The following is a 42,408-nucleotide window of genomic DNA, read 5'->3' as shown; positions in this document are numbered from 1 at the left end:
CACCACCCACACCACCCCCCCCCCCCCCCACCCCCCCCCCCCCCCCCCCCCCCCCCCCCCCCCCCCCCCCCCCCCCCCCCCCCCCCCCCCCCCCCGCCCCTGTGTGTGCCGGGCCTCAGGCCTTGGTGCGCGCCGAGTTGTAGAGCTTGGCGGTCAGCTGCTCCAGCTCGGGCCGCGGTACGGACACCTGGCCCGTGACGCTGCCGGCCAGGTCCATCAGGTTGGTCGAGCCGACCGTGGAGAAGTCGGCCCACGCGCAGGTGAAGAACTCCATGGACTTGGGGCCGGGCTGCGTGGACTCCTTCGTGCTGGTCATCTTGACCTTCGCGCACTTCATGAGCGCGCCCTCGAAGCCGGAGGGCGTCACGCTCTCCGGGCCCTCGACGACCTCGTACTTCAGGCCCATCGACTCGAGCTGCTTGTTGTCCTTGCCCAGATTGTCGAAGAAGCTGTCGAGCGTCTTCTCGGGGTCGGCGACCTCGCCGTACAGGCCGCTGAACGAGAGCTGCTTGCCCTTGAGCGGCTCCGTGTTGTCCTTGTACTGGGCGTTGTGCTGGGCGGCGTTCTTGATGCCCATGGCCTCGGCGCGGGTCTTCTGCTCGTCCTTGAGCGGGCCGTTGGTGTCCGGGCCCTGCGAAGGCACCTTCTTGTAGGCGTCGACGGTCTCGGGCGCGGCGATCTTGTAGCCCTTCGTGTCGTCGCTCACCGCGCCGTTGCCCGCACCGCCGGCGAACACGAAGTACGCGCCCACACCCAGCGCGGCGACCACGGCGACGCCGCCGATGATCAGACCCGTCTTCTTCTTCGGGGCGCCCGGCGGGGGCGGCGGGTAGGCGCCGGGACCCTGGCCGTACGGGGGCTGCTGGGGCGGCTGGCCGTAGGGGCCCGGCTGCTGGGGCTGGCCGTACGGGCCGGGCTGCTGGGGCTGCTGCGGGTAGCCGTACGGCGGCGGCTGCTGCGGGGGCACACCCTGGGGTGCCTGCTGCGGGTACCCGTAGCCGGGCTGCGGCGCTTGCGGCGGCTGGCCGTACGGGCCGGGCTGGCCCGGCTGACCGTACGGTCCGGGCTGCTGGGGCTGACCGCCGTACGGGCCCGGCTGGTTGTAGCTCATGGACAGGTTCCCCTCACAGGATGTCGACGCGTATCCGACATCCTCGCGGAAGCCCGGCCCCGGAGGGGCGGCGGGGGGCACACCGTTACGGAACAATCGAGTTTCAGGACAACCCCGTGGCACCCCTAAACTGACCCCGTGACCGAGAACACTCAGCAGCAGCCCGCAGCCACCCCCGAACTGCCGACCCAGTACGCGCCGGCCGAAGTAGAGGGGAAGCTGTACGAGCGCTGGGTGGAGCGCGGTTACTTCGAGGCCGACGCCAAGAGCGACAAGCCGCCGTACACCATCGTCATCCCGCCGCCGAACGTCACCGGTTCGCTCCACCTGGGCCACGCCTTCGAGCACACGCTGATCGACGCCCTCACCCGCCGCAAGCGGATGCAGGGCTACGAGACGCTGTGGCAGCCGGGTATGGACCACGCCGGTATCGCGACCCAGAACGTCGTCGAGCGCGAGCTGGCCAAGGAGGGCAAGTCCCGCCACGACCTGGGCCGTGAGGCGTTCGTCGAGCGGGTCTGGCAGTGGAAGGCGGAGTCCGGCGGCCAGATCTCCGGCCAGATGAAGCGCCTGGGCGACGGCGTCGCCTGGTCGCGCGAGCGCTTCACCATGGACGAGGGCCTGTCCCAGGCCGTCCAGACCATCTTCAAGAAGCTCTACGACGACGAGCTGATCTACCGCGCCGAGCGCATCATCAACTGGTGCCCGCGCTGTCTGACGGCCATCTCGGACATCGAGGTCGAGTACCAGGACGACGACGGCGAGCTCGTCTCCATCCGGTACGGCTCGGGAGACTCCGAGATCGTCGTCGCGACGACGCGAGCCGAGACGATGCTCGGTGACACGGCCGTCGCCGTCCACCCGGACGACGAGCGGTACAAGCACCTGGTCGGCACCGAGATCGAGCTGCCGCTGACCGGCCGCCGGATCCCGGTCGTCGCCGACGAGCACGTCGATCCCGAGTTCGGCACCGGCGCCGTCAAGGTGACGCCCGCCCACGACCCGAACGACTTCGAGATCGGCCAGCGGCACAACCTGCCGAGCATCGCCGTCATGGACGAGCACGCCGTCATCACCGTCCACGGCCCCTTCCAGGGTCTGGACCGTCTCGAGGCCCGCTCCGCCATCGTCGGCGCGCTGCGCGCCGAGGGCCGGATCGTCGCCGAGAAGCGTCCGTACGCCCACTCCGTCGGCCACTGCTCGCGGTGCAAGACCACCATCGAGCCGCGCCTGTCGATGCAGTGGTGGGTCAAGGTCGGCCCGCTCGCCCAGGCCGCCGGTGACGCGGTCCGCGACGGAAAGGTCAAGATCCACCCCCAGGAGATGGAGAAGCGGTACTTCGACTGGGTCGACAACCTGCACGACTGGTGCATCTCGCGCCAGCTGTGGTGGGGCCACCGCATCCCCGTCTGGTACGGCCCGAACGGCGAGGTCGTCTGCGTCGGACCGGACGACGAGGCGCCGACCGGCGAGGGCTGGCACCAGGACACGGACGTCCTGGACACCTGGTTCTCGTCCGGCCTGTGGCCGTTCTCCACGCTCGGCTGGCCGGAGCGGACCGACAGCCTCGCGAAGTTCTACCCGAACTCCGTCCTGGTCACCGGCTACGACATCCTCTTCTTCTGGGTCGCCCGGATGATGATGTTCGGCCTGTACGCGATGGACGGCACCCCGCCGTTCCACACCATCGCCCTGCACGGCATGGTCCGCGACCAGTTCGGCAAGAAGATGTCGAAGTCCTTCGGCAACGCGGTCAACCCGCTGGACTGGATGGACGCGTACGGCTCGGACGCCGTCCGCTTCACCCTGGCCAACGGCGCCAACCCGGGTGTCGACGTCCCGATCGGCGAGGACTGGGTCAAGGCGTCCCGGAACTTCGCCAACAAGATCTGGAACGCCACGCGCTTCGCGCTGATGAACGGCGCGACGGTCGAGGGCCCGCTGCCGGACCCGTCGGAGATGACCGCGACGGACCGGTGGATCCTCTCGCGGCTCAACAAGACGGTCTCCGAGGCCGACGCCTTCTACGACGACTACCAGTTCGCCAAGCTCGCCGACGCGCTCTACCACTTCGCGTGGGACGAGGTCTTCGACTGGTACGTGGAGCTGTCGAAGACGACGTTCTTCGCGGGCGGCGAGCAGGCCAAGGTCTCCGGCCGGGTCCTCGGCGAGGTCCTGGACGTCATGCTGCGCCTGCTGCACCCGATCGTCCCGTTCGTCACCGAGACGCTCTGGACGACGCTCACCGGCAAGGAGTCCGTCGTCATCGCGGACTGGCCCACCGACTCCGGCTTCCGCGACGAGGCCGCCGAGAAGGAGATCGAGCTCGTCCAGCGGGTCGTCACCGAGGTCCGCCGGTTCCGCTCGGACCAGGGCCTGCAGCCCGGCCAGAAGGTTCCCGCCCGCCTGGAGCTCGACGGCACCGCGCTCGCCCCGCACGAGGCGGCCATCCGCCAGCTGCTGCGCCTGCAGCCGGAGGGCGAGGGCTTCTCCGCCACCGCCTCCCTGCCGGTCGCCGGTGCGACGGTCGCGCTCGACCTGTCCGGCACCATCGACGTGGCGGCGGAGCGCAAGCGCCTCGCCAAGGACCTCGCGGCCGCGGAGAAGGAGAAGGCCCAGGCCAACGGGAAGCTCGGCAACGAGGCGTTCCTGGCCAAGGCGCCGGACAACGTGGTGGAGAAGATCCGTACGCGGCTCGCCAAGGCGGACGAGGACATCGCCCGCATCCAGGCGCAGCTGGAGCGGCTGCCGCAGGCGTGAGCCCGGACGAGGGGGCCCGGAACCGATCGGTTCCGGGCCCCCTCGCGTTCACGGCCGTGCGTCGGGTCCGCGCCCCGCTCCCCGCGTGAGGGGCGCTCCTCCCGACAGGCTTCACCCTGTCCCGCCTCCCGCCCCCGGCGAGGCCCGGTCTCCCGCACCCGGCGGCACCCGGCCCTCGCGGCGGTGGCCCGAAAGTTCCGAAAGGGGTGGGTCCATGGTCCTGTCGGTCCCCCTCCGTAGACTGGGCCCGTGAGTGAGCCCAGCGACCAGTTCGACGCGTCCGACCCGTCCGACCCGTTCGACGAGATCGTCGATGCAGAGACCGACCGTGACCCCGACCTGGCGGTGATCGAGGCCGGCAGCCGCACCCTGCGCGCGCAGGCCGGTCCGCCCCAGGGCGACCCCGTGCCCGCCCGGCCCGCCGACCCGGAGGTGGACAAGGCGCTGCGCCAGGTCGAGACCGAGCTGGCGACCCGCTGGGGGGAGACCAAGCTGGAGCCCTCGGTGACGCGGATCGCGGCGCTGATGGACGTGCTCGGCGAGCCCCAGCGCGCGTACCCCTCGATCCACATCACGGGCACGAACGGCAAGACGTCCACGGCCCGCATCATCGAGGCCCTGCTCACCGCGTTCGACCTGCGCACCGGGCGGTACACCTCGCCGCACGTGCAGACGATCACCGAGCGGATCAGCCTGGACGGCGCCCCGATCTCTGCCGAGCGGTTCATCGAGACGTACGAGGACATCAAGCCGTACGTCGAGCTGGTCGACGCCCGCGAGGAGTTCCGGCTCTCCTTCTTCGAGGTCCTCACCGGTATGGCGTACGCGGCCTTCGCCGACGCGCCGGTGGACGTGGCGGTCGTCGAGGTCGGCATGGGCGGTACGTGGGACGCGACGAACGTCATCGACGCCCAGGTCGCTGTCGTCACCCCGATCGACCTCGACCACACCGACCGCCTCGGCGACACGACCGCGGCGATCGCGGGCGAGAAGTCCGGGATCATCAAGCAGGGCGCGACGGTCGTCCTCGCCCAGCAGCCGGTGGACGCGGCGCAGGTCATGCTGAAGAAGGCCGTCGGGGTCGACGCGACGGTTGCCCGCGAGGGCATGGAGTTCGGCATCGTCTCCCGCGAGGTCGCCGTCGGCGGCCAGCTGCTCACCCTGCGCGGACTCGGCGGCGAGTACGAGGACGTCTTCCTGCCGCTGTACGGCGCGCACCAGGCGCACAACGCGGCGGTCGCCCTCGCGGCGGTCGAGGCGTTCTTCGGCATCGGCGCGGAGCACGCCCGGACCCTGGACATCGACACGGTGCGCCGCGCCTTCGCCTCGGTGGCCTCCCCGGGGCGCCTGGAGGTCGTCCGCAGTTCCCCGACGGTGATCCTGGACGCGGCGCACAACCCGCACGGCGCGCGGGCGACGGCCGACGGCATCAGCGAGTCGTTCGGCTTCTCGCGGCTCATCGGCGTCGTCTCCACCAGCTCCGACAAGGACGCGAAGGGGCTCCTGGAAGCCTTCGAGCCGATCTTCGCCGAGGTCGTCGTCACGGCGAACTCCAGCCCTCGCGCGACGGACGTCGACGCCCTCGCGGCGATCGCCGTGGAGGTCTTCGGCGACGACCGGGTGGTCGTCGAGCCGCGTCTGGACGACGCCATCGAGGCGGCGATCACGCTCGCGGAGGAAGAGGACGAGTACGCGGGTGCGGGCGTCCTGGTGACCGGTTCGATCTTCACGGTCGGGGATGCCCGGCTGCTCCTCGGAAGGCGCTGAATCCGATGCGTACGCTCTGTGCCTCGACGCTGATCGGCGAGTTCTTCGTGATCGGGTTCGCGGGGCTCGTCGCCATGAAGGACGCCAGCCTGTCGATGTCCGCCGTCTGGTGGGTCTGCGGCATCGCGATGCTGGTGTCGGTGCTGCTGTGCGGGACGATCACCCGCCCGGGCGGGCTGCAGTTCGGCTGGGCGCTGCAGATCGCCCTCGTCGCGAGCGGCTTCGTGGTGCCGGTGATGTTCTTCCTGGGGGCGACCTTCGCGGTGCTGTGGTGGGCCTCGATCCACTACGGCCGCAAGATCGACGAGGCGAAGGCCCGCTGGGCCGCGCAGACCGAGGCGGGAGCGGAGGCGTGAGCGCGGACGGGTGACGCCCTTTCCGCGCTCCTGAGGGCCTGACGCTGCGTAATCGGCGGCCGTGGGCGCCCTGTAGCCTCTGAGTCCCGCACACCGTATTGAAGGAGTCTCTACCGTGAGCCAGCGCACGCTCGTCCTGCTCAAGCCCGACGCCGTCCGCCGTGGCCTGATCGGCGAGATCATCGGCCGTATCGAGCGCAAGGCGGGCTGGACCATCGCCGCGCTCGAACTGCGTGAGCTGAGCCAGGACACGCTGGAGCAGCACTACGGCGAGCACAAGGGCAAGCCGTTCTACGAGCCGCTCATGGGCTTCATGCAGTCCGGCCCCGTCGTCGCCCTGGTCGTCGAGGGCGAGCGGGTCATCGAGGGTCTGCGGACCCTCGCCGGCCCGACCGACCCGATCGCCGCCGCCCCCGGTTCCATTCGCGGGGATTTCGGCACCATCGTCCGCGAGAACCTCATCCACGCCTCGGACTCCGAGGAGTCCGCCATTCGGGAACTGAAGCTTTTCTTCCCTGGGCTGGCGTGACCCGCGGCTGACCCCGTGTCAGCCATACACCGCAACAAGCTGGGGCGACCGAAGGAATTTCGGTCGCCCCCGGGCATATGAATGGCACAACCGGGAACGCATCGCAGGGTCCTACCGTCACCTATACAGAGGTGGACCACCGCGCGGTATCCCGGTAGGCGGCACTACGATGGAAAACTCCACGCCGCAGCACCGGAAACACCCACCACCTCGCCGACCTGAGAAGCCGTCAACGCTCCAATTGGGAAGGCCCGACGCATCCTCATGGGAAACAAGGGGAACTCAATGTCGTTCATCGGCCGTGACATGGCTGTCGACCTCGGGACCGCCAACACGCTGGTGTACGTCAGGGGTCGAGGCATCGTTCTGAACGAGCCGTCCGTCGTCGCGATCAACACCAACACCGGCGGTATCCTCGCGGTCGGCTCCGAGGCGAAGAAGATGATCGGCCGGACGCCCGGCAACATCGTCGCCGTCCGGCCGCTGAAGGACGGTGTGATCGCCGACTTCGAGATCACCGAGCGCATGCTCCGCTACTTCATCCTCAAGATCCACAAGCGCCGCTACCTGGCCCGCCCCCGGGTCGTCGTGTGTGTGCCCTCCGGTATCACCGGAGTGGAGCGCCGCGCCGTCATCGAGGCGTCCACCCAGGCCGGCGCCCGACAGGTGCACATCATCGAGGAACCGATGGCCGCGGCCATCGGCGCGGGCCTTCCGGTCCACGAGGCGACCGGCAACATGGTCGTCGACATCGGTGGCGGCACCACAGAGGTCGCCGTGATCTCGCTCGGCGGAATCGTCACGGCACAGTCGATCCGGGTGGCCGGCGACGAGCTCGACAACGCGATCATCCAGCACATCAAGAAGGAGTACTCGCTCCTCCTCGGTGAGCGCACCGCCGAGCAGATCAAGATCACCATCGGCTCGGCGTACGACCTCGACAAGGACGAGCACACCGAGATCCGTGGCCGTGACCTGGTCTCCGGTCTGCCCAAGACCGTGGTCATCTCGGCCGCAGAGGTGCGCAAGGCCATCGAGGAGCCCGTCAACGCGATCGTCGACGCCGTGAAGACGACGCTCGACAAGTGTCCGCCCGAGCTGTCCGGTGACGTGATGGACCGCGGCATCGTTCTCACGGGTGGAGGCGCGCTGCTGCGTGGCCTGGACGAGCGGCTGCGCCGCGAGACCGGGATGCCGATCCACATCGCCGAGGACCCGCTGGACTCCGTGGCGCTGGGCTCGGGCAAGTGCGTGGAGGAGTTCGAGGCCCTGCAGCAGGTCCTCGACGCCCAGCCCCGCCGGTAACGGATCGACGTCGATCGTCCCCCTGGGCCCTGCGGCCCGGGGGGACCCCCGTACGGGTGGTAAGAACCCCCGTACAGCCGATCGTTGACAGCACGACACACACCGCACGGAACGACGAAAGGCACGGCCGCCGCACGTGAGGGACACACGAGAGAGCCGGCTGCTCCTGGTACTGCTGGTCGCCATCGCGTTCGCTCTGATCACCGTGGACATCCGCGGTGGTCAGGAGTCGCCGGTCGACGGCGCCCGGCAGGCCGCCGCCGCGGTCTTCGGCCCGGTGGAGAACGGTGTCGCCGCGGCCGTCGACCCCATCGGCAACGCCATAGGAGCCGTACGCGAGTCCGGCGAGCGGCACACCCGGATCGCCGCGCTGGAGCGCGAGAACGCCGCTCTCAAGGCCAAGCTCGGCAGCGACGACCGCAACCGCAGCCGCCTGCGGGAGCTCGACACCCTGCTCAAGACGGCCGGCGCCGGCCAGTACGGCATCAAGGCCGCCCAGGTCGTCGCCATAGGAGCGGCGCAGGGCTTCTCCTGGACCGTCACCATCGACGCGGGCGCCAACGACGGCATCCAGCGCGACATGACCGTGCTCAACGGCGCCGGCCTCGTCGGCCGCGTGACCACCGTCGGGCCCTCCACCTCGACCGTGCTCCTCGCCGGTGACCCCGACTTCACCGTCGGCACCCGCATGGAGAAGTCGGACGAACTCGGGTTCGCCACCGGCCAGGGCAACGGTCCGCTCCTCGTCCAGCTCCTCAACGGCAAGGCGAAGGTGAAGGCCGGCGACCGGCTCGTCACCTTCGGCTCGCAGGCGAACAAGCCCTTCGTGCCCGGCGTGCCGGTCGGCGAGGTGGTCCGTGTGGACCCGCTGGGGGGCGGCCTCACCCGCAACGTCTACGTCCGCCCGTACGTCGCCTTCTCCAAGCTCGACATCGTCGGCGTCGTCGTCCAGGCCCCGCGCACGAACCCCCGCGACACGGTCCTGCCGCCCAAGCCCAAGCCCGCCCCGACGGTCACCGTCACGGTCACCCCGCCGCCGCCACCGGACGGCGAGCAGCAGCCGGCAGGGCAGCAAGCGGACGGACAGCAGCAACCGGCGGACGGCCGAGAGCCCGCACAGCAGCCGGAACAGGGGCAGAAGCCCGAGAACGAGCAGGGGGACTGAGGCATGAAGTTCAACAGGATCCTGCTCTCCAGCGCACTCGTCGTCGTCGCCCTGGTCATCCAGGTCTCCGTCCTCGCGCGCCTCCAGCTCCCCGGCGCCGTACCCGACCTGGTGCTGCTGACCGTCCTCGCCCTCGCCCTGGTGTACGGCCCCGTCAGCGGCTCCCTCATCGGCTTCGGGGCCGGCCTCCTGGCCGACCTCGCCCCGCCCGCCGACCACGCCGCCGGGCGCTACGCCCTCGTCCTGTGCGTCATCGGCTACCTGGCCGGACTCGCCCGCCCCGAGAACGGCCGGCTCAAGTCCGCCAGCGGCCCCATGGCCGTCGTCGTCGCCGCGGCGATCGGCTCCACCCTGCTGTACGCGGGGGTCGGCGCCCTCGTCGGCGACACCGCCGCCCGCCATGTCGGCCTCGGCTTCCTGCTGTTCACCGCGGCCCTCTACGACCTGCTCCTCGCGCCCTTCACCGTGCCGCTGATCATGGCGCTGGCCCGGCGCGCGGAGAACGACCCGCTCGCCGACACCTCCGGAAGCACCGACGTCGCCTCCGGCTGGCTCTCCTCCGGCACCGGCCTGCGGATCGGCACCCAGCGCGGCGGCCTGCTCGTCAAGGCCGCCCGCACCAGAGCCTCACGCGCCGGACGCATCAAGGGAGTCAAGCGACTGTGACCGAGGGGGCACCGGCAGCATGAGCAACATCCCGGAGACCGGACGGACCCCCCGGGTCCAGATCCGGCTCGTCATCATCCAGATCCTCGTCTTCTCCCTCCTGCTCACCCTCGGCGGGCGCCTCTGGTACCTCCAGATCCGCAACGGCAAGGAGTACGCCGACGAGGCCAAGAGCAACAACATCCAGCAGGTCGTCCAGCCCGCCGTCCGCGGCTCGATCCTCGACGCCCGCGGCGTCCCGCTCGCCGACAACGAGACCCGGCTCGTGGTCTCCGCCTCGCGCACCGACCTGATGAAGATGAAGGACGACGGCAAGGCCGTCCTCACCCGGCTGGCCGGCGTCCTGGGCATGAAGCCCCAGGACGTCATGAACAAGATCCGGCTCTGCGACTCCGAGACCCCCAAGCCCTGCTGGAACGGTTCCCCCTTCCAGCCGATCCCGGTCACCGACAAGGCCACGACCCAGCAGGCGCTGACGATCCGGGAGGCCGCCGAGGACTTCCCCGGCATCACCGCCGAACTCGCCGCCGTACGCCGCTACCCGGCGCCCGGCAAGGCGCGCACCGCGCAGGTGCTCGGCTACCTCTCGCCCGTCACCGACGAGGAGATCGAGAAGGCGAAGGACACCGACTCGCCGTTCCTCCGCTCCGACCAGGTCGGCCGCTCCGGCATCGAACGCACCTACGACAAGGCGCTGCGCGGCAAGGCCGGCGTCACCCGCTACGAGGTCGACAACCTCGGCCGCGTCATGGGCCAGGCGAAGTCCGACCCGGGCGTGCCCGGCTCCACCCTCGTCACCAGCATCGACGCACGGGTCCAGTCCGTCGCCGAGTACGAACTGCACGCCGCGATGGAGACCGTACGGAAGGAGACCGACAAGATCACCGGTCGCCCGTACGAGGCCGACGCGGGCGCCGTCGTGGTCATGGAGTCCAAGACCGGCCGGGTCGTCGCGATGGCCTCCCAGCCCGACTACGACCCCAACGCCTGGATCGGCGGCATCTCCGCCAAGGACTACGCCCGGCTCACCGACAAGGGCTCCAACTACCCGCTGCTCAACCGGGCCATCCAGGGCCAGGCACCGGCCGGCTCCGTCTTCAAGGTGGTGTCCGCGAGCGCCGCCGTGCGCGCCGGCTACCCCTTCAACGACCGCTACAACTGCAGCAGCTCGTACAGCATGGGCAACCGCAGCTTCGCGAACTTCGAGTCCAAGGGACACGGCCCCATCACCCTCGGGGACGCCCTCAAGTTCTCCTGCAACACCGTCTTCTACCGCCTCGGCCACCAGGAGTGGAACCGTGACGGTGGGATAAAGCCGAAGAAGGACGCCAACGACTGGTTCTACCGGACCGCCCGGGACTACGGATTCGGCTCCGAGACCGGCATCGACCTGCCGAACGAGGTCACCGGCCGGATCCCGGACCGCCAGTGGAAGCAGAGCTTCTGGGCGGCCAACAAGGACTCCTGGTGCAAGCAGGGCAAGAAGGGCGGCACGTACGTCGAGCAGATCGCGTACGAGAGCTGCCTGGAGGGCAACCAGCTGAAGGCGTTCGACAGCATCAACTTCGCCATCGGGCAGGGCGACGTCCTCATCACCCCCGTCCAGCTGGCCACCGCCTACGCCGCCATCAGCAACGGCGGCACCCTCTACAACCCCACCGTCGGCAAGGCCGTGATCAGCCCCGACGGCAAGAGGATCCAGGAGATCAAGCCCAAGGCCCACGGCAGGCTGCCGGTCGACGCGCAGACGATCAGCGACCTCGACAAGGGCCTGCGCTCCGTCGTCGAGCCCGGCGGCACCGCCGCCTGGCGGTTCGGCGGCTGGCCCCAGGACAAGATCCCGATGCGGGCCAAGACGGGCACCGCCCAGGTCTACGGCAAGCAGACCACGTCCTGGTTCGCGACCTACACCGACGACTACACGATCGTCATGACGATCTCCCAGGGTGGTACCGGCTCCGGCGCCTCCGGCCCCGCGGTGCGCAACATCTACGACGCGCTCTACGGCCTCGACGACGAGGGCAACCAGGACCTCAAGCGGGCCCTGCTGCCCAAGCCGCAGCAGGCGCTGCCCAAGATCCAGCCCGACGGCTCCATCGACGCGCCGGAGGTCAAGCCGTACGACCCGAAGTCGCAGCTGGTCGACCCGAACAAGAAGAGGGAAGGCGGGCAGGAGCCACTCGCGGGCCCGCCGCCCGTCTGGAGGGACTGACCGATGACCGCCCCGCACGGCTTCTCCGTCTCGCGGTACGCCCCGGAGCGCGGCCCGCTCGCGAAGCTCACCGCCCGTGACTCGGTGCTGCGCCGGCTCGACTGGCCGATGCTGCTCTCCGCGCTCGCCCTGTCCTTCCTCGGCACGCTCCTCGTGTGGTCCGCGACCCGCAACCGCACCGAGCTCAACGGCGGCGACCCGTACGCCTTCCTGTTCCGGCACTCGCTCAACACCGGCATCGGCCTCGTCCTGATGATCGGCACGATCTGGCTCGGCCACCGCACCCTGCGCGGCGCGGTGCCGGTCCTCTACGGCATCTCGATCCTGCTGATCCTCGCCGTCCTCACCCCGCTCGGCGCCACCATCAACGGTGCCCACGCGTGGATCCAGCTCGGCGGCGGCTTCTCGCTCCAGCCCAGCGAGTTCGTGAAGATCACCATCATCCTGATCATGGCGGTGCTGCTGGCCGCCAAGGTCGACGCGGGCGACCAGGTGCACCCCGACCACCGCACGGTCGCCAAGGCGCTCCTCCTCGCCGCGCTGCCCATGGCCATCGTCATGCTGATGCCGGACCTCGGCTCGGTCATGGTGATGGGGATCATCGTGCTCGGCGTCCTGCTCGCCTCCGGCGCCTCCAACCGCTGGGTCCTCGGCCTCATCGGCGCCGGCGTGGTGGGCGCGGTCCTGGTCACCGTGCTCGGGCTGCTCGACGAGTACCAGCTCAACCGCTTCGCCGCCTTCGCCAATCCCGAGCTCGACCCGGCCGGCGTCGGCTACAACACCAACCAGGCGCGCATCGCCATCGGCTCCGGCGGCCTGTACGGCGCGGGGCTCTTCAACGGCCACCAGACCAGCGGCCAGTTCGTGCCCGAACAGCAGACCGACTTCATCTTCAGCGTCGCCGGCGAGGAGCTCGGCTTCCTCGGCGGCGGACTGATCATCCTGCTGCTCGGCGTGGTCCTGTGGCGGGCCTGCCGGATCGCCCGGGAGACCACGGAGCTCTACGGCACGATCGTCGCGGCCGGGATCATCGCCTGGTTCGCCTTCCAGTCCTTCGAGAACATCGGCATGGCGCTGGGCATCATGCCCGTGGCCGGCCTCCCCCTGCCGTTCGTCTCGTACGGCGGCTCGTCGATGTTCGCGGTGTGGGTGGCGATCGGACTGCTCCAGTCCATCAAGGTGCAACGCCCGATGACGGCGTGACCGCATGGACCGGCCCTCCTCGGGCAACTAGATTCGAATGATGGCGGAGACGAAGCGCGAGATCGAGCGGAAGTACGAAGCCACCGAGCGGACGGGACTCCCGGACCTCACCGGGGTCCCGGGCGTCTCGGCGGTCGTCGACCGGGGCGTCGCCGCGCTCGACGCCGTCTACTACGACACGGCCGACCTGCGTCTGGCGGCGGACTCCCTGACCCTGCGCCGCCGCACCGGCGGCGAGGACGCGGGCTGGCACCTCAAGTTCCCCGTCGCCGTCGGGATCCGCGACGAGCTCAGAGCCCCGCTCGCCGACACCCTTCCGGAGGAACTGGGCCGACTCCTGCGCTCCCGGGTCCGTGAGGAGGAGGTCGTCCCCGTCGTCCGTCTCCGCTCCTCCCGGGACGTCCGCCACCTCATGGACGAGGAGGGCGCCCTGCTGGCGGAGGTGTCGGTCGACACGGTCCACGCCGAGCGCCTGACCGGGGCCGGCGGAGCGGCCTCCTGGACCGAGATCGAGGTCGAACTGGCGGACGATGCCGACCCCGCCGTCCTGGACGCCGTCGAGAAGCGCCTGAAGAAGGCGGGAGTACGGCCCTCCTCGTCGGTCTCGAAACTGGCGAAGGCCCTGGAGCAGACGGCGGAGAAGGAGGACGAGCGTCCGGCCGCCGCGCGACGGCGGCCCGACGAGGACACCGCCGGCGGACGCGTCCTCGCCTACGTACGCGAACAGATCGCCACGATCGTCGCCCTCGACCCCGCCGTCCGCCGCGACCTGCCCGACTCCCTGCACCGGATGCGCGTCGCCACCCGCCGCCTCCGCAGCGCCTTCAAGACGTTCCGCAAGGTCCTCGACCGCGCCGTCACCGACCCCGTCGGCGAGGAGCTCAAATGGCTCGCCGGCGAACTCGGCGTCGCCCGTGACCACGAAGTCCTCATGGCCCGGCTCGACGCCCGCATCGACGAGGTCCCCGACGTCCTGCTCCTCGGCCCCGTCCGCGCCCGGCTCCGAGCCGACTCCGTCTCCCGCGGCGACGAAGCCCGCACCAGGGCCCTCGCCGCCCTCGACTCCGACCGCCACCTGGCGCTCCTGAACGCCCTCGACGCCCTGCTCGCCGACCCGCCCCTGCGCAAGGCGGCCGCCGAGGCCCCGGAGCGGGTGCTCGCCCGGGCCGTCCTCAAGGACTACGACCGCCTCGCCCGCCGCGTCGAGCACGCCCTCGCCCTGGCCCCCGGCCACGACCGCGACGTCGCGATGCACGAGGCCCGCAAGGCCGCCAAGCGCGCCCGCTACGCCGCCGACGCCGCCACACCCGCCCTCGGCAAGCCCGCCAAACGGTTCGCCCGCCGTGTGAAGGCCGTCCAGCGCATCCTCGGCGACCACCAGGACAGCGTCGTCGCCCGTGACGCCCTGCGCGTCCTCGGGGTTCGTGCCCACGCGGCGGGGGAGTCCGCCTTCACCTGGGGACTTCTCCACGGCCGCGAGGAGGCCACCGCCGCGGCACGGGAACGCGAGCTGCCCGCCGCCTGGGAGGCGGCGTCCGCGCCGAGAACGAGGGCGAAATTGACCCGCTGAGCACCGGGTACGCTTGAGAGTCGCCCCCTGCCAGCTCACGAAGGTTCGAGATGTCTGCTGCCGAGTCTGTCTTCCCGCAGCTCGAAGCTCTGCTCCCGCACGTGCAGAAGCCGATTCAGTACGTCGGTGGAGAGCTGAACTCCACGGTCAAGCCGTGGGAGTCCGCCGACGTCCGCTGGGCGCTGATGTACCCGGACGCGTACGAGGTCGGTCTGCCCAACCAGGGCGTCATGATCCTCTACGAGGTGCTGAACGAGCGCGAGGGCGTCCTCGCCGAGCGCACGTACAGCGTGTGGCCGGACCTCGAGGAGCTGATGCGGGAGCACGGCGTTCCGCAGTTCACCGTGGACAGCCACCGTCCCGTCGGCGCCTTCGACGTCTTCGGCCTGAGCTTCTCCACCGAGCTCGGCTACACCAACATGCTCACGGCCCTCGACCTGGCGGGCATCCCGCTGGAGTCCAAGGACCGCACCGTCGACCACCCGATCGTGCTCGCCGGCGGCCACGCGGCCTTCAACCCCGAGCCGATCGCGGACTTCATCGACGCGGCGATCATCGGCGACGGCGAGCAGGCCGTGCTCGACATGACCGAGATCATCCGCGGCTGGAAGGCCGAGGGCCGCCCCGGCGGCCGCGAGGAGGTCCTCCTCCGGCTGGCGAAGACCGGCTCGGTCTACATCCCCGGCTTCTACGACGTCGAGTACCTGCCGGACGGCCGGATCGCCCGTGTGGTGCCGAACCGCTCCGGCGTGCCGTGGCGCGTGTCCAAGCACACCGTCATGGACCTCGACGAGTGGCCCTACCCCAAGCAGCCGCTGGTCCCGCTCGCCGAGACGGTCCACGAGCGGATGTCCGTCGAGATCTTCCGCGGCTGCACCCGCGGCTGCCGTTTCTGCCAGGCCGGCATGATCACGCGCCCCGTGCGGGAGCGAAGCATCACCGGCATCGGCGAGATGGTCGAGAAGGGTCTCAAGGCGACCGGCTTCGAGGAGGTCGGTCTCCTCTCGCTGTCCTCGGCCGACCACAGCGAGATCGGTGACATCGCGAAGGGCCTCGCCGACCGGTACGAGGAGGACAAGGTCGGCCTGTCCCTCCCCTCGACCCGCGTCGACGCCTTCAACGTGGACCTCGCCAACGAGCTGACGAGGAACGGCCGCCGGTCCGGTCTCACCTTCGCCCCCGAGGGCGGCTCCGAGCGCATGCGCAAGGTCATCAACAAGATGGTCTCGGAGGAGGACCTGATCCGGACCGTCTCCACGGCGTACGGCAACGGCTGGCGCCAGGTGAAGCTGTACTTCATGTGCGGCCTGCCGACGGAGACGGACGAGGACGTCCTCCAGATCGGCGACATGGCGGTCAAGGTCATCGCCGAGGGCCGCAAGGTCTCCGGCCAGAACGACATCCGCTGCACGGTCTCCATCGGTGGCTTCGTGCCCAAGCCGCACACGCCGTTCCAGTGGGCCCCGCAGCTCTCCGCCGAGGAGACGGACGCCCGCCTGGAGAAGCTCCGGGACAAGATCCGCGGCGACAAGAAGTACGGCCGCTCGATCGGCTTCCGGTACCACGACGGCAAGCCCGGCATCGTCGAGGGCCTCCTCTCGCGCGGCGACCGCCGCGTCGGCGCCGTCATCCGCGCGGTGTACGAGGACGGCGGCCGCTTCGACGGCTGGCGCGAGCACTTCTCGTACGACCGCTGGATGGCGTGCGCCGAGAAGACACTGCCCGAGCGGGGCGTCGACGTCGACTGGTACACCACGCGCGAGCGCACCTACGAGGAGGTCCTGCCCTGGGACCACCTGGACTCCGGTCTCGACAAGGACTGGCTCTGGGAGGACTGGCAGGACGCGCTCGACGAGACCGAGGTCGAGGACTGCCGCTGGACGCCGTGCTTCGACTGCGGTGTCTGCCCGCAGATGGACACGCACATCCAGATCGGCCCCACGGGCAAGAAGCTGCTGCCGCTGACGGTCGTCAAGTAGCCGGCGAACAGGCCATTCGGGTCACACTCGGGCGACGGTCCGGTGCGAGGGGAAACCCTTCACCGGGCCGTCGCGTCATTCCGGGCATGAGCATGGAGAAGGCACAGCCCCGCCCGCCCGAGCCGGAGGGCTGCCTGACGGCGTTCGTCAGGATTCCGGTCCGCGTCGTGGTGCTCGTCGTCGTCGTACCCGTCCGGATGGTGTGGGACGTGCTGGTGGTCTGCGCGCGGGCCGTCGACCGGGCACTTCTGCGTCCCCTCGGCCGTGCCCTGGGCTGGATCGGCACCCAGCTCCTCGCCCCGCTGTTCCGAGGCGTGGCGACGGTCGCGCTCTGGGTCGCCAAGGCCCTGTTCGTCTGGCCGTGGGTCGCCCTGTGGCGGTACGTGCTCGCGCCGGTCGGCCGGTACGGGATCGCGATCCCCTCCGCATGGCTCTACCGCCAGGTCCTCACTCCACTGGGCCACGGGATCGCCCTGATCCTCCACTGGGTGGGCCTGGCGCTGTTCGTGTGGCCGTGGGTCGCCCTGTGGCGGTACGTGCTCGCGCCGGTCGGCCGGTACGGGATCGGCGTCCCGGCCGCCTGGCTGTACCGGGCCGTCCTCACCCCGCTCGGCAGGGGGCTCGTGCTCCTGACCCTCGGTCTGTGGCGGTACGGCATCGCCATCCCGGCCGCCTGGCTGTACCGGGCCGTCCTCACCCCGCTCGGACACGCCCTTGTCCGGCTCGGCAAGGCCCTGTTCGTGTGGCCGTGGGTCGCCTTGTGGCGGTACGTGGTGGTGCCGGTCGTCCGGTACGGGATCGTGGTCCCTCTCGGATGGCTCTGGCGGTGCGTCCTCGCGCCCCTCGGGCGGGAGATCGCGGACGCGTTCCGGGTCTGCTGGCGGGTCGCCGGACACCTCTCCCGCGCGGTCGGCCGGGCCCTCGCGTGGATGGCCCGGAACCTGGTCGGACGGCCCGTGACCTGGTTCTATCGCGGAGTGTGCACCCCCGTCGGGCACTGGGTCCGGGACAGCGTCTGGACCCCCGCCCGCACGGCCGCCGTCGCGGCGCGACGCGCCGCCCGTGGCGCGCTCGCCTCAGCCCGCGCGACCGTGCGACAGGCCCGCCGCGACGCCTGGCACGCGCTGGTCGGAGGACCCCGGGTGACCGAGCCTGGGGAACCGGTGGTGGCCTCTACGCGTACTCTGGGTAGTACAACAACCGCCTCCGGCGCGGCGCCCGCACCCGAGATCTCCCTGCGAAAGCGGGGGTGAGCCGGTCGGGACCCCCAGGGGCCACCCCGTATTTCGTGGGCGGCGCTCCCCGGCGCCCGCCCCGCACCGAGGAGAAGAACCACTGGGCAAGCGACAGCCCGAAGGCCCGCCGCCCGCACCGGCGGTGCAGCGCATCCGACTGCGCTACACCAAGCGCGGCCGCCTCCGGTTCACCAGCCACCGTGACTTCCAGCGCGCGTTCGAGCGGGCGCTGCGCCGCGCCGAGGTGCCCATGGCGTACTCGGCCGGATTCACCCCGCACCCCAAGGTGTCGTACGCCAACGCCGCCCCCACGGGTACGGGCTCCGAGGCCGAGTTCCTGGAGATCGCGCTCACCGAGGCGCGGGATCCGGAGAAGCTGCGGGTCCTGCTCGACGAGTCGCTCCCGGACGGCCTCGACATCACCGATGCCGTCGAGGCCCGGACCTCGGGACTCGCCGACCGGCTCACCGCCTCCGTGTGGGAGCTGCGGCTCGACGGCGTCACCGTCGAGGACGCGCAGAAGGCCGTCGCGGCCTTCCTCGCGGCCGAGACCGTGGAAGTGCAGCGAAAGACCAAGAACGGCATCCGCACCTTCGACGCGCGTTCGGCCGTCGCCGACCTCGTCGCGGAGCGTCCACCGGCCGACCCAGCGGGCCATCCCCAGGTTGATAGGCCGCTGGACAATGCCTGTGCGATACTGCGGCTGGTTGTTCGGCACGTGACACCTGCCGTGCGACCCGACGACGTCCTGTCCGGTCTCCGAGCTGTGGCCGACCTGGCGCCGCCGGTCCCCGCAGCGGTGACCAGGCTGGCGCAGGGGCTCTTCGACGAGGAGTCCGGCACGGTGACCGACCCGCTCGCGCCCGACCGCGAGGCAGTCACGGCCGCTCCACCCACGGCCGCCGCGACCGCCTCAGCGACGGCGCCGGGTGCCGGTACCGCGTAGGGAGCGGTCGTTGTAGCGCAGCCCTGGCACTCGGGAGCCACCTGGGTCGGGCAGCGCACTGACCAGGAGACTTTCGCCAGGCCGTACGCACAAAGCGGACGGAACCGGCGAGCCAGACATCAGCTCCCGTGCGGCGCCCGCGCCCCGGACGGCGGCACCGCGCAGATTCGCGCGATCGTGCCGCCGGACCGGAACAAGGCGCGGCGCCCGGGAGCGTGACGGGAGAACCCCGCATGCTCGAGCAGCACGAAGAAAACAGCGACAACAACGCACCTGGCGACAAGCTGCCTCCGCGCCGCAGGCGCCGCGCGGCTTCCCGCCCCGCCGGTCCGCCGGTCGCGGCGGAGGCCGGTGCCACCGTGGCCGAGGTCGTCGTGGAGTCACAGGCCGCCACGCCGGAGCCCGCCGCTCCCGCCGAGGAGCCCGCGCCGGCCCGCACGCGTCGTCGCGCCACCCGTAAGGCCACGTCGCCGGAGCCGGTCGTCGAGGCCCAGGCCGAGACCGCCGCCGCCGCGCCGGCCGCCGCGCCGGCCGTGGAGGAGGCTCCCGCCGAGGAGCCCGCGCCGGCCCGTACGCGTCGTCGTGCCACCCGTAAGGCCACGTCGCCTGAGCCGGTGGTCGAGGCCCAGGCCGAGACCGCCGCCGCCGCGCCGGTCGTGGAGGAGGCCCCCGCCGAGGAGCCCGCGCCCGCCCGTACGCGTCGTCGCGCCACCCGTAAGGCCACGTCGCCGGAGCCGGTCGTCGAGGCCCAGGCCGAGACCGCCGCCGCGCAGGCCGCCGCGCCGGTCGTGGAGGAGGCTCCCGCCGAGGAGCCCGCCCCGGCCCGTACGCGTCGTCGTGCCACCCGTAGGGCCACGTCTCCCGAGACCACCGTCGAGGCGGCGGGCGAGAGCCTGCCCCAGGAGACCGTCGCGCAGATCACCGCCGAAGAGGCGGAGACCGAGGTCGTCGCCGCCGAGAAGGCCGCGACCCGCGGCCGTACCCGCCGTCGCGCCACCGCGCCGCAGTTCACCGCCGAGCCGGTGGTCGCCCCCAAGGCCGAGGAGGAGTCGCCCCGCGCCCGCCGCGCCGCGCGCCCCGCCGTCGCCGTCTTCCAGGCCCCGGTCTTCACCGAGCCCATGTTCCAGACCCCGGAGACCGCGGCCGCCGCCGCTGCCGCCGAGGTCACGGAGCCGGAGGAGGAGGAAGAGGAGACCGGCGTCGAGACCGCGGAGGCGGTCGAGGAGGCCGTCGAGCGTCCCGAGCCCGCCGGTCGCCGTCGCCGCCGCCGTCGCGGCGAGCCCGCCCCCGAGCCCGTCGCCGTCGAGCCGGTGCCGGTCACCGTCGCGGACGAGCCCGAGGTCGAGGCCGAGGAGCCCGAGTCCGAGGCCGTGGAGGCCGAGGAGACCGACGAGTACGAGGACCGTCCGTCCCGCCGTCGCCGCCGTGGCGGCCGTCGCCGTCGTCGCGGTGAGCTCGCCGAGGCGGAGGAGTCCGAGGAGACCGAAGAGGCGGAGGAGGCCCGCGCCGAGGACGAGGAGTCCGAGGAGGAGGCCGACGAGTCCGACGAGTACGAGGGCGGCGCGTCGTCCGGCTCCAGCAGCTCGCGCCGCCGTCGCCGCCGTCGCCGCCGCAGCGGGGACACCGGCGCCGACGCCGAGGGCGGCGAGGACGACGGCGTCCGTACGGTCGTCAAGGTCCGCGAGCCGCGTCCGGCCCGCGAGAAGGCCGAGCCCGGCACGGGCGTGGACGAGGTCCAGTCCATCAAGGGCTCGACCCGTCTGGAGGCGAAGAAGCAGCGCCGCCGCGAAGGCCGCGAGCAGGGCCGCCGTCGCGTCCCGATCATCACCGAGGCCGAGTTCCTGGCCCGCCGTGAGGCCGTCGAGCGCGTCATGGTCGTCCGCCAGAACGGCGAGCGCACCCAGATCGGCGTCCTGGAAGACAACGTGCTCGTCGAGCACTACGTCAACAAGGAGCAGGCCACCTCGTACGTCGGCAACGTCTACCTGGGCAAGGTGCAGAACGTCCTGCCGTCCATGGAGGCCGCCTTCGTCGACATCGGCAAGGGCCGCAACGCCGTCCTGTACGCCGGTGAGGTCAACTTCGAGGCGCTCGGCATGGCCAACGGGCCGCGCCGCATCGAGACCGCCCTCAAGTCCGGCCAGTCGGTCCTCGTCCAGGTGACGAAGGACCCGATCGGTCACAAGGGCGCGCGCCTCACCAGCCAGGTCTCCCTGCCGGGCCGCTACCTCGTGTACGTCCCCGAGGGCTCGATGACCGGCATCAGCCGCAAGCTCCCGGACACCGAGCGCGCCCGGCTGAAGACCATCCTCAAGAAGATCGTCCCCGAGGACGCGGGCGTCATCGTGCGCACCGCCGCCGAGGGCGCGAGCGAGGACGAGCTGCGCCGTGACGTCGAGCGTCTGCAGGCCCAGTGGGAGGACATCCAGAAGAAGGCGAAGAGCGGCAACGCCCCCACCCTTCTCTACGGTGAGCCGGACATGACCGTCCGGGTCGTCCGCGACATCTTCAACGAGGACTTCTCGAAGGTCATCGTCAGCGGCGACGACGCGTGGGAGACCATCCACGGGTACGTCCACCACGTCGCCCCGGACCTGACCGACCGCCTGTCCAAGTGGACGAGCGAGGTCGACGTCTTCGCGACGTACCGGATCGACGAGCAGCTGATGAAGGCGCTGGACCGCAAGGTCTGGCTGCCGAGCGGTGGCTCGCTGGTGATCGACAAGACCGAGGCGATGATCGTCGTCGACGTCAACACCGGCAAGTTCACCGGCCAGGGCGGCAACCTCGAGGAGACCGTGACGAGGAACAACCTCGAAGCGGCCGAGGAGATCGTGCGCCAGCTGCGCCTGCGCGACCTGGGCGGCATCGTCGTCATCGACTTCATCGACATGGTCCTGGAGTCCAACCGCGATCTGGTGCTGCGCCGCCTCCTGGAGTGCCTGGGCCGTGACCGGACCAAGCACCAGGTGGCCGAGGTCACCTCGCTGGGCCTGGTCCAGATGACCCGTAAGCGCGTCGGCCAGGGTCTCCTGGAGTCCTTCTCCGAGACCTGCGTCCACTGCAACGGCCGTGGCGTGATCGTGCACATGGAGCAGCCGACCGCCCCCGGCGGCGGTGGCGGCGGCAAGCGCGCCAAGAAGCGCGGCCGTGGCGGTGCCGAGCACCACGAGCACGACCACGTCGAGGACGCCGCCGTCGAGGCGGTGGAGCCGGTGGAGACCGAGACCGAGGCCGAGCTGGCCGCGGAGGTCGCCGCTCCGGTCGCCGTGGAGGAGCCCTTCCGCCCGGACGAGGAGCTGTACAGCAGCGCCGCCGAGGCCGAGGCCGCCGCCACGCGGGGCCGTGGCCGCCGTCGCGCGACCCGCAAGGTGTCCGCGCCGGCCGGTTCGCCGGCCCCGGCCCCGACGCCGGAGCCGCTGGTGGAGGCCGTTCCGGCCCTGGCGCCGGAGCCGGTCGTCGTGCCGGAGCCGGAGCCCGTCGCCGAGGCCCCGGTCGCCGCCGAGGAGGCCGCCCCGGCTCCTCGTACCCGCCGCCGTGCCACCCGTAAGGCGACGGCCCCGGCCGGTTCGCCGGCCCCGGCCCCGACGCCGGAGCCGCTGGTGGAGGCCGTCCCGGCCCTGGCGCCGGAGCCGGTCGTCGTGCCGGAGCCCGAGCCCGTCGCCGAGAAGCCGGTCGTCGAGGAGGCTCCCGTGGCCGCCCCGCCGAGGGCCCGCCGTCGTGTCGTCCGCAAGGTGACCGCTCCCGCCGGATCGCCCGCGGGCGCGGAGGAGGCCGCGGTCGTGGTCGTCGAGACCCCGGCGGTGGCACCGGCCCCGGTCGAGACGCCCGTCGAGGCGCCCGTCGCGGAGGCCGAGGCCGACGCCGAGGCCGCCGCCCCGGCCAAGAAGACGGCCGCCCGCAAGACGGCCAAGAAGGCCACCGCGAAGAAGGCCGCCACCAAGAAGACGGCGACGGCCAAGAAGACCGCGGCGAAGAAGACGACCGCGAAGAAGGCCGCCACCAAGAAGACGGCCGCCCCTTCGCAGGACTGACGCGGCCGTGCGGGCCGTCCCCACCGGACGGCCCGCACCGCCCCAGTGGTCGAAGTCACCGAATTTGACCCCCTGAGGCACCGGCCCGTAACCTTGACCGTCGGCGTGTCGTCATGACACGCCACCCCCCTGAGCACCCTCCTCCCGGTCCGCCGGGAGAGGCCGCTCGTCCACTTCCGGATCGTCGCGGGCCCCGGCCCGTGTGAGCGGCTGGCATCAGGGGACCGTTCCCGAGTGAGAGAGAGATCCGCGTGTACGCCATCGTGCGCAGCGGTGGTCGCCAGCACAAGGTTGCTGTCGGCGACATCGTTGAGGTTGACAAGATTTCCACTGCCAAGGTTGGCGACACGGTCGAGCTCTCGACCCTGCTCGTTGTCGACGGCGACGCCGTGACCAGCGACCCGTGGGTGCTGGCCGGTATCAAGGTCACGGCCGAGGTCGTGGACCACCACAAGGGCGCGAAGATCGACATCCTTCGCTACAAGAACAAGACCGGCTACCGCCGTCGCCAGGGCCACCGCCAGCAGTACACGGCGATCAAGGTCACCGGCATCCCCACGGCTGCGAAGTAAGGGACTGAGGAGAGATGGCACACAAGAAGGGCGCATCGTCCACTCGGAACGGTCGCGATTCCAATGCTCAGCGGCTCGGCGTGAAGCGCTTCGGCGGTCAGGTCGTCAGCGCCGGTGAGATCCTTATCCGCCAGCGCGGCACCCACTTCCACCCGGGCGCGGGCGTCGGCCGTGGCGGCGACGACACGCTGTTCGCCCTGCAGGCCGGTTCGGTGCAGTTCGGCACCCACCGTGGCCGCAAGGTCGTGAACATCGTTCCGGTCGCCTGATCGGTTCTTTTGCGGAGGCGGACCTCACTTCCCGGCAGGGAAGCGGGTCCGCCTTTCGCGTGTTACTAGATAGACATTCCACCCAGAAGTACTGGAGGCACCACCATGACCACCTTCGTGGACCGCGTCGAGCTGCATGTCGCCGCGGGTAACGGAGGCCACGGCTGCGCCTCCGTACACCGGGAGAAGTTCAAGCCGCTCGGCGGCCCCGACGGCGGCAACGGCGGCCGTGGCGGCGATGTGATCCTGGTCGTCGACCAGGCCGTCACCACGCTCCTCGAGTACCACCACTCCCCGCACCGCAAGGCGACCAACGGTCAGCCGGGTGCCGGCGACAACCGCTCCGGCAAGGACGGCCAGGACCTCGTCCTGACCGTGCCCGACGGCACCGTCGTCCTCGACAAGCAGGGCAATGTGCTCGCCGACCTCGTCGGGCAGGGCACCACCTTCATCGCGGGCCAGGGCGGCCGCGGCGGCCTCGGCAACGCCGCGCTGTCCTCCGCCCGCCGCAAGGCCCCCGGCTTCGCGCTCCTCGGCGAGCCCGGTGAGGCACGGGACATCGTCCTGGAGCTGAAGACCGTCGCCGACGTGGCGCTGGTGGGCTACCCGAGCGCGGGCAAGTCCTCGCTCATCTCCGTCCTGTCGGCCGCCAAGCCGAAGATCGCGGACTACCCCTTCACCACCCTCGTGCCGAACCTGGGCGTCGTCACCGCCGGCTCGACCGTCTACACGATCGCCGACGTACCGGGCCTGATCCCGGGCGCCAGCCAGGGCCGCGGCCTGGGCCTGGAGTTCCTGCGCCATGTGGAGCGCTGCTCGGTGCTCGTGCACGTCCTGGACACGGCGACGCTGGAGTCCGACCGTGACCCGGTCAGCGACCTCGACGTCATCGAGGAGGAACTGCGGCAGTACGGCGGCCTGGACGACCGCCCCCGCATCGTCGTCCTCAACAAGATCGACATCCCGGACGGCCAGGACCTGGCGGACATGATCCGCCCGGACCTGGAGGCGCGCGGCTACCAGGTCTTCGAGGCCTCGGCCGTGGCCCGTACGGGTCTGAAGGAGCTGTCCTTCGCGCTGGCCGACATCGTCGCGAAGGCGCGCGCGGCCAAGCCGAAGGAGGAGTCGACGCGGATCGTGCTCCGCCCGAAGGCGGTCGACGACGCCGGCTTCACCGTCACCTACGACGAGGCCGAGGACGTCTACCGGGTGCGCGGCGAGAAGCCGGAGCGCTGGGTCCGCCAGACCGACTTCAGCAACGACGAGGCCGTCGGTTACCTGGCCGACCGCCTCAACCGCCTCGGTGTCGAGGACGCCCTGATGAAGGCGGGCGCCCGCTCGGGCGACGGCGTCGCCATCGGTGCCGAGGACAACGCGGTCGTCTTCGACTGGGAGCCGACGATGATGGCCGGCGCCGAGATGCTCGGCCGCCGTGGCGAGGACCACCGTCTGGAGGCCCCGCGGCCGGCCGCGCAGCGCCGCCGCGACCGCGACGCGGAGCGGGACGATGCACAGCGCGAGTTCGACGAGTTCAACCCGTTCTAAGGTGCGTCCGGTCGATCGTGCCGGGCTGATCGACCAAGCACCGCCTAGGCAGGGGAAGGGCGTGCGCCGGGCCGACGGACGGAGCCCGGCGCGCGCCCGGCCGAAGCCCACGACGCCCCCCGACCGGCACTCCCGGACCGGTCCCACGGTCCCCAGGAGCGGCCGGTCGGCGACGTCGGCCGCTCCCGTAGGATCCTCGGTGTGAGTAGCGTCCCCCCACCCACGCCAGAAGGCACGCTCGGTGTCGTGGTCATCGCCTACAACGACGAGGCGCTGGTCGGCGAAGCCATCCGGTCCGCTCTCGACCAGGGTCCCGTGGTCGCGGAAGTCGTGGCCGTCGACGACGCCTCGAGCGACGGCACCGCGAAGGTCCTCGACGAGTGGGCCGCGCGCGATCCCCGTGTGCGGGTCGTCCACCGTACGGAGAACAGCGGTGGCTGCGGCAGCCCCCGCAACGACGGCGTCCAGACGGCCACCACCCCCTACGTGATGTTCCTCGACAGCGACGACATCCTGCCCGAGGGCGCGGCCGAGGCCCTGGTCACCGCGGCCGAACGGCACCGGACCCCCGTCGCGGTCGGCGTCTGTGTGCGGCGCGAACTGCCCGGCGGCCGCGAGGTGCGCTGGCAGCCCCGGCTCTACCAGGAGCCGGCCCTCCTGGAGACCGTGTCGGACCTCACACCGCTGGTCCACGACACCCTCTGCGTCAACAAGATCTACGCCCGCTCCTTCCTCGTCGAGCACGACATCCGGTTCCCCGACGGCCGTTTCGTCTACGAGGACTTCCTCTTCACCGCCCGCGTCCTGGCCGCCGCGCCGCGCGTCGCCGTGATCCCCGACACGGTGTACGTCTGGCACGTGCGCCGCGCCGCCGCCCAGCTGTCGATCTCCCTGGACCGGGAGGGCGTCTCCAACTGGCAGGCCCGTATCGCCGCCCATCGCCAGGCCGTGAAGACCTTCTCCGAAGCCGGGCGCGCCGAGCTCGCCGCCGCCTGCCGCACGAAGTTCCTCGAGCACGATCTGCGCCTGTACGCCCGCGAGTTGATGCTCCGCGACGCCGCCTACCAGTCCGAGTGGTGGGCGCTGACCCGGGACCACATCGGGGCGTTCGAGGAGAGCGAGATCGCCGCGGCCGCCGCGCCCGCCCGTTGGGCGGCCCGGTTCGTGCTGGCGTCCAAGGAGCCGCGCGACCTGCTCCGGCTGGCCCGGCTGGCCGCCGAACCGGCCCGGCTGCTCCCGCCGTACGTGCGCAGCGAGAACGTCGCCGTCTGGTCGCTCGACGCTTCCGACGCCGAGCTGGACGGCATGGACACCCTGCCCCTCGACGAGCTCCCGGTGGTCGTCGACGCGGGTCTGCACACCGGCGGGAGCGGCGAGCTGCGCCTCACGGTCCGCGATCTGTACGGTCGGGTCCGCGCGGCCGGCCCCCGGTCCGTGGAGGTCGCGTTCCTGCCCCGGGGCTCCGACGAGCCCGCCCGCGTCGAGCGTGCCGAACTCGTCGAGGCGGAGGGGGGCTGGACGGCGCGCATTCCGGCCGGTCTCACCACGCTGGCCCGGCAGGGGCGACGCCGCGGCGTCCGGGGCATCCAGCTGTGGGACATCCGGTCGACGGTGACCTGCGCGGACGGGGGGTCCTTCGCGACGGCGCTCCGGCTGCCGGACGGCCACCAGCGGCGCTCGGTCGTGGCGAGCAGCCGGTACGGTGTACTGCTGGTGCAGCAGTACACGACGGCGAACGGTTCGCTCGCGATGCGGATCGCACCCGGCGCCCGGGACGGGCTCCAGGCGGTCAGGGCCAGGCTCCGTCGGTTCACCCGCAGTTCTTAGCGAAGGGATTTGGGGCGTTATGACTTTTCTGATCACCGGAGGCGCCGGATACATCGGCTCGCACGTGGTCCGCGCCATGACGCAGGCCGGGGAGCGGGCCGTCGTCCTCGACGACCTGTCCACCGGGTACGCCGAGCGGATCCCGGAGAGCGTGCCCCTGGTGGTCGGTTCGACCCTGGACCGCGACGTCCTGGACCGGACCATCGCCGAGCACGGGGTGACGGGCGTGGTCCACCTGGCGGCGAAGAAGCAGGTCGGCGAGTCCGTCGAGCAGCCCCTGCACTACTACCGCGAGAACGTGCAGGGCCTGACCGTGCTCCTGGAGGCGGTGGCCGCCGCGGGCGTGCGCAACTTCCTCTTCTCGTCCTCGGCCGCCGTGTACGGCATGCCGGACGTGGACCTCGTCACCGAGGACACGCCGTGCCTGCCCCTGAGCCCGTACGGCGAGACGAAGCTCGCCGGCGAGTGGCTGGTCCGCGCCGCGGGCAAGGCCCACGGCATCTCCACGGCCTGCATGCGCTACTTCAACGTGGCCGGCGCCGCCACCCCCGAGCTGGCCGACACCGGCGTGTTCAACCTGGTCCCGATGGTCTTCGAGCGGCTCGACGCCGGCGAGGCCCCGCGGATCTTCGGTGACGACTACGACACGCCCGACGGCACGTGCGTCCGCGACTACATCCACGTCGAGGACCTCGCCGACGCCCACCTCGTCGCCGCCCGGAAGCTCGCCACGTTCGCCGAGGCCGGGGAGACGCGCGACCTGACCGTCAACATCGGCCGGGGCGAGGGCGTTTCCGTCCGCGAGATGATCGACCTGATCAACGAGATCACCGGCCACTCGGTCGCCCCCGTCGTCACCCCGCGCCGCCCCGGCGACCCGGCCAGGGTGGTCGCCGCCGCCGACCGCATCGCCTCGGAGCTGGGCTGGAAGGCCCGCCACGACGTGCGCGAGATGATCAGCTCCGCATGGGCCGGCTGGGTCGCCCGCCGTGGAGTGCCGGCCTGACGGCACCTGACGCGGACGCGCGTGACCAGCTGACGGCCGAGGGCCGGGGAGACACTCCCCGGCCCTCGGCCGTCGCCGTTCACACGGGCCGTGCCCGCGATCGTGTCAGTGGTTGCGCAGCACCTGGACCGCGGCCTTCTTAGCCCTGGAACCCAGCCGGCGCAGCGGCTGCTGGGGGATGGAGACGCGCAGCGGCTCGCCCTCCGGGCCGGCGATCGGCAGGTCCCGGGCGAACGCCCCGTCCTCCAGGTGTATCCGTACGTTCCACTCCCCTGCGGGGACCCGCTGGAGCGGGACGCGCGCCCGGATCCCGCCGTCGCCGTCCACGCTCTCGGTGCCGTCGACCATCAGCGGCTTCCGGTTCGGCGCCGTGAGCAGCAGCCGCGCCGGCGGGGCGGCGGACCAGCCCGGCACCGTCACCGCGAACTCCACGTCCGTCCGGCCGAAGAAGCCGCTGCGCACCGATCCGCGCGCGTCACGGCCCAGCGGGAAGCGCGTGGCGCCGATGTCGAGGTTGACGTGCTGGTGGGCCTCGGAGTGGAAGACCGCCACCGGGATCGGTCCGCTCTCGGCCCGTACCAGCTCCGACTCGGGAGCGGCGTCGTAGGAGGAATCGGCGGGCCGGGGCAGCCAGGCCCGCTTGCACAGCGTCCCGGAGGCGACGGCGATCTGCATCGTCCATATGCCCTCGGCCAACGGTCCGCCGTCGGCGGCGCGGCCGATGTCGACGGCTGCGGTGTACGCGCCGTTCTCGCTGCTCGCGGGAACCGTGTACGTCACGCCCTGACGGCCGAGCACCACGGAGACCTCCTGGCCGGCCGGGTCCCCCAGCCCGTCGAGCCGGGCCGTGCCGGTGAGGCGGAGCACCGGGCCGTCCCAGGTGTACGAGGTGAGTTCCTGGCGGAGCACGACACGCGAGGTGGTGTCGTAGCAGGAGTCCGGGATGCCGGCGTCGGCGTCGCGGAAGAAGGGGTACGCGGCGTAGGCGCGGTCGCCCTCGACGACGGCGGGGCCGAGTTCCCGCTCGACATCCGCCTCGATGATCGCGGAGAGCTGCTCGATCTTCCCCTCGCGCAGGCAGTGCGCGCGCAGGCGCAGCCGCGGCGGCAGGGCAGCGGAGATCCCGTCGGTGAGCCATGCGCGGCACAGCGGGCGGGCCGCCTCCGCCATGGCTCTTCGGCCCGCCTCGTCGCGCGCCAGATAGGGCGCGCCGAACATGCCGAGGATCTCGCCGTGGAAGTGCCGCTCCATGAGCTTGTCGCGCTCGGGACCGGCGGGCACGTGGTCGGCGACCATCCTGAGGATGCCGCCCACGTACTCCAGCTGCGCGACCCAGTCGACGTCCTGCATGCTGGCGTTGGTCCCGTCCCCGCGACCCTCCAGGTAGTAGCAGTCGTAGTCGGCGACGACCGAGACCTTGCGGGCGTGCAGCAGACCGTGGACGGCGAAGGGCACGTCCTCGCCCAGCAGCCGGGCCTCGGTGAACCGGAGCTCGTACTCCTCGACGAGGGTGCGGCGCCACAGCTTGTAGGCGGCCAGCGTCCAGTACACGGGGGAGTGGAAGATGCTCACATCGGGGCTGGTGGTCCGCAGGTCGACAGGGGCCGGGCGGCCGCCGATGCCGACGATCCTGCCGTACACGATGTCCGACTCCTGCTCGTCGGCCATGCGCAGCAGGCGCTCCAGCGCCTCGGTGCCGAGGTAGTCGTCGGAGTCGAGGAAGAAGAGGAAGTCGCCCCGCGCCTGCTCGATGCCGACGTTGCGGGGACGTCCGGCGCCGCCGGACGGGGGCTGGTGGATCACCCGCACGTTGGGGTGGCGGGCGGCCCAGGCGTCGAGCCACGCTCCGCTGCCGTCGGAGGAGCCGTCGTCGACGGCTATGACCTCGATGAGGTCCTGCGGCAACGACTGGGCGGCCACGGATCCGAAGCAGCGCTCAAGGTATCGCTCGGTGTTGTGCACCGGAACGATCACTGATATTCGGGTTGCCATGGAGGTTCTCTCTCGGCTCGGATGGGGGGCTCCGGGAGGGGATCCGCCCTGGTGAGGCGGACGCTAGCACGCGCCCCGGAAGGGCTGCCAGGGGTCTTCCGGCCCCTGAACGAGGGGCGGGGTGCCCCCTCGGAAGGGGCACCCCGTCTCTTTTCACGGTCTCCAGGACGCCCTGCGTACGGCGTGGTCGTCCTGCTCGTCCTTCATCGCTCCAGGAACGAGAAGAGCGCTTCCCAGCGGTCGGTGATCTCGTCACCGGAGTAGCGCCGCACGTTGGCGAAGGCCGCGTCTCCCATGCGGTTGCGCAGGTCGGCGTCGGAGATCAGCGCGCTGATGTGGCTGCCGAGCTCGATGGTGTTGCCGAGCCTGGCGAGCAGCCCGTCCTCACCGTCGTCGATGATCTCGCGGACGCCCGGCGCGCAGTCGAACGCGACGCACGGCACACCCGCGGCCATGGCCTCGAGGAGGGTGATCGGGAAGCCCTCGGCGCGGCTGGCCTGCGCGAAGATCGAGGCGCCCTGCAGCGCGCCCAGCACGTCGTTCGTGCGGCCCATCCACTCCACCGAGTCGTCCAGGCCCAGGGAGGTGCAGTGGCGGTGCAGCTCCGCCTCCTCGTCACCCGCTCCGTAGATCCGGAGCTTCCAGTCGGGGTGGCGGGGCGCGACCTCGGCCCAGCTGTCCAGCAGCATGTCCACGCCCTTCTCGTGCGAGAGGCGGCCGATGCAGGCGACCACCTTCTCGCTGCGCGGGGCCGGGGCCTCGGGCATGAAGGGCAGCGGGTTCGGCAGATGACCGACGTTGTCCATCCCGTTGCGGATCCAGAGGTCCGCGTCACCGGGGGTGAGGACGAGCAGCCGGTCGACGTCCTTGTAGTAGCGCTTGACGCGGGCCAGACGTGAGGACGCGGCGCTCGCCTCGTACGACTCGTGGCTCATGCCGATGACGACGAGGCCCTTGGTGTCGGCGAGCGCCACCCATTCCATCGCCCAGACCTGGGTGACGATCACCACGGACCCGGGGCGGGCGCCGGCGAACAGCGCGGTCAGCTTCTCGGCCTGCTCCCGCATCCCGGCGGCCCTGGCGCGGTGGCGCAGCCGCTCGGCCGCGTTGAGCTTGCCCTTGACCCCGCGCAGGGAACCCACCTGCGGCGGATGCGCGTCGTACAGCGTCGTCGTCTCGTACGGCAGGGCGTCGGGGAACTCCTGGCGCCGCCCTTCCGGGGCCGGGACGATCCCGATGACGTGCACCCGGTGGCCGCGCTCGGCGAACTGCCGGGCCATCTGGTGCGACCAGGTGGTCACGCCACCCATCTCGTCGACGCTGTTGGACACGAAGAAGATGTCACGGCCGCCGGACACGGCGGTCTGCTCGGTCACTTACCGCTCCTGGTGAAGAACTTGGCGACGATCTGACGGGCCGCGTCACCCCGGTCGAAGGAGCTGAACTCGGCGTTGAACCGCTCCCGCGCCGCCTGGTACTTGGCGTCCGCCTCGTCCGTGAGGTGGGCCACCGCCGAGAACAGCTCGCTCTCGGTGAGGACCACCGGGCCGGGCGCCTTCTCCTTCAGGTCGAAGTAGGTGCCACGGCTCTCCTTCGCGTACTCCTCGTAGTCGTACGTGAAGAAGATCATCGGCCTGTCGAGCAGCCCGTAGTCGAACATCACCGAGGAGTAGTCGGTGATCAGGCCGTCCGCGAGTTCCAGCAGCGGAGTGATGTCGTGGTGGTCCGTCACGTCGATGACCCGCCCGCGCACGGACGGGGGCAGCGTGAGGTTGTTCAGGTAGTGCGACCTGATCAGCAGCGTGTGGGTGTCTCCGAAGCGCTCGGCGAACTCCTCCACGTCGAAGGGCAGCTCGAAGCGGCGCACGGCTCCGCCGGGGGCGGCCCGGAACGTCGGCGCGTACAGCAGCACCGTCTTCTCCGGGGCGATGCCCAGCTCCGCCGCGAGCGGACCCCGCACGCGTTCGCCGGTCTCGGTCTCCCGCTTCCGCGCCGCGACCAGGGCGTCGTTGCGCGGGTACCCGGCGGGCAGCAGCACCTCGTCCTTGAGCCGGAAGGCCTTGGCGAGCGTGTGGACGTCGTGCTGGGAGCGGATCAGGAAGTGGTCGAAGCGGTCGAGGGACTTCTGGAAGGAGTCCTGTCCGGCCCGGCCCTGCATCTTGGTGCCCGGCTCGTGGAAGCCCATGCGCTTGAGCGCCGAGCCGTGCCACGTCTGGATGTACGTCGTGCCGGGGCGCTTGGTCAGCTTGAGCGGGAAGCCCTGGTTGTCGACCCAGAACTCCGCCTGGGCGAGCGCACGCAGGTACTGCCAGCTCCACCGCTTGACCAGCGTGGCGTCCTTGGGGAACCCGGTGGGCCGGGCGCCCGCGTACGACCACACGGCGTCGAACGCCACGCCCTGGCGGCGCAGCTCCTCGTAGATCGCCTTCGGGCTGTCGCTGTACTGCTTGCCGAGGTGGCTCTCGAAGACCACCAGACCCTTGCGGATCGGCAGCTTGCTGTACACCTCGTGGTAGACGCGCAGCTTCGTCTCGCCGGAGCTGAGGCTGCGTCGGGCCTTGAGGAGCCGGCGCAGGCCGGTCTTGGCCAGGCCGGCTGCGCGGCCGTGCATCGCCCCCTCGATCATCGTCGAGGTACGGACGGCCGCCTTGCCCTCGGCGGTGAGGACGTAGGACAGGTTGCCCTTCTTGGTCACCTCGGGCGCGAAGCGGTCGGAGACCAGCCGGGTCAGCCGCGGCCGCACCCGAACCGTCCGGCGCTCGTCCAGGTCGACGCTGCCGACGGACACCCGGGTGCTGAGCTGGTCCCCGTCGACGGTGAGCAGCAGGCGCACGTCCCACACCGCGTCGATGACGCCCAGCGGGCGCACCCTGCGCGTGATGTCCGCCTCGGCCTCCCACTCGATCGCCGTGTCGGTGCGGCGCAGCGAGGAGACGGGGAAGCGGAAGGCACGGACGCCGATCTTGCGGCGGGCCTGGAACTCCAGCACCGCCTTGAGCTTGGCGCCCTCCTTGATGCGTCCGAGCGGGTTCACCACCGCGCCGGACAGGCGGACCACCCCGTCGCTGCCCTCGTACGAGGAGAGCCGGTTGCCCAGCACGAGGGAGGTCAGCGGCCGGGTGTGGTAACCGTCCGCGGTGACATCCAGGATGCGCCGGGCGTCGGCGTCGTCGAGATGGTCCCCGCACCAGAGGATCTGGCCCTCGTGCTCGATCAGCGGCGAGGTCAGCCGGCCCTTGTTCGCGAGCGCCTCGGTGGCCGGGAGCAGATTGTCCCAGTCCTCCTGGCTCAGGAGGTAGGCGCAGATGGCGTGCAGGGGCTGGACCTCGTCGTACGCCTTGGGGTCGATCGTCGAGAGGTACCCGTTGGCCAGCTCGGCGAACTCCCGCCGGTACTCCTCTCCCATCTGCGGCAGGTCACGCAGATGCAGGACGAGGTCGTGCTTGAGGAACTTGATGTCCTTCCGGAACTTCAGGTCCTCGTAGCCCTTGCTCTCCAGGAGGTCGTCCACCCGGCGGTGTATGTCCATGCGGTGGACGAAGTTGGCGATCTCGTGGCGCCGGTTGCTGATCGACTTGGAGGCCGCGCTCTCCTGCACGTTCCAGTAGTAGACCTGGTTCGGGATCAGCGTGATCCGGCTGGCGGCGACGTAGGCCTGCGCGGAGAAGAGCAGGTCCTCGTAGTGGATGCCGACCGGGAACTCGAGCCCCTGCTCCAGCAGGAAATCGCGGCGGTAGCACTTGTTCGTGGAAAGGGTGTCGAAGACGAGCAGGTCGGGCAGCTCGGTGATGGACTCGATCGTCCGGGTCTGCGAGTAGAGCCAGGGGTACCACTCGGTCGTCTTCTGCTGCCGGCTGTCCAGGTGGACGCGCACGCAGAGGCCCGAGACCAGATCGGCGCCGGTCCGCTCGGCCGCCTCCAGCATGTTCCGGCAGGCGTTGCGCTCCAGTACGTCGTCACTGTCGAGGAACATGACGTACGCGCCGGCGGCACGCTCGACGCCGTAATTGCGGGGCGCCCCGCAACCGCCGCTGTTCTGCGGCAGCTGGAAAGCACGGACCTGCTCAGGGTGGGCGGCTGCCAGTTCCTGGGCGACTTCGAAGGTGCGGTCCTTGCTGCAGTCGTCGACGATCACGACTTCGACGCTCTGCAGTGTCTGGTCCAACACCGATCGCACGGCCGTCGGGAGACGCTCTGCGTCGTTGTAGGCGATGACGATCACTGAGACGTCAGGCACTGGCACCTCGATCCATTTGTCTTGCGCAGGCTGCCACAACGGTACCTCGCGTTCACTTTCCGACGGTCCGATGCTCTGGGGGCGTCCGGGCCGGGGTTTCGGACCTGGGCGATCGAGTCACTCTCCTCGATCGGATTCGTCGATTTTAAGGGGCAACCCATTCGGCTCCGTCCCCGTCTAGCAGATGCGTGCAGATGAGGCCTTAGCCTTTTTCTGCGACCATTTCATGACAGAGGGTAACGGAAAGTACATATGCGAACCATGTGGGACATCCAGGGGGCGGGGGGCTTCCAGGAACGTGAGACCCATGGACGGCCCCCATGCTGAATCCCTCACCCGACACCACCTCGCACCGGCGGACGATCGACCCCACGTCCCCGGCGAAACCTTCCGTCCCGGAGCGGCGGCGGAGCCGAAGACCCCAGCTCCTGGCCCCCTGGCTCGCCGCCGTCCTGTCCATGAGCGCGTACTGCCTCGCCATGACGCTGCAGGGCACCTATCCCTTCGGCAGCCGGTCCCGCGCGGTGAACGACCTCGGCAACCAGTTCGTGCCGTTCCACGCCCGCCTTCGGGACCTGATGTACGGCGACACCAGCGGTGACCTCTTCTTCAACTGGGCAAGCGGTTACGGCACACCATTTCTGGCGGACTTCTTCACCTATTTGATGAATCCGTTCTCGCTGCTCGTCGGGGTATTCCCCCGGGAGAGCGTGGAGTTCCCCGTCTTCCTGGTCACACTCCTCAGCGTCGGGCTCGCCGCCGCCCTGATGACCGTGTTTCTGGGGCGTCTTCACCCCGGCAGCCCCTGGCTCCGCGCCCTTCTCTCGGTCGGTTTCGGGCTGAGCGCCTGGATGATCTCGGACGGCTTTTCCGACCCCATGTGGATGTGGGGCCTGGTCGCCTTCCCGCTCCTCGGCATCGCCTACGACTGGTGCCTGAACGGCCGACGCTGGGTGCTCGGCGCCCTGCTCGTCACCCTCTGCTGGGCGGGCAACTTCTACACCGCCGCCATGGCCACCCTCGGCATGGGCCTCGTCCTGCTGGTACGGGTCCTGCTGGACGAGCGGCCCGCCCCGGTGCGCCTCCGCGTCCTCGCGCGCGCCGCCTCGATGACCGTGACCGGAATCCTGCTGGCCGCCCCCGTGCTCACCGTGAGCCTCAAGGCGAGCGCGATGTCCCAGCCCGCCCCCGACGTCGTCTACAAGGGGGCACCGGGTCTCACCGAATACCTGGCGCGCCTCTTCCCCGGTGGGCTGATCGGCGGAGGACCCCACATCTCCGTCGGCATGCTCGCGCTGCTCCTGGTCGCCACCTACCCCTTCATCGGCAGGGCGCCGCGCAAGGAGCGGCTCGCGTGGCTGGGCCTGACCGTGGCGATGGGCGCCTCCCTGGTCTGGCAGCCCACGATCCTGCTCTGGCACGGACTGGCCATGCCCAACGGCAGCCCCTACCGCGCCGCGATCGCCCTCACCGCCGTCCTCGTGTGCGTCGCCTGGCTGGCGCTCGCCCGCGGACCCCGCCCCCCGGAACTGCTCCGCGGCACCGCCGTCGTCCTGGTCCTCGCCGCCTGCGTGAGCACCACCCGGCACATGACCCGCGGACCATGGATCCTCGCCGCGGCCGGACTCGTCTTCGTCGTCCTCCTCCTCGCGCTCCACCGCCACCGTTCCGACCGCCGGGTACGCGCGGGCGTCCTCACGGCCCTGGCCGGGGCCGTCTTCCTCTCCGCCACGGGCGCCGTCCTGACCACGACGCGGCTCCGCGACTCCATGGACTGGTGGCAGCCCAAGCGCACGTACGACAGCCGGTCGCTGGCCGCGTACAAGCAGCTCAAGGCGGCGGACGCGTGGCCCGCGAGCCGCACCGACCCCGGCCCGCACACGGTCGCCAACAACGACCCCATGCTGCTCGCCGGCCAGGGCGGCGAGTACTACAGCAGCTATCTGCCGGCGACCACCGCCGCCGCCCTCCAGCGCCTCGGCACCGGCTGGTACATCCAGGGCCGCCACACGCGCAGCTTCAACGACCCGGTCGGCCGCGCGATCATGGGCGTGAGCAGCTACCTCGAACGCAAGCGCGGAGGCGTCGGCTTCGTCCAGCGGTCCGTCGCCGCCCCGCCCGTCGTCACGCTGCGCCCGGCCGGCACACCCCTCGACGGGACCACCGGCGACGCCACGATCTTCTCCCGCCAGGAGCGGGTGCTCGGCGCGAAGCTGTACGAGGTGCCCGCGTTCGTCCCCGTCGCCGCCATAACGCCGGGCGGTGCCGACACCGCGCTCGTCCCGGGCCGCGGCTGGCCGCTCAAGGCCGACCGTCCGGGCGGCACCGGCACGACCTTCACCGCCGCCTGCACCGCGGGCACCGAGGCGTACCTGTACACGCCCTGGGTCAGCGGACGCGTCCGCGCACTCGGCAAGACCGTCAAGGTGGACGGCAAGTACGCCATGACCAGCATGCCGATGATCCGCCTCGGGCCCGTCCCCGCCGACGGGCGGATCACCGCCACGATCCACTCGGCCCGCGGCCAGTTCCTCCCGGAGCACCCGATCGGCTGCCTCGACCGCGCCGCGCTGGACCGAGCCGTACGCCATCTGCGCGACACCGGACCCGACCGCGTCGAGACCGCCGGCCACAGCATCAGCGCCACGTTCGCGCCCGGCACCCAGGGCACCGCGGTCGTCTCCGTACCGGCGACGCCCGGCTGGCGCTGCTCGGTCGACGGAGGCCAGGCGCGGGCGCCGCGGACGCTCGGCGGACTGATGGCCGTCGAGCTCGGGGACGGCGCCTCGGAGCTGTCCTGTTCCTTCCGCACCCCCGGACTGAGGCTCGGCCTCGCGCTGAGCGGCGCCGCCGCGGCGCTGCTCCTCGCCGTGGCCGTGGCCCACACCCTGCGAACCCGTACTCCTCGCCCGTCGCCCAGGAGCCAGCGCTCATGACCAAGATCTCCGTCGTTGTCCCCTGCTTCAACGAGGAAGCGGTGATCGACCAGTTCGACACCCGGATCCGTGAGGTCCTCGCCGGCCTGCCCGTCGCGTACGAGCTCTGCTACGTCGACGACGGCAGCGAGGACGGCACCGCCCTCCGGCTGCGCGCCCTCGCCACCCGGTTCCCGAAGGAGACCCGCTACGTCTCCTTCAGCCGGAACTTCGGCAAGGAGGCCGCGATGCTCGCCGGACTCCGCGAGGCCACCGGTGACGCCGTCGTGATCATGGACGCGGATCTCCAGCACCCGCCGGAGCTCATCGCGCGCATGCTCGAGCTGCACGAGCGCGGCCACGACCAGATCATCGCCCGCCGCACCCGCGAGGGCGACAAGAAGGTGCGCAGCGCCCTCAGCAGGCTGTACTACCGCGCGGTCAACAAATGGGTCGACGTCGAACTCACCGACGGCGTGGGAGACTTCCGTATGCTCTCCCGCCCGGCCGTGAACGCGCTGCTGTCACTGCCCGAGTACAACCGCTTCTCCAAGGGTCTCTTCTCCTGGATCGGCTTCGACACCGTCACGTTCGACTACCAGAACGCCGCGCGCGAGGCGGGCGAGACGAAGTGGAAGTTCGGCTCCCTGCTCAACTACGGCATGGACGGGCTGATCTCCTTCAACAACCGGCCGCTGCGCATCGCGATCTGGCTCGGGCTCACGCTCGTCGGCATCGCCGCGCTGTACGTCGCCTGGATCACGGTGACCGCCCTCACCCAGGGCGTCAGCGCCCCCGGGTACGTCACCCTCGTGGCGATCATCGTCGGCCTCGGCGGTGTCCAGATGGTCATGCTGGGTCTGATCGGTGAGTACATCGGCCGTATCTACTACGAGACGAAGCGCCGGCCGCACTTCCTGGTGAAGGAGACCCACCGTCATCTGGCGGCCCACGGCCGCGACCCCCGCCTGGACGGCGCCGCCCGCGTCCGCGCCGCGGCGACCGACCGGGAGATGTGATGCGCGGACAGCTCGGCCAGATCGCCCGCTTCGGCCTGGTGGGCGCCGTCAACACCGGCACCTTCTACGGCTGCTACCTGCTGCTGCACCCGTGGATGCCGTACTTCGCGGCCTACTCCCTCGCCTTCGTGCTCAGCATGGTCGGCTCGTTCTTCCTCAACACCTACTTCACCTACCGCACCCGGCCCACCTGGAAGAAGTTCGCGCTCTTCCCGCTCACCAACGTCACCAACTACCTGGTGCAGAGCGTCGGCCTGTACGCCCTGGTGACCTGGGCCGGCATGGACGACCGGATCGCCCCCCTCGTCGCGGCGGTCGTGGCCATCCCGTTCACCTATCTGCTGTCGCGGAAGATCCTCGTGACCGGCGGCCGGAAGACGGCGACCGGCACCACCGGTGATCCTGAGGCCGCCTCCGACCCCGTCGCCAGCCGCTGACGGAGTACCTCGCCGAGCCCTGGGGGATGTCTTGCCGATCTTGCCCGGCACGCGTGCCCCGGCACGGCCCACGCACACCGCCCGCCCGTTCCATCCACCGGAATGAACGGGCGGCGGACGTCCCGGCTCGCGTAGATTGCCGCGTGACATCCGAATGAGGACGACGCAGGTGACGGCGGTACAGGTGACAGTGGCAAGGCAGTACGTGACGGAAGCCCGCAGGATCGTCGTCAAGGTCGGATCGTCCTCACTGACCACCGCGTCCGGGGGCCTCGACGCCGACCGGGTCGACGCCCTCGTCGACGTCCTCGCCAAGGTCCGCAGCGGTGGCGAGAAGGAGATCGTGCTGGTCTCCTCCGGCGCCATCGCCGCCGGCCTCGCCCCGCTCGGCCTCACCCGCCGCCCCAAGGACCTCGCCCGCCAGCAGGCCGCCGCCAGCGTCGGCCAGGGCCTCCTGGTCGCCCGCTACACCGCCTCATTCGCCCGCTACGGCGTACGCGTCGGCCAGGTCCTGCTCACCACCGACGACACCAGCCGCCGCGCCCACTACCGCAACGCCTACCGGACCCTCGACCAGCTCCTCGCCATGGGCGCCCTGCCGGTCGTCAACGAGAACGACACCGTCGCCACCGACGAGATCCGCTTCGGCGACAACGACCGCCTCGCCGCGCTCGTCGCCCACCTCGTCCGCGCCGACCTCCTGGTGCTGCTCTCGGACGTCGACGGGCTCTACGACGGCGACCCGTCCAAGCCGGGCACCTCGCGGATCGCCGAGGTCGCCGGTCCCGAGGACATCGCCCATGTCGAGATCGGCTCCGCGGGCAAGGCCGGGGTCGGCACCGGCGGCATGGTCACCAAGGTCGAGGCCGCCCGGATCGCCGCCGCCGCGGGCATCCCCGTGGTGCTCACCTCCGCCAGCCGCGCCGCCGACGCCCTGACGGGCCGCGACACCGGCACGTACTTCCACCGCACCGGCCGCCGCTCGGCCGACCGGCTGCTGTGGCTCGCCCACGCCTCCACCCCGCAGGGCCACCTGACCCTGGACGAGGGTGCCGTACGGGCCGTCGTCGAGGGCAAGAAGTCACTGCTCGCGGCCGGGATCGCCGCCGTCGAGGGGGAGTTCGTGGCCGGCGACCCGGTCGAGCTCCGTGACACCGAGGGCCGGGCCGTCGCCCGCGGCCTCGTCAACTTCGATGCCAAGGAGATCCCCCGGATGCTCGGCCGCTCCACCCCGGAGCTGGCGAAGGAGCTCGGGCCGGAGTACGAGCGGGAGGTCGTCCACCGGGACGACCTGGTCGTCGTCAGGACCTGAGGCCGGGGCTCGGTGCCCCGGGTGGCGCGGGGTGGTGTTCGACGTGTGGGGAAACGGCTGAAACTCCGGCCATCCGGTAGAGACCTTTACCAAAACCGCCCCACATGGCGTCTCGGGCTGGTCAACTTTGTCTCGGGGGTAAGACAAGGCGGGGTACAGCACCACACGCATCAAACAGGAGGCCGCCGGTGAGACGAGCGCGCCCAGGGGCACTGCCCCGCGGGACTGCCGAACGCGCCCTGACCAGTGTCGAGGCCGGAGCCGACTTCGACGACGACGGCCAGGGCACCGAGACAGCTGAGGCACGCGGTGAGGAGCGGGCGGTGGACGTCGCCTCGAAGCTCTGGCACATCACCCTCAGCGTCTCGGGGGCCGAGGCCCCACTGAAGGAGGTCAGGCGCGCGCTGGAGCAGCTGGCCCACGACCATCCCTTCCTGCTGACCAGTCGCTACGCCAATGATCACGCCGAGATCCGCTACTGGGAAGAGGCCCGTGACCTGCACGATGCCGCGGCGGTCGCGCTGCGGCTGTGGGGCGAGCACCGGCAGACCGCCAAGTTGCCGCCCTGGGAGATCGTCGGCCTGGAGGTCATCGACCGCGAGACCTACCACCAGCGCATCGCCGAGGGATACGGCCCGCCACCGGCCGCGCCGGTGGGGGTCCACCCGTACTGACACCGGTACGGAGCGGCGCCTTTCCCCCCCGGAGGCGTCTCGGAGGGTGTCTCAGAGCCGTCTCGGAGCCGTCTCGGAGTGCGGGATACGTACGGGATACGTGCGGGATGTCCGCGGGGGTGCCAGTACCCTGCGGACATGACCTCGCTCACGCCCCTCGACAACCTGTCCCCGGTCGCCCGGGCCGCCTACCAGGCCCGTGGGGCCGCCGCCGAAATCGCGCCACTTCCGCGCGCGGCGAAGGACGACGCCCTGCTCGCCATCGCGGACGCCCTGGAGGTCCGCACCGCCGAGATCATCGAGGCCAACGCCGAGGACGTCGCCCGCGCCCGCGAGGCCGGCACCAGCGAATCCATCATCGACCGCCTCACGCTCACCCCGGAGCGGGTCCGGGCCATCGCCGCCGACGTACGGGACGTGGCCGCGCTGCCCGACCCGGTCGGCGAGGTCGTCCGCGGCTCGACCCTCCCGAACGGCATCGACCTGCGCCAGGTCCGCGTCCCCCTCGGCGTCGTCGGCATCATCTACGAGGCCCGGCCGAACGTGACCGTGGACGCGGCCGCCCTCTGCCTCAAGTCCGGCAACGCCGTGCTGCTGCGCGGCTCCTCCTCCGCGTACGCCTCCAACACCGCCCTGGTGAAGGTCCTGCGCGACGCCGTCGGCGGCGCCGGCCTGCCCGCCGACGCCATCCAGCTCGTCCCCGGCGAGTCCCGCGACTCGGTACGGGAGCTGATGCGCGCCCGCGGCCTGGTGGACGTCCTCATCCCGCGCGGTGGCGCCTCCCTCATCCGTACGGTCGTCGAGGAGTCCACCGTCCCGGTCATCGAGACCGGCACCGGCAACTGCCACGTCTACGTCGACGCCCAGGCCGACCTGGACATGGCCGTCGACATCCTGATCAACTCCAAGGTCCAGCGGCCCAGCGTCTGCAACGCCGCCGAGACCCTCCTCGTCCACCAGGACATCGCCGAGGCCTTCCTGCCCCGCGCGCTCGCCGCCCTCGCCGACGCCGGCGTCACCGTCCACGCCGACGAGCGGGTCCTCGCCCACGCCGAGGGCGGCAAGGCCACCGTCGTCCCCGCCACCCCGGAGGACTGGGAGACGGAGTACCTCTCCTACGACATCGCCGCCGCCGTCGTCGACTCGCTCGACAAGGCCGTCGAACACATCCGGCTCTGGTCCTCCGGCCACACCGAGGCGATCGTCACCACTTCGCAGGCCGCCGCCCGCCGCTTCACCCAGCTGGTCGACTCCACGACGGTCGCCGTCAACGCGTCCACCCGCTTCACCGACGGCGGCCAGTTCGGCTTCGGCGCCGAGATCGGCATCTCGACGCAGAAACTGCACGCCCGCGGCCCCATGGGACTGCCCGAGCTGACCTCCACGAAGTACATCGTCACCGGCGACGGCCACACCCGGTAGCACCCCCGATTCCCCCGTTCGGCCTCGCTCCCGCGGGGCCGCGGGGGACTCGGACGCCCAGGGATGCTTCGCACTCTCCCTGCCCAAAACCACCTCCCAGGTCTACTCTGAGAACGTGCCGGACGACGTGGGGGGCAGGCCGTTCCCGGACGGCGGGGACCCCGAGAACTCTGACAACCGCGGGGGCGCGGACGACGACTTCGCCACCGTGGTGTTCGACGAGGACTTCGTACGGGCGGCCGAGGTGCACGAGCCGTCCGCCGTCGAACGCCTCCTGGCCGCCGCACAGGCCCGCGCCGAGGCGGAGGCCGCCCGCGCCCGGGCCGGCGGCGTACCGGGCGAC

General features: G+C 71.1%; 30 protein-coding genes (1 of these 30 cut by a window edge). 26 read left to right on the top strand and 4 right to left on the bottom strand.

Annotated features, from left to right (window positions below; all coding sequences use genetic code 11):
• Positions 1-115: 115 nt before the first annotated feature.
• Entirely contained in the window at positions 116-1,111 is a 996-nt protein-coding gene (locus ACZ4VW_RS14430) for a hypothetical protein (protein ID WP_467962037.1), read from the bottom strand.
• Between the two features lie 138 nt (positions 1,112-1,249).
• Here ACZ4VW_RS14430 and ACZ4VW_RS14425 point away from each other — a divergent pair, with 138 nt between their 5' ends.
• The 19 genes from ACZ4VW_RS14425 to galE all read left to right on the top strand — a co-directional run bounded on the left by ACZ4VW_RS14425 (position 1,250) and on the right by galE (position 28,057).
• Positions 1,250-3,871: a valine--tRNA ligase gene (locus ACZ4VW_RS14425; protein WP_467962035.1), complete on the top strand. Its 2,622-nt coding sequence runs from the start codon at positions 1,250-1,252 to the stop codon at positions 3,869-3,871.
• A gap of 249 nt (positions 3,872-4,120) precedes the next feature.
• Positions 4,121-5,638 carry a bifunctional tetrahydrofolate synthase/dihydrofolate synthase gene (gene folC / locus ACZ4VW_RS14420; RefSeq protein WP_467962034.1) on the top strand — a complete coding sequence of 506 codons (1,518 nt, stop codon included), beginning with the start codon at positions 4,121-4,123 and terminating at the stop codon, positions 5,636-5,638.
• Positions 5,639-5,643: 5 nt separating this feature from the next.
• A complete protein-coding gene (locus ACZ4VW_RS14415; RefSeq protein ID WP_467962032.1) occupies positions 5,644-5,994 on the top strand; it encodes a DUF4233 domain-containing protein in 351 nt (116 codons plus the stop codon).
• A gap of 115 nt (positions 5,995-6,109) precedes the next feature.
• Entirely contained in the window at positions 6,110-6,523 is a 414-nt protein-coding gene (ndk, locus tag ACZ4VW_RS14410; RefSeq protein ID WP_355115800.1) for a nucleoside-diphosphate kinase, read from the top strand.
• A gap of 285 nt (positions 6,524-6,808) precedes the next feature.
• Positions 6,809-7,828, top strand: coding sequence for a rod shape-determining protein (locus tag ACZ4VW_RS14405; RefSeq protein WP_215065773.1), 1,020 nt, complete (start codon positions 6,809-6,811; stop codon positions 7,826-7,828).
• Between the two features lie 136 nt (positions 7,829-7,964).
• A complete protein-coding gene (mreC, locus tag ACZ4VW_RS14400; RefSeq protein WP_467962029.1) occupies positions 7,965-8,993 on the top strand; it encodes a rod shape-determining protein MreC in 1,029 nt (342 codons plus the stop codon).
• A 3-nt stretch (positions 8,994-8,996) separates the two neighbouring features.
• Positions 8,997-9,659, top strand: a complete 663-nt coding sequence (gene mreD / locus ACZ4VW_RS14395) for a rod shape-determining protein MreD (RefSeq protein ID WP_467962027.1) — start codon at positions 8,997-8,999, stop codon at positions 9,657-9,659.
• A gap of 19 nt (positions 9,660-9,678) precedes the next feature.
• Entirely contained in the window at positions 9,679-11,871 is a 2,193-nt protein-coding gene (gene mrdA, locus ACZ4VW_RS14390) for a penicillin-binding protein 2 (RefSeq protein ID WP_467962025.1), read from the top strand.
• A 3-nt stretch (positions 11,872-11,874) separates the two neighbouring features.
• A complete protein-coding gene (gene rodA, locus ACZ4VW_RS14385) occupies positions 11,875-13,074 on the top strand; it encodes a rod shape-determining protein RodA (RefSeq protein ID WP_467962023.1) in 1,200 nt (399 codons plus the stop codon).
• A gap of 40 nt (positions 13,075-13,114) precedes the next feature.
• The gene (locus ACZ4VW_RS14380; protein ID WP_467962021.1) at positions 13,115-14,644 is read left to right on the top strand and encodes a CYTH and CHAD domain-containing protein; all 1,530 of its coding nucleotides are present in this window, start codon (positions 13,115-13,117) and stop codon (positions 14,642-14,644) included.
• A 50-nt stretch (positions 14,645-14,694) separates the two neighbouring features.
• Positions 14,695-16,623 (top strand): TIGR03960 family B12-binding radical SAM protein, encoded by a 1,929-nt coding sequence (locus ACZ4VW_RS14375; protein WP_467962019.1) that lies wholly within the window; start codon positions 14,695-14,697, stop codon positions 16,621-16,623.
• Positions 16,624-16,709: 86 nt separating this feature from the next.
• Positions 16,710-17,876 (top strand): hypothetical protein, encoded by a 1,167-nt coding sequence (locus ACZ4VW_RS14370; RefSeq protein WP_467962017.1) that lies wholly within the window; start codon positions 16,710-16,712, stop codon positions 17,874-17,876.
• Between the two features lie 124 nt (positions 17,877-18,000).
• Complete coding sequence (locus ACZ4VW_RS14365) at positions 18,001-18,804, top strand: TIGR03936 family radical SAM-associated protein (RefSeq protein ID WP_467962015.1); 804 nt, start codon at positions 18,001-18,003, stop codon at positions 18,802-18,804.
• 233 nt (positions 18,805-19,037) lie between these two features.
• On the top strand, positions 19,038-22,838 hold the full coding sequence (locus ACZ4VW_RS14360; protein ID WP_467962013.1) for an Rne/Rng family ribonuclease: 3,801 nt from the start codon (positions 19,038-19,040) through the stop codon (positions 22,836-22,838).
• 251 nt (positions 22,839-23,089) lie between these two features.
• Positions 23,090-23,410 (top strand): 50S ribosomal protein L21, encoded by a 321-nt coding sequence (gene rplU, locus ACZ4VW_RS14355; protein ID WP_114036861.1) that lies wholly within the window; start codon positions 23,090-23,092, stop codon positions 23,408-23,410.
• A 14-nt stretch (positions 23,411-23,424) separates the two neighbouring features.
• Positions 23,425-23,679: a 50S ribosomal protein L27 gene (rpmA, locus tag ACZ4VW_RS14350; RefSeq protein ID WP_260226291.1), complete on the top strand. Its 255-nt coding sequence runs from the start codon at positions 23,425-23,427 to the stop codon at positions 23,677-23,679.
• A gap of 105 nt (positions 23,680-23,784) precedes the next feature.
• Positions 23,785-25,224 carry a GTPase ObgE gene (gene obgE, locus ACZ4VW_RS14345; RefSeq protein WP_467962010.1) on the top strand — a complete coding sequence of 480 codons (1,440 nt, stop codon included), beginning with the start codon at positions 23,785-23,787 and terminating at the stop codon, positions 25,222-25,224.
• A 201-nt stretch (positions 25,225-25,425) separates the two neighbouring features.
• On the top strand, positions 25,426-27,051 hold the full coding sequence (locus tag ACZ4VW_RS14340; RefSeq protein ID WP_467962008.1) for a glycosyltransferase family 2 protein: 1,626 nt from the start codon (positions 25,426-25,428) through the stop codon (positions 27,049-27,051).
• A 19-nt stretch (positions 27,052-27,070) separates the two neighbouring features.
• Positions 27,071-28,057 (top strand): UDP-glucose 4-epimerase GalE, encoded by a 987-nt coding sequence (gene galE, locus ACZ4VW_RS14335; RefSeq protein ID WP_467962006.1) that lies wholly within the window; start codon positions 27,071-27,073, stop codon positions 28,055-28,057.
• A gap of 105 nt (positions 28,058-28,162) precedes the next feature.
• Here the strand turns inward: galE and ACZ4VW_RS14330 are convergent, their stop codons facing one another.
• The 3 genes from ACZ4VW_RS14330 to ACZ4VW_RS14320 all read right to left on the bottom strand — a co-directional run bounded on the left by ACZ4VW_RS14330 (position 28,163) and on the right by ACZ4VW_RS14320 (position 34,292).
• Complete coding sequence (locus ACZ4VW_RS14330; protein WP_467962004.1) at positions 28,163-30,049, bottom strand: glycosyltransferase family 2 protein; 1,887 nt, start codon at positions 30,047-30,049, stop codon at positions 28,163-28,165.
• 203 nt (positions 30,050-30,252) lie between these two features.
• A complete protein-coding gene (locus ACZ4VW_RS14325; protein WP_467962507.1) occupies positions 30,253-31,359 on the bottom strand; it encodes a glycosyltransferase in 1,107 nt (368 codons plus the stop codon).
• 62 nt (positions 31,360-31,421) lie between these two features.
• Positions 31,422-34,292, bottom strand: coding sequence for a bifunctional glycosyltransferase/CDP-glycerol:glycerophosphate glycerophosphotransferase (locus ACZ4VW_RS14320; protein ID WP_467962002.1), 2,871 nt, complete (start codon positions 34,290-34,292; stop codon positions 31,422-31,424).
• 314 nt (positions 34,293-34,606) lie between these two features.
• Here ACZ4VW_RS14320 and ACZ4VW_RS14315 point away from each other — a divergent pair, with 314 nt between their 5' ends.
• The 7 genes from ACZ4VW_RS14315 to ACZ4VW_RS14285 all read left to right on the top strand — a co-directional run.
• Positions 34,607-37,222, top strand: a complete 2,616-nt coding sequence (locus ACZ4VW_RS14315) for a YfhO family protein (RefSeq protein ID WP_467962000.1) — start codon at positions 34,607-34,609, stop codon at positions 37,220-37,222.
• Positions 37,219-38,220, top strand: coding sequence for a glycosyltransferase family 2 protein (locus ACZ4VW_RS14310; RefSeq protein ID WP_467961998.1), 1,002 nt, complete (start codon positions 37,219-37,221; stop codon positions 38,218-38,220). The genes ACZ4VW_RS14315 and ACZ4VW_RS14310 overlap by 4 nt, the downstream gene beginning before the upstream one ends.
• Positions 38,220-38,657 (top strand): GtrA family protein, encoded by a 438-nt coding sequence (locus ACZ4VW_RS14305; protein ID WP_467961996.1) that lies wholly within the window; start codon positions 38,220-38,222, stop codon positions 38,655-38,657. Before ACZ4VW_RS14310 ends, ACZ4VW_RS14305 begins: the two co-directional genes overlap by 1 nt.
• 184 nt (positions 38,658-38,841) lie before the next feature.
• Positions 38,842-39,969 carry a glutamate 5-kinase gene (gene proB, locus ACZ4VW_RS14300; protein ID WP_467962505.1) on the top strand — a complete coding sequence of 376 codons (1,128 nt, stop codon included), beginning with the start codon at positions 38,842-38,844 and terminating at the stop codon, positions 39,967-39,969.
• Between the two features lie 188 nt (positions 39,970-40,157).
• Positions 40,158-40,643, top strand: a complete 486-nt coding sequence (locus ACZ4VW_RS14295) for a hypothetical protein (protein WP_467961994.1) — start codon at positions 40,158-40,160, stop codon at positions 40,641-40,643.
• 138 nt (positions 40,644-40,781) lie between these two features.
• The gene (locus ACZ4VW_RS14290) at positions 40,782-42,065 is read left to right on the top strand and encodes a glutamate-5-semialdehyde dehydrogenase (protein WP_467961992.1); all 1,284 of its coding nucleotides are present in this window, start codon (positions 40,782-40,784) and stop codon (positions 42,063-42,065) included.
• A gap of 115 nt (positions 42,066-42,180) precedes the next feature.
• On the top strand, positions 42,181-42,408 hold the 5' end (the start) of the coding sequence (locus tag ACZ4VW_RS14285; protein ID WP_467961990.1) for an SCO2584 family spore wall biosynthesis protein. Its footprint extends 315 nt past the window's final position; 228 of the gene's 543 nt are visible here — the first part of the coding sequence; it begins with the start codon at positions 42,181-42,183; its stop codon lies off the right edge, out of view.

The organism is Streptomyces sp. NPDC029139 (assembly GCF_055564335.1).
The sequence above is the reverse complement of the archived record's forward strand: the minus strand, read 5'-3'. Positions and strand labels throughout refer to the sequence as shown.

Excerpts from the sequence above, each read along its gene's own strand:
- ACZ4VW_RS14375 (WP_467962019.1), top strand. The coding sequence starts at position 14,695 with ATGTCTGCTGCCGAGTCTGTCTTCCCGCAGCTCGAAGCTCTGCTCCCG.
- ACZ4VW_RS14370 (WP_467962017.1), top strand. The coding sequence starts at position 16,710 with ATGAGCATGGAGAAGGCACAGCCCCGCCCGCCCGAGCCGGAGGGCTGC.
- ACZ4VW_RS14315 (WP_467962000.1), top strand. The coding sequence starts at position 34,607 with ATGCTGAATCCCTCACCCGACACCACCTCGCACCGGCGGACGATCGAC.
- ACZ4VW_RS14305 (WP_467961996.1), top strand. The coding sequence starts at position 38,220 with ATGCGCGGACAGCTCGGCCAGATCGCCCGCTTCGGCCTGGTGGGCGCC.
- ACZ4VW_RS14360 (WP_467962013.1), top strand. The coding sequence starts at position 19,038 with ATGCTCGAGCAGCACGAAGAAAACAGCGACAACAACGCACCTGGCGAC.
- mrdA (WP_467962025.1), top strand. The coding sequence starts at position 9,679 with ATGAGCAACATCCCGGAGACCGGACGGACCCCCCGGGTCCAGATCCGG.
- ACZ4VW_RS14310 (WP_467961998.1), top strand. The coding sequence starts at position 37,219 with ATGACCAAGATCTCCGTCGTTGTCCCCTGCTTCAACGAGGAAGCGGTG.
- ACZ4VW_RS14405 (WP_215065773.1), top strand. The coding sequence starts at position 6,809 with ATGTCGTTCATCGGCCGTGACATGGCTGTCGACCTCGGGACCGCCAAC.
- galE (WP_467962006.1), top strand. The coding sequence starts at position 27,071 with ATGACTTTTCTGATCACCGGAGGCGCCGGATACATCGGCTCGCACGTG.
- ACZ4VW_RS14415 (WP_467962032.1), top strand. The coding sequence starts at position 5,644 with ATGCGTACGCTCTGTGCCTCGACGCTGATCGGCGAGTTCTTCGTGATC.
- rpmA (WP_260226291.1), top strand. The coding sequence starts at position 23,425 with ATGGCACACAAGAAGGGCGCATCGTCCACTCGGAACGGTCGCGATTCC.
- rodA (WP_467962023.1), top strand. The coding sequence starts at position 11,875 with ATGACCGCCCCGCACGGCTTCTCCGTCTCGCGGTACGCCCCGGAGCGC.
- obgE (WP_467962010.1), top strand. The coding sequence starts at position 23,785 with ATGACCACCTTCGTGGACCGCGTCGAGCTGCATGTCGCCGCGGGTAAC.
- ACZ4VW_RS14380 (WP_467962021.1), top strand. The coding sequence starts at position 13,115 with ATGGCGGAGACGAAGCGCGAGATCGAGCGGAAGTACGAAGCCACCGAG.
- ACZ4VW_RS14330 (WP_467962004.1), bottom strand. The coding sequence starts at position 30,049 with ATGGCAACCCGAATATCAGTGATCGTTCCGGTGCACAACACCGAGCGA.
- ACZ4VW_RS14325 (WP_467962507.1), bottom strand. The coding sequence starts at position 31,359 with ATGGGTGGCGTGACCACCTGGTCGCACCAGATGGCCCGGCAGTTCGCC.
- mreD (WP_467962027.1), top strand. The coding sequence starts at position 8,997 with ATGAAGTTCAACAGGATCCTGCTCTCCAGCGCACTCGTCGTCGTCGCC.
- ACZ4VW_RS14430 (WP_467962037.1), bottom strand. The coding sequence starts at position 1,111 with ATGAGCTACAACCAGCCGGGCCCGTACGGCGGTCAGCCCCAGCAGCCC.
- ACZ4VW_RS14290 (WP_467961992.1), top strand. The coding sequence starts at position 40,782 with ATGACCTCGCTCACGCCCCTCGACAACCTGTCCCCGGTCGCCCGGGCC.